We start from the raw sequence: 56,060 nt of genomic DNA, 5'->3' as shown, positions 1-56,060 counted from the left end.
AGCGGCTGCAATCACCTTACGGCCAGCGTGAAGCAAGCTTCGATCTCGCTAAGTATACTTTCAGTTTCTCGAGCCGATCTTGGAAAAGCGTTTGCCTCGTGGGCGAACCGGTTTCGCGCGACGCGGACGTTTTGTCCAAAACGGCGAGCATTGGCTGCATTCAAATACCCAGGTTGTCCATACGGGATGCTCTCGAGTTGCCGGAAGATTGGGCCCAGCGAATGACCAGGCGAAATTCCGTGACTTCGGACAACTTCCTTAAGGGCAGTTTCAAGTGATCTGATCGCGTGCAGTAATTGCAAGAGGTTCTTGCGTTTTTCCGGATTGATGCGCGCGACTGCGGCAAGCTCCTGCAGTTCTTGGTCGACATGATTGAAGATGTTTGAACCAATTCGGGTGCGAGCACTCTTTGCGATTGCGCGCAAGGTATTTACTCTGCGAAGTGAACTCATGACCTTCGTCCTTGGCGCATTCGTTTCGCAAACCGAGGAAGTTCGCTGCGAAGCTCGGCAAGCACAAAAGCCCATCCGCCAAACGCGGCAGAAAGAATCAGCTTTTCTGAATCTCGAGGTCTGGCCGGCCAATCTTCAATCACCGCTATTCCTAATGGTTCTCTCGCGGCGAATGGAATCCCGCCGTCCAATGAAAAATAGTAATTGGCTTGTTCATACACGAGATCGTTCACCGTCGATGAGTCAACGTCGGCATCCGATAATTCTGACAAGTCGACCTGCTGCTCCGTCGAGGCGGAATTTCTATCTATCTGCGGTCGTCGCTTGCTGTGTCTTATCGCAGATCTGATCGGGCGCCTAAGTTCTGAGACTTTTTCGTCAAATGCCGCGCTGAATGGTCGGTTTGTCAGTCGACTACTCAGTCGCATCACAGCCATTGCATTTGCGAAACGTATCTGGGCGTCGCCAGAAATGTCTGGCGGGACATCCTTATGATGGCCAAAAGCAGTCACGTCCGTAATCATTTCGGAAATTCCTGCCCGATTGTTCCATTCCAGAATATTTGCAAAATCGTTCGCGAAAGAGTTGGCAATCGAGTAGTCCTTTTCTTCAGCTACTAGTATGCAGCGAACATAAGGAGGTAAAGCCAGACGACTAAGTATAAAGCGCGCTTTGAGTAGACCTTGGTTTGTTCGCTCCGCGGCTAGAGGCATAAAGACGGCAGTCGTCGCTCTCTCTCCCGCAACAAGGAGATCCGGGCCACGAAGTAACAGAGGATGGTCGGGATTGGGTACAACTAGGAATTCATTTGGTAGCTCCCGACGCAACAACTGGGTGAGCGTCTTTCTCCGATAATAAATGTTGGCCATGCCGGTCCGCGCGGAGTTCTTGTGTTCAACCAAAAATAGAATCTAAGCAATGCTCCACTGGTCTGACAACCGATTTCTGCTATCAACTGCCGACGCCTTCTGAGATTCTCGTGGAAAGATGTGGCTTTGACGATCCTATTTCCTGCAGGATTAAGGCTCGCGCGAAAATTTGAAAGGACACTTAGGGCATGTGGCGGTTTGGGCTAATCTGTCTGTTTGGGTCTGTCCTCTGTCTGGCCGGCGGATCGGCGCAGGCCGCGCGCTGCGGCGGCGACTTCAACAGCTTCGTCGCCAGCATGAGCTCGGAAGCGCAAGGAGCCGGCGTCTCGGCGAGCGTGACCAGCGCGGCCTTCAGCGGCATCGCCCAGGACGGCGCCGTGCTCGCCTTCGACCGGCGCCAGCGCTACACCTTCAACAAGAGCTTCGAGCAGTATGTCTCGACCCGCGTCGGCCCCGGCCGCATCAATGGCGGCAAGGCACTGTTGCAGCGTCACGCGGCGCTGCTCTCGCGCATCGAGCGGCAGTTCGGCGTGCCCCGCTATATCCTGGTCGCGATCTGGGGGCTGGAGAGCGATTTCGGCAAAGGCGACATCGGCAAGCTGCCGGTGATCCGCACGCTCGCCACGCTCGCGCATGATTGCCGCCGCACCGAGCTGTTCCAGGGCGAGCTGCTCGCCGCGCTCAAGATCGTGCAGCGCGGCGACCTGCCGCTGCGCGACCTCATTGGCGCCTATGCCGGCGAGATCGGCCAGACCCAGTTCCTGCCGTCGTCCTACATCAAATACGGCGTCGATTTCGACGGCGACGGCCACGTCGACCTGCGCCACAGCGTGCCCGACGTACTCGCCTCGACCGCGAACCTGCTTCACACCAGCGGCTTCAAGATGGGCCAGCCCTACGGCGAAGGCACCGCCAATTTCGAGGCGATGCGGGAGTGGAACAGGGCGGTGATCTACCGCAAGACGATCGGCTATTTTGCGGACCGGCTGGCGGGGCAGTGACCACATACTCGGTGTCATCGCCCGCCTTGTGCGCACTTGCGCACTGGGGCGGGCGATCCAGTATTCCAGAGGAGGCGCGGCTAGAACCGAGAAGCCGCGGCGTACTGGATGCCCCGGTCAAGCCGGGGCATGACAGCGGTGGTGTGGCGACAGCGGAGCACGCAGCGGCGATGCCGTCGCGTCACGCCTACTTCGCCGTCCCCTTCGCCATCTTCTCCAGCTTGCGCTGCAACGGCGCCCAATAGGTGCCCGGGCGGAAGCGCTGCAAAATGTCCATGAAGCGGGCGTCGTTGCCGATCAGGATGCGGGGCTGGTTGTTCTCGATGCCCTTGATGATGCGCAGCGCGGCGTCTTTCGGCGTGGTCTTTGCCGCGTTCTCGAACCGCTCGATCGATTGCGCGCGGCGCGCATTGTCGGTGACGCCGACCCCGGTGCGCGAATTGCGCGCGATGGCAGTGGCGACGCCACCGGGATGCACCACCGACAGTTTTACGGGGCTGCCCGCGACCGCAAGCTCGTGCCGCACGCTCTCGGAAAAGCCGCGCACCGCGAACTTGGCGGCGGCATAGGCCGACTGTCCCGGCGGCGCGATGATGCCGAAGATCGAGGAGACGTTGACGATGTGCGCCTCTGCCAGCGTCTTCAGATGCGGCAGGAAAGCGCGCGTGCCGTGCACCACGCCCCAGAAATTGATGTCGAACAGCCACTCCATCTGCGCCTGGTCGATCTCCTCGAACGTCCCCATCAGCGCCACGCCGGCATTGTTGATGACGATGCCGAGCGCGGGATGTGCCGCGATCGCATCACGCGCGAACTCTGCGATGTCGCCGGGCTCGCTGACGTCGACGCGATGCACGCTGACCTTGCGTGCGGCACCGATCTCGGCGGCGAGCGTCTTCAATCCGGCCTCGTCGCGATCGGCGAGCGCGAGATCGCAGCCGCGATTGCCGAGCTCGATTGCCAGCGCGCGCCCGATGCCGCTCGCCGCTCCCGTGATTGCGGCGGCACCGCGAATGGCAGTCATGATGTCCCCCCGTCAAGCCGGTCGTGTGGAACTATGATCTACATTTTTCATGATGGAACTGAACCACCGGCGAACTGGCTCCTTAACATAGGTTACGCAAGCAAGCACTGGAGCGGCCCCATGGGACAGGCAGAACCATTTCGCGCGACGGCGCTGATCGTCGAAGACGACGTCATGCAACGGGAGATGCTCAGTCTTCTGCTGGAGGAGAGCGGCTACCAGGTCATCCAGTGCGATAGCGCCGAGGCTGCCCAACGGGTGCTCGACAGAAGCGCCGGCGCGCTCTGTCTGATGCTGACGGACGTTCAGCTTGCGGGGCACATGACCGGGGTCGAGCTCGCGCACGTCGCCAAGGACCGCAATCCAAAGCTCGACATCGTCGTCACCTCCGGCCGCCCCTTGGCGCAGCCCTTGCCCGATGGCGCGAAATTCTGGGCCAAGCCATGGGCGCCGCTCGACGTGCTCCGCGAAGCCGAGCTCGCGCAGCCGTCCTGATGGTCGATGCGGGGGCTCGCTTTCTTGCCGTGAGGCACGGTGATAGGGTCTGCCCATGACCTTTTCCTTCCTGCTCACCTCGCTCATCGTCGTCGCCTCGCCCGGCACCGGCGTGCTTTACACCCTGGCTGCGGCGCTGACACGCGGCTCGCGCGCGAGCGTCGCTGCCGCCTTCGGCTGCACGCTCGGGATCGTGCCGCACATGATAGCTGCGATGCTCGGGCTTGCCGCGGTGCTGCATACCAGCGCGCTTGCCTTTGCCGCGCTGAAATGGGGCGGCGTCGCCTATCTGCTCTACATGTCCTGGCAGGCGCTGCGTGAGACCGGGGCGCTGGCGGTCGATGGCGAGATCAGGGAGCGGTCGAGCCGCCGCGTCATCGTCACTGGCTTCCTGATCAACATCCTCAATCCGAAACTGTCGATCTTCTTCCTGGCCTTCCTGCCGCAGTTCATCGCGGTGGACGAAGCCCATGTGCTGGCGCGGATGCTGGAATTGAGCGGCGCCTTCATGGCGATGACCTTTGCGGTGTTCGTCCTCTACGGCCTCTGTGCGGCGTCGGTACGCGAGCGCGTCATCTCCCGCCCACGTGTCATGGCCTGGCTGCGCCGCAGCTTCGCCACCGGCTTCGCCGCGCTCGGCGCCAAGCTTGCGTTTGCGGAGCGGTAGGCTTCGCCTTCACCTCTCCCCGCTTGCGGGGAGACGCCGCAGCTGAGTGCGGCCAATAAAAAAAGCGGGCCTTGCGCCCGCCATCTCCAAACTCTCTCGACCTTTTACCCGACGCCCGGGCGGAGCGAGGCTCCACCCGGGCAAAGAACATGCTGGCTACTTCTTCTTCGCGGCCTTCTTGGCCTTTTTCTTCGTCGCCTTCTTCGCCTTCTTCGCTTTCTTAGCCATAGTATCCTCTCAAGGGTTCATGGTTAAACGCGACACGAGGGATGCTCGGCGGAGGGCCAGCCTCGCAACATCCTCGACCACAAACTCAGCAGATTCGCGGGCGGCTGCCCCGTGCTGTCACATCTGTGTCATTACGTTATCCACAGCTCAGATGCATTTTCGGGTGATTTTTGCCCGCGAATCCGCATCGCAATGCGCATCGGCGTGGCCGCGCAGGGAGGCCGCGACATGCCTAACGATCCGATAATCGCGGCGCACTGTTCATGAATCCAAAACCAAGGGCGAGCTTTCGCAGATCGCAGTGAGGTTCCGTTAAGTGCAATCCGCGCATTCTTCCCCGCAAGAACGCGGGGAAGGGTCATGGACGAACGGCTGCCAGAGACGGGGGGGGCGACGCTGCGCGTGCCGCACGCGCCATGCTGAACGTACCGACACTCTGGACGGTCTTCGTCGTCAACTTCCTGGCGCTTGGCCTGATCTGGGCCTACGTGACGCGCTCCTATCCGAAATTTGCAGCGGCGCGATTCTGGATGGCATCGTCGTTCGTCGGCGCCGCCGGCGCGATGACAGCCCTGGTCCGCCTGTTCGTCGCCTCTCCCCTGCCGCTTCTTGTCGGCGCTGCCGGTATCATCGCGGCGAGCTGCCTCGCCGCCATGGGCATTCAGCGCTTCTATGACCGGCCGGTCTCATGGCGCGTCATGGCCGCAACGGGGGTGCTAAGCCTCGCCGGCGTCGTGTTCTTCATGGTCGGCTTCGAGCACATGCAGCTGCGCATGCTCAGCTACACGCTCGGCCAGGCCTTGCCGCTGGTGCTGGCGCTGCGTCTGCTCCTGGCGCCGCCGGAAGGCCGCGTCAGCCCGGGTGCGCGGCTGTCCGGCATCGTCATCCTCACCATCATCGGGATCTTTGCGGTTCGCACGCTGGGCAATCTGCTCGGCCACGATTTCTCGGCGCGCGCCGGCGGTCAGGCTCATGGCGTCATGGTGCTGGGCCTCCTGTTCCTGTCGATGACGCTCAATTTCGGCTTCCTGCTGATGGCGATGGATCGCCTGCGCAACGAGGTCGCCGACCTCGCGCTGCTTGACGATCTCACGGGCGTCGCCAACCGGCGCCATTTGTTGCAGCGCCTGTCCGAGGAATGCGCCCGGTCTGAGCGCAGCGGCGAGCCGTTCTCGCTGCTGGTGATCGATCTCGACGGCTTCAAGGCCATCAATGACTCCCATGGTCACGCCGCGGGCGATGCCTGCTTGCGGCACTTCACCCTGATGGCGCAAACGCGGCTGCGGCCGGGCGACATGCTGGCCCGCACCGGTGGCGACGAGTTCTGCGTCGTGCTGCCGTCCTCGTCCCTGCGCGAGGCTGCCGCGATCGCCCGCCGCGTGCTCGAAGTCTGCCGCCAGGACGCCGCGGCCTGTACAACCAGGGACATCCCGATCGCGATCTCGATCGGCGTTGCCGAATGGGACCGCGGCATCGGCCAGTTTCCGGACCGCCTCATCGCCCATGCCGACCACGCCCTCTATGCCGCCAAGAAAAACGGCAAGAACGACTTTGCCGTCTACGATCCGGCTCCGCCGCTCTCGCCTGAGCGGCCCGGGCTCGGCGAGGCCACGCGCAAATTCGCATAAAGCCTGCTAGGATTTGGGTCCGCCTTGGACCCGTATGATGATATTCCGCCTGCTCGCGACTTTTCTCGCCGCCCTTCTTCTGCTCACCCCAGCCGCCGCAACGGACGCCGAACTCGCGAAGATCGCGCGCGTCTCCGGCACGCCTGACATTCCCGGCCTGAAAATGGTCTGGCTCGCGCCATGGGGCGATGTCCGCGACGCCCATCCCTGGCGCAACATCATCGTGCACCAGACCGAGGGGCCGACAGGCTCGGCGCGCGGCGGCGCGGCGGAGCAGTCGAAGAACCCGACGCGCCGCGGCGTCACCGTGTGGGTCGAGACCGACGGCACGGTCTATTGGGCGGTCGCCGAGAACCTGGTGCCGACCCATGGCGACGGCGCCAACCGTAACGACAACAAGTACATCGACAACAGATCGACCTATCGCCAGGTCGTGCGCGACAACTCGATCGGCGTCGAGTTCGCCGGCAACTATCCGGATGTCACCACAGGCCCGACCGAGGCGCAGGTCGCGGCATGGAAGATCCTCGTGAAGGTGCTGCGCGCGCGCTACGGCATCCCGCTCGACCACGTCTATGCGCACAACTGGATCGACTACAAGGACGCCCGCTATTGCGAAGGCTGTTGGCTCGCGACGCTGGCGCGGACTTGGGGGGAGTGACGAGCAGGCGCGTCCGGCAACCGAAGGCCGAAACCTCCGGTGCCGGACGGCCATCGAGAGCGATCGCTATCGGCTCTCATCGCCATCCTAAGTCCACCGGTCTTCCCGGGCTCAGGGGAATGCCTTGGGAAGATCGGCGGAAGGCTTCGTGACGATCTGGTGCGCGTCGCGCCAGATCACTTCGCGCTGGCGTGAGGTTGTAATCGTGCGCACCGGCAGGCCGCCCTCCTCGAGCAGCCAAGCGCAGTAGCGCGCGCAGCTGACAGCCTCGCGGGCTTGAGGATCGAACCAGCAAATGCCCCAGATCGAATCGCGCCGCTTGAAGTGACGCGCGATGCGTCCAGGAAGCGGCAGATGCTGCGCGAACCAATTGAACTGGTCCGAGAGCTCATGCCGGATCCAGTCCGGACAGTTGTTTCGCTGGACATACCAGGACGCACGAAAGAAGCCGCTCTCCACGCGACTGTGCGGGTGGATGAGCGGTGTAACGAACCGCAAATGCATGACGACACGGCGCGACGCCTTGTTGCGTCGCGCCCCTCGCAGCCAGATGCAATGAATGGAGAACAGCGCGCGAAGCGGCGTTCAGCTTATGACCGATTGCCGATCAAAGAGTTCGGCGGTCAGAACGTATCGATCTACTTTTCATGCCGCCTCCCTTGGTTGCGCTGAACAACAAAGGCGCGATAGCGCGCCGGGCGGCAGCACATACATCAGCAATCGTCCTGCGGCAAGCGTGATCGACAAGGACGATTGAGCGGGAAGCATTCATGACGCGCTCCGGAATGACGAGCTAAACCGGCTGCGCCATCCAGCCGAACAGCCGTCGCATCAATCCCGGCCGCCGTGGCAATTCCGGCGGGCCGTCCGACGCCAGCACGCGTTTGAAGAAGTAGTCCAGGAACACCATGTCGTTCGGCTCGGTGACGGTGAATTGTTCGTCGCCGAAGAACACGCTGTAATTATAGAAGAACGGGCCCATGAGCGGGATCGTCGCGGTCGAGGCATAGTCCTTGGAGATGACGAACTCTGCGGGATCGAGCCCGTGCTCGCGCATCGCCTGCTCGACCAGCGGCAGCTTGCGCATGAACTGGGCGGAGAAGCCGCCGACGGTGGATTGCAGGATGATCGACACGGTTGGTGTCCGTTCAGTTGAGGCCGCCGGCCCGATCATTCTGGGTCGGTCGACCGGACGCGCGGGTTCAAGGCAAGCCCGGTTCTACGTCGGCCAGGGGAAGGAGACTGTGACGGCGGTCTCACTTGGCAGGACCTTCCGCCACAACCACCGCTGTCATCGCCCGGTTCAACCGGGCGATCCAGTATTCCAGGGGCCTGCGTTCGAGATCTCGCTGCCGGTACCGGTTCAAGCCGGGGCATGACAGCGAGTGCGGCGCGCTTCGCATCGCGCAGAGAAAGCACGGCGGATCACTCAAACAGAGCATCGCCACAAACAAAAAAGCCGGCGTTGCCGCCGGCTTTCTGTCTCTTGTCGATCCGCCAATATCTACCGCGAGAAGAGCCCGCTTAATGCGCGGCTTCCAGCGCGGCCTGTTCCGCCCGTGCGATCGTGCCCTTGACCGCGGCCTGCACCTTTTCGAAGGCGCGGACTTCGATCTGGCGGACGCGCTCGCGCGACACGCCGAACTCGGCGGCAAGGTCTTCCAGCGTCATCGGCTCATCGGCGAGGCGGCGCGCCTCGAAGATGCGGCGTTCGCGCGGGTTGAGCACGCCCATGGCGCCGTTCAGCGCGTCACGGCGTTCGTCATACTCCTCGTGCTCGGCCAGCATGGCTTCCTGGTTGGGCGTGTTGTCGACCAGCCAGTCCTGCCATTCGCCGGCTTCGCCGTCATCGCGGATCGGAGCGTTGAGCGACGCGTCACCACCGAGGCGACGGTTCATGTCGATCACGTCCTGATCGGTGACGCCGAGGCGCTTGGCAATGATCTTCACCTGGTCGGGGCGGAGATCGCCCTCGTCCAGCGCGTTGATCTTGCTCTTCGCCTTGCGCAGGTTGAAGAACAGCTTCTTCTGGTTCGCGGTGGTGCCCATCTTCACGAGCGACCAGGAACGCAGGATGTACTCTTGAATCGACGCCTTGATCCACCACATCGCGTAGGTGGCGAGACGGAACCCCTTTTCGGGTTCGAAACGCTTCACCGCTTGCATGAGGCCGACATTGCCTTCCGAGACGACCTCGGAGATCGGCAGGCCGTAGCCGCGATAGCCCATGGCGATCTTGGCCACGAGGCGGAGATGGCTGGTGACGAGTTGGTGCGCCGCGTCGCGATCGTCATGCTCACGCCAACGCTTGGCGAGCATGTATTCCTGCTGGGGTTCCAGCATCGGGAACTTGCGGATCTCGGCGAGGTAGCGAGAAAGGCCGGATTCTCCATTGAGGACCGGCAAAGCAGCGGTACGGGCCATGATGAAGCCCTCCAAGGTTCAGGCCCCCGATAGCGGCGGGCCAGGCAGACGACCGCTGTGTTAAAGCCGGCCGTAGCTGCGATGTTCCGTTGGTCATTTCCAACGCAAGCGCAATATACCCCAAGGGGGGTCAAAAAGGGAAGGATTGCTGACGTCACGTCCCCGTGTGGCAGCTATAACTTTTTGTAATGTAACGCTTTTCCAAGGTGGCCTGCGTCATAGCGCCGCTTTCAGAGCGCCCTGAAGGAGAAGCAAATCCTTCGGCAGAGGCGCTTCCCAGTGGAGTAATTCTCCGGTTCTCGGGTGCTCCAATACCAGCAAATAGGCATGCAGGGCCTGCCGTCCAAGCGTGGCCAGAGTCGCCTGCGACTCCGGGCCGAGGTGGTTCGCCTTGGTCTTGAAGTGCGGGCCATAGACGGCGTCGCCCATCAGGGGATGGCCAATATGGGCGAGGTGGACGCGGATCTGGTGGGTGCGTCCGGTCTCGAGCTCGCAGGCGAGCAGGGAGGCGATCGGCTTGCCGTCACGCCCCGCAAAACTCTCCAGAAGCTCCCAATGCGTCACCGCCTCGCGGCCGCCCTGGCGCACCGCCATCTTCTCGCGCGCATACGGGTGGCGGTCGATCGGCGCATCGACGGTGCCGCGGTGGCGTCCCGGCAGCCCCCAGGCGAAGGCCATGTAGCCGCGGCGCATCGCGCCCGTCCGGCCGTGGTCGGCGAATTGCGCGGTGAGCGAGGCATGGGCGAGGTCGTTCTTGGCGACTACCATCAGCCCGGTCGTGTCCTTGTCGAGCCGGTGCACGATGCCGGGCCGGCGTACCCCGCCGATGCCGGAGAGCGAGCCGCCGCAATGGGCGATCAGCGCGTTGACCAGCGTGCCGGTCTCGTGCCCGGCCGCGGGGTGCACGACGAGGCCCTTCGGCTTGTTGAGGACGACGATGTCGTCGTCCTCGAACACGATATCGAGGGCGATATCCTCACCCTTGGGCTCCGGCGGGGCCGCCTCCGGCACGTCGATTGTGATCGTATCGCCGGATGTGACGTGATAAGCGGGGTCGCGGATCGCGGCGTCCTTGAGGCTCACCGCGCCCGCCAAAATCAGGGCTTTCAGCCTCGATCGCGACAGGTCGGTGAGGTGCGCCGCCAGCACGCGGTCAAGCCGAGCCGAGCCCTCGTCGCCGGCGACGACAACTTCCAACCTTTGCGCAGAGCCTGAGCTATCCATGACGACGTCTGATACCGCTGTTCCCGAACCGAGCCCCGAGCAGGCCGCGCTGTTCGCGCGGGTGCGGCGGATGATGCTGATCGCGGGGTTGACCACGGCGCTGGCAATCTGCGCCGTCCTGATCGCGGTGGGCTACCGCCTTTTCAAGTCGGAGGGAAGGGCGTCCGAAATGGCCGGCGACGTCACCGCCGCCCTGCCCAAGGGCGCCAGGATCGTCTCGACCGGGGTCGCCGGCGACCGCCTCGTGGTCACGCTGGACGTTGGCGGGGTCATCGAGATCCGCACTTTCGACGCCCACACCCTGAAGCCGGCCGGAAAGCTGAAATTTGCCAATGAGCCGTAGGGCTGGCCGCGGCTGTTGATCGTTCTCCGGTCCAGTTTGTCTTGCCGCGCAACTTCTGATTTAGCTCTCGGGCTTGGGAAGTTGGGCTGGGACTGGGAATGGGACGTATCAAGTCGCGCGTCGTCGCAATTGCACTCGTTGTCGGGTCGTACGGATGCGCTGGATTTGCGGCGCTCGCAGAGCCGGCCAAGCAGCCCACAGCGCCAGCCAGGCAGGCTGGACTTGCCGCGCCGGCCAAACAACCCGCGGCGCAGGCCAAGCCAACGGGCTCGCGGAACGCACGGCTCTATTTCTTGCGCGAGAAGGGCATTTTCGGCGCGATGGGCGGAATGGCGGCCTCGTCGGAAATCCTGATCGACGGCAAGTCCGTCGGTAAGGTCGACATGGGGACGTTCTTCTTCGTCGACCGGCCGCCGGGCGTCCACAAGATCGCTTCCCACATGAAGATGTCGATGACGGACTATGAGGTCGAGGTCCCCGTCGAGGCCGGCAAGACGTATTATTTCGGCGTCGGGACGCAGCGGACAGGCGCCATCGGCCAGGACCTGCTCAACCAGGCCGTCGCCGGCAGCAGCGGCCAGCAGATCCGCTCCTCATCGCCGTTCAAATCCGCCTTTGCGGGCGCGGGCCTGTTCCGCCTTGAGCCGGCCGCGGGCGCTGCGGCGATCGAGAAACTGAAGCAGCCGTGAGTGTTCCCGGCGGTTTCGTAGGGCGCGCGGCGGCCCGCCGCGCAATTAAGCCTAAGCCGCATTGACCGTGCATATCCGGGGTTCTCGCCCCCGATCGAGGCTTGCCGCCGACAAAATTCGCGGCTATGTCCTGTCCCTCACGCTCCCTTCGTCTAGCGGTTAGGACGCGGCCCTCTCAAGGCTGAAACAGGGGTTCGATTCCCCTAGGGAGCGCCATTGCCTTGAAGCTACCTTCCCTTGATCTCGATTTGATTGTTCCCCCCGCTGGGTGAGCGCTTGTGGCATTGGCGATCAACGTTCGAGCCGATAACAATTCAGCAAGTGAGATCGAGCGGCTGTGGGATCAGGTCGTAGCGTTCGAAGTCGAGCCCTCGATGCGCGCCCTTGGCTATCGGCCACATTTTACATTTGCGATCTACGACTCGCCTGCGATCGACGAAAAGATAGCATGGGCCGCCATGCTGGCGGCCGTTGCTGGCGAAGCGCAATTTCGCATCGAGTTCAAACGGATTCGTTGGTTCGCAGGCTCGCCTCTCGTTCTCTGGGCGGAGCCGAGCTCCAATGAGGCGCTAACCCGCATCCACAGCTCGGTCAGCGCCGCAATCGACCCGGCGCATTGCCGCCCTCATTACCGGCCCGGGGCATGGACGCCGCATTGTACGCTCGGCTTGCGCATCGCCGATGAGCGGCGTGATGACGCGATTGCTTTTGCGCGATCGTTTGATCGAAGCATGGAAGTGCTGTTCGACGTGGCAGATTGCGTTACCTTTCCGCCGGTTCAGGTAATCGCTGAGCAGCGATTGCCCCCGTAGTCGATGGCACGGCCACGGCGGGCAAGGTCGGTAGCTTCGACGCCAAGTCGCTAGCAAACATGTTGCAGGCGAAGGCGCGATCACTGCGCCTGCAATCGCTTCAGGTCGGCAATGGCGGCACGATACTCTCGAAACGAGGTCGGGCATCCGTCTCGCGCGGCTGCAAACTCGTTCCGGGCCGCCACTGTATCTTTGCTCTTGAGCTGAGCGATCCCAGCGTAATAGTGTGCCTCGCAAGTTTGATCTGAATTCCTGGCCGAAGCCAGGGCTGCGGCGGGCGTGATCCGGCCGACAAGCAATTCGCCGACGGTTCTCGGCCAATCCCTGAGCTGGCCCTTGTCGAGTGCAGCGGACAGCGCGATGCCGGCATCGGCAGATCGTCCCTGCATCCGCGCCACCGATCCCCAAATCACGCCGTAGCCATCGGGATCGGAAAACCGCGCCTCCCGGTCGTAGTCCGAAGCGGCATCCCTGAAATCGCCTCTCCGATAGTACGCATCTCCCCGGGCCGCGTAGTAGTCAGTCGCGACGCGATCGGCCTCCGGACGACTCACCTCCTGGTCTTTGGCAAAGGTGGTGTTCTTGTCGGGTCCAAGCCTGATGGCATCGGTGAAATCCCGGATCGCCTCGTCCAGCCTGTCCTCGGACATATAAATCTGCCCGCGAATGAACCGGCTTGCGGCACCTGAGGGATCAAGATTGATGGCCTCGGTGAGCGAAGCGATTGCGCGTGTGGTGTCGCCCTTTTTGGCCAAGGTCAGTCCCAGCTCGTGATGAGCGTAGTTGTTCTTCGGGTTGAGCCTGACCGCCTCGGTGAAGTCGGCTTCAGCCGCATCCATGTTGCCGAGTGCAAAATTTCCGAAGCCATGCTTGAGCAATGCCATGGATCTTGCACCGGGAGGTAGTCTGGCGTCCTGGGAGAGGCTGCTGCACGCTGCCATCATGCGCGGGACATCGGTGCTGTCCTGACAATCGTTCAGGTCTTGTGGGGTGGCCGCAAACGCGCTTGCCGCCGAGACGACGATGGAGATGATCAAAGCTGCCCTGCAGCTGATGCGCAGGCCCTGATTTGACATTGCAGACATTTCGCTCCCTTGCACGACACACTTGGCCGATGATCCCGACGCAGGCAACGCGACCTGCCGCGACGACAACCTTATAGAGATCTTTTCCATCATTCTACCGGAGGTTTGTTGGGCCGTTGCCCTTCGGGCAAGGCACGCCGCGAGGTCGCGAGCGCATGCAGCATCGGCATCAGTGCCGGTAGTCGTTCTCCCCAAAATCTGCACTATGCGCTCCGCGCCTCCGGAGCTTCTGCAGGGCTTTCGGAGGTTCTGGCAATAGCATGCGGAGTGACGACATGAGCGGTTTGGTGATCTCTGGCGGCCGGGTGGTGGATCCCGCGAGCGGAATGGACGCCATCGGTGATGTAGCGGTGATGGACCGCAAGATCGCCGGCGTCGGCACGGGCCTCGGCGGCGCCGAGCGGGTTATCGACGCGACGGGGCTCGTGGTCGCGCCGGGCTTCATCGACCTGCACGCGCATGGCCAGTCGATCCCGGCCGACCGCATGCAGGCGTTCGACGGCGTGACGACGACGCTTGATCTCGAGGCCGGCGTGCTGCCGGTCGCCTCCTGGTATGAGCGCCAGGCGCGGAAGGGACGCGTGCTGAACTACGGCGCCGCCACCAACTGGGCCTTTGCGCGCATCGGCGCGATGACCGGCTCGAATGCGGAGAGCTCGCTGGAAGCGTTCGGCAACGCCATGCGCGATCGCCGCTGGATGGACAACGTCGCCAGCGATGCGGAGGTCGCCGGCATCCTCGAGCGTCTTTCGCGCGGCCTGAACGAGGGCGGCATCGGCATCGGCATCCTGAACGCCTATGCGCCGGGCGCCGGCGTGCAGGAGCTGACCGCGGTCTGCCAGCTCGCGGCCAGGCAGGACGTGCCGACCTTCACCCACGTCGCCTACATGTCGCGCGTCGACCCCGAAAGCGCCGCGGAAGCCTATATCCGCCTGATCGGCTATGCCGGCGCCACCGGCGCGCACATGCACATCTGCCATTTCAACTCGTCGAGCAAGACGGATATCGAACGCTGCCGCGTGCTGGTCGAAAAGGCGCAGGCGCAGGGCTTGCCCATCACGGTCGAAGCCTATCCCTACGGTACCGGCTCGACCGTGCTGGCCGCGGCCTTCTTCAGTGATCCCCAGTTCGTCGAGCGCAACGGCACCGGTTACGATTCAGTGCAGCGCGTGACCGACGGTCACCGCTTCCGCGATCGCGAGGAGCTGCTGAAGGCGCAAGCCGAAGAGCCGTCCTCGCTGGTGCTCTGGCACATCCTCGATACCGACAACAATGCGCATCATCGCGATCTGCTCGATATGTCGGTGCTGTATCCCGGCGGCGCGATCGCGTCCGATGCGATGCCGTGGACGACGTCGGACGGCAAGACCTACACCGGCGATGCCTGGCCGCTGCCGGATGACGCCACCTCGCATCCGCGCTCGGCCGGCTGCTTCACGAAGTTCATCCGCGAATGGGTGCGCGAGCGCAAGGCCGTGTCGCTGCTCGAAGGCGTGCGCAAATGCGCGCTGATCCCCGCAGAGATCCTTTCGCAAAGCACGCCCGCGATGCGGGCCAAGGGCCGCCTTGCCAAGGACGCCGATGCCGACATCGTCGTGTTCGACTACGAGAAGCTCTCGGACCGCGCGACCTTCACGGCGATGAACCGCCCCTCGGACGGCGTGCGGCATCTGATCGTCAGCGGCCAGCCGCTGATCAGCGATGGCGTGCTGGACGTGGCGGCGCGGCCCGGCCGCCCCGTGCGTCGCCCCGTCGTCGAGGGCTGATCCCATGCCGGTCCCCATTCTCCTGGTGACGGGCTTTCTGGGGGCGGGCAAGACCACGGTCGTCAACCATCTGCTGGCGAACGCGGAGGGACGGCGTATCGCGGCAATCGTCAACGATTTCGGCGCGATCAACATCGACGCGGAGTTGATCGCGGGCGCGAGCGACGGCGTGGTCAGCCTCGCCAATGGCTGCATCTGCTGCTCGCTCGAAGGCGATCTCCTGCGCACGCTCTCGACGCTGCTTCGGCGCGATCCGAAGCCCGAATATATCGTCATCGAGACCAGCGGCGTCGCCGATCCCGCCGACATCGTCCGCAACCTGATGGACCCCGTGATCCTGCGCGAGGCGCCGCTGGAAACGGTGCTCTGCGTGATGGATGCGGCGACGCTACCTGCGGCCCTGGATGATGCGCTGATGCGGTCGCAGCTGCGCGCCGCCGATATCGTGGCGCTGAGCAAGCTCGATCTGGCGGACGAGAGCGCAGGCGCCCGCATGCGCGAAGCCATCCGCGCGCAGCGTGTCCCCGCCGTGGTGGTCGATGCCAGGCACGGCGAGATTCCGTCCGCGCTGTTGTTCCCCGCGGCTGTTGATCGCGCGCCCGCGCCGCGCGACCCTGGACCACGACGGCCGTCCGAGGAGCGCTTCGAGACGCTGAGCTGGACCTCGGATCAGCCGCTGTCGCTGCAGCGCCTGCAGCCGGCGATCGGCCGCCTGGCGCCAAAGCTTGCGCGCGCAAAAGGCCTGTTCGAGACCGTCGAGCAACCCGGGCGCCAGATGGTGTTTCAGTTCGCCGCCGGCCGCGCGACGCTCGCGACGGGCGGTGCACCGGCGGAAGGCGTGCCGCGATCGCGGATCGTCTTCATCACCGAGCTCGGTGTGCTCTCGAAGGCCGAGCTCGACGGGATCATGGCGGCGTGCGTTGCGGGTGGGTGAAGCAAGCGATCACGCCAGAAGCACGCCCCTCACTTCACGCGAATTGCGCGATGCCGTTTCCGACGGACCAGTTCTCCGCGGGGGCATCGAGCACGTTGACGAACACGTCCTCCGGCCGGATGCCCGGGTTTTCGCCGAGTAGGTCTGCGATCCGCCGGTACAGCACCATCTTCTGCTCCGCCGTGCGCGAAGCGAACACGGTGATCTGGATCAGCACGGCGTCGTCGCTGCGTTTGACGCCATAGGCATTGCCGCAGCGGAAATTCGAGGCGTCATGCTCGCTGATGGTCATGAACTCGTCGCCCTCGGGCACGTTCAGTGCCTCGCGCATGGCGCGGTACAAACCATCGAGGATCGCCTGCCGATAGGCTTCCGGTTTGCCGGCGCGCATCGAGATGTGAAGGAGAGGCATGGGCGGGTCCCTTTTGGCATGCGAGCCCGATCGGCCAGGGCGCACGCAAGCGCCGGCCGTTGGGCCCATTGACGGAACGGGCTATCAATCCCAATTAGTTTTTGACACGATGTCGAGAAAACACGTTATTGACATCGTGTCAAATATTTTTGCCGTACCGAGGAGCAGGATTTGAGGCCGCGCGAATTCGACCACGACGACGTCCTGCGTATCGCGTTCGACCAGTTCTGGCGCAAGGGCGTGCGCGGCACGTCGCTGTCGGACATCGCGCGCGATGCCGGTGTTCAGCGCGGCAGCCTCTACAATGCCTTCGGCAGCAAGGAGGCGCTGTTCCTCCAGGCCTATGAGCGTTATGCGGGCGATTATCTCCTCGCCCTGCAAAAGGCGCTCGGCGCGGGCTCACTGCGAAAACGCCTTACCGCGTTCTTCGACCTGACCATCACCAACTTCCGCTCGGGCTCGCCGCCGCGGGGATGTCCGACCACGCGCGGATTGATGGAGCTCGGCGCGGCCGAAGGGGAGGGCTTGGATGAAGACGCGCGTCAGGCCTTTGCGGGCCTCATCTCGCGCATCACCATGCTGGTTCAAGAGACGTTGGCGGCAGGCGCAGAGCGCGGCGAGTTCAATGGCAATCCCGCGGCCGCAGCGCTGCATATCATCACGGTGACGCGCGGCCTTGGCGTGCTCGAACGTGCCTTCGGCGACGAGCCGCAGCTGCGCAAGATCGCGGCTCACACCATCGATCTCGTGCTTGGCAAGAAGGGCGGTTAGGCCAGGCCGCAAAACGACGACCCCAGCGGTGGTGATCCCTGGGGCCGTCTGGAGGTTTTATGGAGGGCATCGAACACTGCGTCTCCATGGCGATGTTGATAGCGCAAGGTCGCTTGAGATGCGACTAGAACCCATCAAAGCGTCAGCACAAGGCAAGCGCGTTGACGGCCCGCGTCGTCGCGATCTCGTTCTCGTTCCCGACGTACTGGCAAACGATGGATTCGAGTTCGCCCGGCTGGTTGCGGCGTGCGACCGCCAGCAGTCGCATCAATTCCGCCTCGTCCTGCGACAGGCGCCGGCACGAGGGCGGCATGAAGCACAGTTCGCACGGCCGGCCGCTGCGCAGGATCCTGACGAGCGCAGCAGCGCGCGCCACCAGCAGCGGACTGTCGGCGATGCCCGGCGCCTCGTCGGCGAAGCGATAGGCCGCTTCCCAGCAATCGGAGGCGCCGGTCGTATAGGCCGCTCCGATGAATCGGAACAGCGACAGCGCAACGCGGGAAAATTCATCGTAGCTCTCGACGCAGGGACGCGCCGCAAGCGCGGCCTGGAGCGGACAGAGCCGCGGCTGGCCGGCTGTTTCGACTGGCGCAGAACCGCACGTATCGTGGAGCATGAACGATCCCGTCAGTGCAGCGTGGGACTTCCGACCAGCCAGCTCTTCATTGCCATCGTCCGGTCATGGTCGAAAGACGGAACGTGTCGGTCGGGCAGGATGAGGCCGGCCATGCGGAAGATCGTTGCAAGCCCCCGCACGGGCGCGAGAGCCCAATCGGCACCGACCGGCGGCAACCAGCTCTCGAACTGCTCGCGCGCGACGTCGATGCGTTCCTGTTGTGCCGCGGCGATCGCCCGCAAGATTCCGTGCTCGCTGTCCGACATCTTCGGACAGGTCGGACAATGAACTTCGATGGCCGTATGCGCCGTGCACGCGAAGATCTCGATGATGGATTCTAGCGACGGCACGGCGTCGCCCACGCGAAAGTGGTCGTACACTTGCTGGATATCGGCCGCAGTCGGAACGGCGCTTCCGCTGCGTGCCTTGGCCCGAAATCCCCAGATGAAAAGCCGCTCCGCCGCGCACAGCGCAGGAAGGTCGAGGGACTTGCCATATGTCGATTGATGCATTGAGCCTCTGGCCTTCTGTGCAGCTCACGCCACAGCTGGCGCTGATGATCTGCGCCGATCGTTCCGCCAGAGCCGACCGCAAGTCAACGCTCGCAGCGGCGATATCGAGGTCTTCTAGATCTAAAGAGCCGGGATCCCGGATGCAGCCAAGCCTCGCCAGCCTGCCAAGTCGCACGCCGCGCGCCGGCTGCCTCCAACGCAATTTCGTGGGGATTTGGGGAACCCGAATGCTTAAAGCTTCGCTAAGGGGTGCGGGATAAACTGGCATATCAGCCCTTCCAATTCTTGCGAGCTCCGATGTTTTTCTCCCGCATCAGTTTCAAGCTAGTCCTGATTGTCGGCATCAGCCTCCTCGGCATGATCGCTCTGGCGCCGATCGCGCTCTCGACCCTGCGTGCGCAGATGATTGCCGACCGCCAGGCCAAGACGCAGCACATGGTCGATGTCGGCTACGGCATCCTGGCGCACTATCAGAAGCTCGAGAGCGAGGGGAAGTTGCCGCGCGAGCAGGCGCAGGCCGCCGCGATCACAACGATCAAGAGCCTGCGTTATGACAAGGTCGAGTATTTCTGGATCAACGACATGGCCCCCAAGATGGTCATGCACCCGATCAAGCCCGAGCTCGACGGCAAGGATCTCTCCGGCATGAAGGACCCCGCCGGCAACGCGCTGTTCATGGGCTTCGTTGACGTCGTCAACAAGCAGGGCGCCGGCTTCTACAGCTATCTCTGGCCGAAGCCGGGCTTCGAGCAGCCGGTCGGAAAAATCTCCTATGTGAAGGGCTTTGCGCCCTGGGGATGGATCATCGGCACCGGCATTTATCTCGACGACGTCGACGCCGTTTTCCGCCAGAACGCGACGACATTCGCCTACATTTGTCTGGCCGTCCTGGTCCTGGTGCTGGCCTGCTCCTTCGTGATCGGCCGCAGCGTGACCCGGCCGCTCGCGAAAATCACCGCGCTGACCGAGCGACTCGCCGCCGGCGACAGCGCGTTCGAGGTGCCCTACACCGGCCGCAGCGACGAGGTCGGCGGGCTCGCCAAGGCGCTTGCCGTGTTCAAGGACAATGCGTCGGCGGTGAGCCGCATGCATACCGAGCAGCAGGAGACGAAGCAGAGGGCCGACGACGAGAAACGCAAGACGATGGGCGATCTCGCCGGCAAGTTCGAGGCGAGCGTTCAGGCCGTCGTCCGCGACGTCTTCACCGAGGCGCGCGCGATGCAGCAGGCCGCGCAAGGCATGTCGGAGACCGCGAACAAGGCGACCGACCGCGCAAGCTTCGTCGCGACCGCCTGCCAGCAGGCGTCGAGCAATGTGCAGACGGTGGCGTCCGCCGCCGGGCAGCTGTCGTCCTCGATCACCGAGATCAGCCAGCGTGTCGCGCAGGCTGCAAGCGTGGCCGACAAGGCGGCCGCGGACGGTCAGCGCACCAACGACACCGTGCAGGGGCTGGCCGCCGCCGCGCACAAGATCGGCGAGGTCATCGACCTCATCAACCAGATCGCCTCGCAGACCAACCTGCTCGCGCTCAACGCCACCATCGAAGCGGCGCGCGCCGGCGAGGCCGGCAGGGGATTTGCCGTGGTCGCGAGCGAGGTGAAATCGCTGGCGAGCCAGACCGCGAAGGCGACCGACGAGATCGGCGCGCAGATCACCGCGATCCAGGCCGAGACCAACCAGGTCGTCGGCAACATCGAGAGCATCCGCAAGACCATCATGGAGGTCAACGAGATCTCCTCGTCGATCGCCGCCGCGGTCGAGGAGCAGGGCGCCGCGACGCAGGCGATCGCCCACAGTGTGCAGGAGGCGGCGTCCGGCACCGACCAGGTCTCGCAGAACATCTCCGGTGTCACCGACGCCACGGCGGAAACGGGCCAGGCCGCGGGCCTCGTGCTGCAATCGAGCGGCCGGCTGTCGCAGAAGCTGCAATCACTGGAGAACGAGGTCAGCACCTTCGTTGCGGGCGTGCGGGCCGCCTGACATCGCGCTCATACTATCTGCCGTGGCGCGGATTATGCGCCTCGTCGCCGCGCGCGCCGGCAACTGATATTCCGGCCCGCGGGACCGGCTATTGCGACGGGCGTTCTCGCCCTTGACGAGCGCGGTTAAAGTGAAGAAGCAGGATCATCGAACCTGCCGACCCGCGCCTCGGCCCGCGGGCATGGAGACGCCGCATGTCGTTCAAGAAACTCCTGATCGCCAACCGTGGCGAGATCGCCATCCGCATCGCGCGCGCGGCGGCCGATGCCGGCATCGCGACGGTCGCGATCCATCCGGCCGATGACGCGCTGTCGCTGCACGCGCGTGTTGCCGACGGGGCGGTCGAAATCCCCGGCCGCGGCGCACGGGCCTATCTCGATATCGAAGCGGCGGTGAAGGCGGCGAAGAGCGCCGGCTGCGACGCGGTGCATCCCGGTTATGGCTTCCTCAGCGAGAATGCCGCGTTCGCCAAGGCCTGCGCGGATGCGGGCATCGCCTTCGTCGGGCCGAAGCCGGCCGCGCTTGAACTGTTCGGCGACAAGGTCGCGGCGCGGCAACTGGCGAAGCGTTGCGGCGTGCCGATCATCGCCGGCACCAGCGGGCCCTCGTCGCTGGAGGAGATCACGGCATTCTTCGAATCCCTCGGCAAGGGCGCGGCGATCGTGATCAAGGCGATGGCCGGTGGCGGCGGCCGCGGCATGCGCGTCGTGGAGAATGCCGCCGATCTCGCGGAAGCCTATGCGCGCTGCCAATCCGAGGCCAAGGCGGCGTTCGGGTTCGACGGCGTCTATGCCGAGCGCCTGATCCGCCAGGCCCGCCACATCGAGGTGCAGATCATCGGCGATCGCCACGGCGCGATCTCCCATCTCTGGGAGCGCGAATGCACCATCCAGCGCAGGCACCAGAAGCTGATCGAGGTGGCGCCGAGCCCGTCGCTCAGTGACGCCTTGCGCGGCCGCATCATCGAAGCTGCGAAGCAGCTCGCGACCGCTGCGTCTTACGACAATCTCGGCACCTTCGAGTTCCTGGTCGACGGCACGGCCGAGGACAGCTTTGCCTTCATCGAGGCCAATCCGCGGCTTCAGGTCGAGCATACCGTGACGGAGGAAGTGCTCGGCCTCGACCTCGTCCGCGCCCAGCTCGCGGTCGCCGCCGGCGCAACATTGGCATCCCTTGATCTGGCACAGGGCGCCATCCCAAAGCCGCGTGGCTATGCCATGCAGCTCCGCGTCAACATGGAGACGCTGGACGAGCTGGGGGCGACGCATCCGACCGGCGGCGTGCTCGCCGTGTTCGAGCCGCCGTCGGGGCCCGGCGTCCGCGTCGATAGTTTTGGTTATGCCGGCTATAAAACCAGCGCGGCGTTCGACTCCCTGCTGGCCAAGGTCATCGTGCACACGCCGGGCGAAGCCTGGCACGACGTCGTGGCAAAAGCCTCGCGCGCCTTGCGCGAGTTCAGGATCGACGGCATCGTGACCAACATCGCCTTCCTCCAAGCCGTGCTCGCACATCCCGATTTCAGGACTAACCGCATCGCGACCGATTTCATCGATCGCAACATCGCAAAGCTGGTCGAGGCGGCCGATGGCGCGGCAAAGCCGCTCTATTTTGCCGCGACCGAGCGAAGCGGCCATGGCGCGGAGACGCACGTCGCGCAGATCGTGCCCGAAGGCGCGGTGATGGTCGCTGCGCCCTTGCAGGGAACCATCGTCATCATCCAGGTGAAGGAAGGCGAGATCGTGCGCCCGGGCCAGCAGCTCGCCGTGATCGAATCCATGAAGATGGAGCATCTGGTCATGGCCGAGCAGGGCGGCCGCGTCATGAAGCTCGTCGCCGGCGATGGCGTGACCCTGATGCATGGCGAACCAATCATGTATCTGGAGCCGCTCGACGTCGCGGCCGATGCGTCGGCAGCGGAGGCCGATGTCGATCTCGACCACATCCGCCCTGATCTCGCCGAGATGATCGCGCGCCAGGCCAATACGCTCGATGCGAACCGGCCGGCCTCGGTCGAGCGCCGCCGCAACACCAACCAGCGCACAGCGCGCGAGAACGTCGCGCAGCTCGTCGACGACGGCTCGTTCATGGAATATGGCAGCCTTGCGATCGCAGCGCAGCGACGCCGCCGCAAGCTCGACGATCTCATCAAGAGCACACCGGCCGACGGCCTCGTGATGGGTGTTGCGACGGTGAATGCCGAGAAGTTCGGCGCCGAGGGCGGCCGCTGCATCGTCGTGGCCTACGACTACACCGTGCTCGCGGGCACGCAGGGCCACATGAACCACAAGAAGATCGACCGCATGCTGACGCTGGCGGAAGACTGGCGTGTGCCCTTGGTGTTTTACGCCGAAGGCGGCGGCGGCCGGCCCGGCGACACCGACCGACTCGGCATGACCGGCCTCGACGGCCCGTCCTTCGTGCAGTTCGCACGGCTCTCCGGCCTCGTGCCGGTTATCGGCGTGGTCTCCGGCTACTGCTTTGCCGGCAACGCCGCGATGCTCGGCTGCTGCGATGTCATCATCGCTACCAGGAACGCCTCGATCGGCATGGGCGGTCCGGCGATGATCGAAGGCGGCGGTCTCGGCGTCTATCATCCGGCCGAGGTCGGCCCTGTTACGTTCCAGTCGCCGAATGGCGTCATCGACATCCTGGTCGAGGACGAGGAGGAGGCGACGCGGGTGGCTCAAAAATACCTGTCCTACTTCCAGGGTGCGGTGACGGAGTGGCAAGCGGCCGACCAGCGCCTGCTTCGCCGCGCCATCCCGGAGAACCGCCTGCGGGTCTACGATATCCGCAGCGTCATCGATCTCGTCGCGGACAAGGATTCCGTGCTGGAGTTGCGCCGCGACTACGGCGTTGGCATGATCACCGCGCTGATCCGCATCGAGGGCAAGCCGTTCGGACTGATCGCCAACAATCCGCGCCATCTCGGCGGCGCGATCGATGCCGACGCCGGCGACAAGGCCGCGCGCTTCCTCCAGCTCTGCGACGCCTTCGATCTGCCGATCGTCTCGCTCTGCGATACGCCCGGCTTCATGGTCGGTCCGGAGGCCGAGAAGACCGCGATCGTGCGCCACGTCTCGCGCATGTTCGTCACCGGCGCGAGCCTTACCGTACCGCTGTTCGGCATCGTGCTGCGCAAGGGCTATGGTCTCGGCGCGCAGTCGATGATCGGCGGCGGCTTCCACGCCTCCTTCTTCACCGCGGCCTGGCCGACCGGCGAATTCGGCGGCATGGGCCTGGAGGGGTATGTCCGCCTCGGCTTCCGCAAGGAGATGGAGGCGATCGCCGACCCCGAGGAGCGCGAGACCTATTATCGGAACAAGGTCGCCGAGCTCTATGCCAACGGCAAGGCGGTCTCGATCGCCTCGGTGTTCGAGATCGACAACGTCATCGACCCCGCCGAGACGCGGCGCTGGATCATGGCGGGCGTGCGCTCGGTGCCGAGGCCGCCCGCGAGGACGAAGAAGAAGCGACCCTGCATCGATACGTGGTGAGCGCAGTGCAGCAATAGCTGCGTCCCGGTTCCCGATTGACATCCCCGCCTGTGCTGCCAGACTTTGCACAATAATGCAGGGTGGAGACGTCCGCGATGGCCAGCCTTTCGGCCTCGAACCATGTCGCCCGTGTCTTGTCCGTCGCCAATCACGTGGCCGACGTCGATGCCTCTTCGCGCATCGCCAATTCCTGGCGGCGCTGCCTGGTGAGCCACAAGCTCGACCCCGCCCGCCAGGGCCCGCCGCAGACGCTCACCGAAGCCGAGATTCGCCACGTCGCCGGGCCCATGGAGGAGACGATCAGGCTCGTGACCCCCGAGCTCGACGATCTCGCCCGCGTGCTGCGCGACGCCGGCTACTGCGTCAATCTCGCTGACGTGAACGCGACCATGCTGTTCAGCCGCCTGCCGGCCGAAGCCGACGCAAAGATGTTTCTGGACTGGAAGATCTACACCGGCTCGAATTTCGCCGAGACCTTCGAGGGCACCAACGGGCTCGGCACTGCGCTTGCCGAAGAGAAGCCCATCCTGGTGCATCGCGACGAGCATTTTCGCGCGCAGTGGCACATGTTCTCCTGCGCCGTGGCGCCACTGTTCGATCAGGCCGGCCGGCTCGCCGGTGCCGTGAACATCACCTCGTGCCGCGAGGATCTCGAACGCGCCGGGCATCAGCTCGCGCTCGCGGTGACGATGGAGGCGACGCGGCGGATGGAGGGCGCGATCTTCCGCGGCCATTTCCACAACGCCTGGATCGCCACCGTGCCGGGCGACGGCGGCAGCGGCCTGCTTGCCTATGACGACGATCGCCGCATCGTCGGCGCCTGCCGTTCGGCGCGCGCGCTGCTGGGCCTCACAGACGGCTTGATCGCATCGGGCATCGATCTGTCGCGCTATATCAAGTTCGATCATCACGCGGCGCGTGGTGCGGACGAGGTCGTCGAACTGCGCCGCGCCGACGGCAGCGCGCTCGGGCAGGGACATGTCGCGCCGCCGCTGCGGGCGAGGCCGTCCACTCAGCGTCGTGACGTTCCCGTCGATCGTTTCAATTCGCTGCATCGGCTCGCAGGTCGCGATCCCGGCCTGATCAAAAGCGTCAAACGGCTGAGAAGCATCGGCGACCACAATCTGCCGGTGCTGCTGCATGGCGAGACCGGCGTCGGCAAGGATGTGTTCGCGCGCGCCATTCACGCGGCGAGCAACCGCGCCCGCAACCATTATGTCGCGCTGAACTGTGCGGCGATGCCGGAGAGCCTGATCGACGCCGAGCTGTTCGGCTATGAGGCCGGCGCCTTCACCGGCGCGCGCCGCGACGGCTCGAAGGGTCTGATCGTGCAGGCCGACGGCGGCACGCTGTTTCTCGACGAGATCGGCGACATGCCGATCGCGCTGCAGACGCGCCTCTTGCGCGTGCTCGAAAACCGCGAGGTCTGGCCGCTCGGCGCGCTCAAGCCGGTGCCGGTCGACATCCGCCTGATCAGCGCGACCCATCGCGACCTCGGCCGCATGGCGGAGGAGGGCGCCTTCCGCGCCGATCTCTACTTCCGGCTGCGCGGCATGGACGTGCGACTGCCGGCGTTGCGCGAGCGCGCCGACAGAGACGATATCATCCGCCAGATCGCGCGCGAGGAGGCGCCGGATTGCCGCCTGTCGGACGAGGCCTGGGCGTTGCTCTCGGCCTATCCCTATCCCGGCAACATGCGCCAGCTGCGCCACGTGCTGCGGCTTGCCGGCTGCACCGCGGAGGACGGCGTCATCATGGATGCCGATCTCGATCTGCCTCCGTTCGGTGGGTGGACGGCAGAGCCCGATCTCGCAACGGCCGAGCGCGCGACGATCGTCGAGGCGCTACGCAAGCATGGCGGCCGCGTGACGGAAGCTGCCCGCGCGCTGAAGCTGAGCCGCGCCACCCTGTACCGCAAGATCAAGCAGTTGAAGATCGAGACGGCGCAGTAGCGTTCAGTCGCATGCGGCGTTCTTTCTTCCTCTCTCCCCTTGTGGGAGAGGGTGGATCGCCGCGTAGCGGCGAGACGGGTGAGGGGTCTGCCTCCGCGATTACTCCCTTTCGAGTTTGCGGAGACATACCCCTCATCCGGCGCTTCGCGCCACCTTCTCCCACAAGGGGAGAAGGGAAAACAGCAAGCGAGAAGCTTACGAAAAATCGCTCCAGCTCAGATGCCGCGAATCGAGGTCGCCGACTGAAACGGTGCCGCGGATTTCGTGAGGGACGTGGAAGCTGCTGCGCAGATACACCAGCGGCGCGGCCTCGTCGGAATGCGTGACGCCACGCACCTCGCCGACGAAGATCGAATGCGTCTTGGTCTCGAATTCCTGCGCCAGCACGCAGTCGAATGCGGCGACCGCATCCGTCAGCACCGGTGCGCCGGTCACCCCGCGCGTCCATTGCCCGAACGCAAATCGGTCGTCGCCGTTGACGCCCTTCTGGCCGCTGAAGGTGAGCGCGAGCACGGCGTGGTCCTCGTGCAAGAAGTTGATCGCGAAGGCGCCTTCCTCGCGGATTCGCGCATGTGCGCTGGCGTTACGGTTGACGCAGACGATCAGGGACGGCGGATTGTCCGATAGCGAGCAGGCTGATGTCACAGTCAGCCCGGTGCGCTTGCCGTGCTCGGCGCCAACCGTGACCAGCGCAACCGCGCCGGCGCATTGGCGCATTGCCAGTTTGAAATCCTTTGCGTCGACGCTCACGCCGAAATCTCCGAAACGGGGCGGGTGCGACACGATTGCGCCGCACCCGCCGCGCGTCAAGCGGCCTTCTTCGCGGAGCCGAGATGCTTCAGGCGCGGCATCACCTCTTTGCTGAGCAGCGAGAGCGAATGGCGCCAGGCCTCCGGCTTGTGCTTGTAGTCGAAGCCGAACACCAATAGCACGCCGAAGCCGCCGACCTCGTCGTAGATCTTCTCGATCTTCTCGGCGACGGTTGCGGGTGAGCCGACGATCCAGTTCCGCTTGGCGCAATATTCGACGGTGACGTCGCTGTCGGGCACGTCGGGCGCGTGCTTCAGATAGTCCTTGAAGCCGAAATGGCCGAGCAGGGGCAGGAAGTACTCGCCCATCATCCGGCCCATCATGTCACCGGTCGAGAGCTTCCACGCCTCTTCGTCGGTGTCGGCGACGAACACCTCGCGTACGAGGCGCCAGTCCGCCCGGTTCGGCTTGCGTCCGGTCTTGGCGGCGCCGATCTCGACCGAGTCCCAATGGCTGCCGACATAGGCAGGGTTGAGGTTGAGGCTCATTGGAATGAAGCCGCGCTCGCCGGCGAGCTTCAGCGTGTCCGAGTTCTTAGAGAGCCCGGCAACGCCGATCGGCGGATGCGGGGCCTGGAGCGGCTTGATGTGGGGCTTGAGGAAGTCGAACATCGTGTCCGGCTTGGTCACCGTCCAGAACTTGCCCTTGTAGGTGAAGGGCGCGGGATCGGACCACAGCTTCAGGATGATCTCCAGCGCCTCGCGGGTCATGTCGCGGTTCTGTCCGCTCATGCCGTCGACGTTGAACATCGCCCAGTCGCTCGGCAGGCCGCTAGCGGCGACGCCGAAATTGAGTCGACCCTCGGAGAGATGGTCGAGCATTGCGACGCGGTTGGCGAGCTCGGCCGGATGGTGATAGGGCAGCAGGAAGCCGCCCGGCCCGATGCGGATATTCTTGGTCTGCATCAGCGCCTGCGCGATCAGGAGGTCCGGCGTGGGATTGGGTTCCCAGGGCGCGGTGTGGTGCTCGCCGACCCAGGCCTCCTGATAGCCGAGCTCATCGAGCCAGCGCATGACTTGCAGGTCCCAGTCGTTTCCTTCCTTCAAGCCGCACTCCGGCGGGTGCGAAGGCATCGTGAAATAGCCGATCTCCATGGGTTTCCTCATCTGATGTTGACGCGTCTTGTTGCGCGTTCCCGGACTTGAACAGGACAGCTTTAGCAAGCGGTGTGCCACCGCATCGCAAGCGGTGTGCCAGCGCGGCGAGCGCCTCAGACCCGCGAAAAATCGCTGGTTTGAGGCGGCAATAGCCGATATCCCGGGGCGGATTTGCGCGCCGTCGTCTCATTGTCGCGAGACGGCGTCTTGGCCGTGAGACTAAGGATACGTGTTGAGATGACCGAACCCGCCTATGTCGCGGTGGACTGGGGCACCAGTAGCTTCCGCCTCTGGCTGATCGACCGTGCCGGCAAGGTGCTGGCTGAACGTCGCAGCGATGAGGGCATGCTGGCCGCGGCCAAGGCCGGCTTTGCCGGCGTGCTGCAGTCGCATCTCACAGCTGTCGAGGCCCCGGCCCAGCTGCCGGTGCTTGTCTGCGGTATGGCCGGCGCCAAGACCGGCTGGGTCGAGGCCGGCTATGTTGACACACCTGCGCCGCTCTCTGCCGTGCTGAAGCAGGCCGCGCTTGTGCCCGGCGAGACGCGCGATATTCGCATCCTGCCCGGGATCGCGCAGCGCGATACCAGGGCGCCGGACGTGATGCGCGGCGAGGAGACGCAGCTGCTCGGTGCACTCGGTCTCGGGGCCCCTGGCGAAGCGCTGGTCTGCATGCCCGGCACGCATTCGAAATGGGTGCGCGTGAAGGACGGCACGGTCGTGCATTTCTCCACCTTCATGACCGGCGAGCTCTTCAGCGTGGTCTCGCGCGAGACGATCTTGTCACTCGCGGTCGCCGGTGCCGATGACGCCGAGGATGTCGCGAGCTTCAAGGCGGCCGTGAAAGCCGCGTATGAAGCGCCGGCCTTCGCGGCCAACCTTTTGTTCACAGCGCGGTCGCGGCAGCTCCTGTTCGGCGGCACGCCGGCCGCCGCGCGCGAGACGCTGTCGGGCACGTTGATCGGCGTCGAGCTGGCGGCAGGGCTCTCCGGCACGGTGCCGAAAGCGGGCATCACGCTGATTGCCTCCGGGCGGCTCGCGATGCTGTACCGGCTGGCCTTCGATGCGCTGTCGGTCACCGTGCAGCCGATCGATGCCGATGAAGCCGTTCGCCGCGGCCTGTCGATGGCCGCTGCCGCGATCTGGACGAAATGAGAGGAATCTTGAGATGAGCGTTCCCTTTCCGCCGATGAAGCGTCCGCTGGTCGCGATCCTGCGTGGTGTGAAGCCCGAGGAGACCGAGGCGATCGTCGGCGTGCTGATCGAGGCCGGCATGACCGCGATCGAGATCCCCCTGAATTCACCGGAGCCGTTCCGCTCGATCGCGATTGCCGCGAAGCTCGCGCCGGCCAGCGTCCTGATCGGCGCCGGCACGGTCTTGACCGCCGCAGATGTCGATCGTCTCAATGACGTCGGCGGCAAGTTGATGGTCTCGCCGAATGTGGATACGCAGGTGCTCACGCGTGCACATCAGTACGCCATGGTGACGTTGCCGGGCGTGTTCTCGCCGACCGAGGCGCTGCTCGCGGCGCGCTCCGGAGCATCGGGCCTGAAATTCTTTCCGGCCAGCGTGCTCGGTGCGTCCGGTATTGCCGCGATCCGCGCCGTGCTGCCGGCGGGCGTGATGATCGCCGCCGTCGGCGGCGTCTCCGACCAGAATTTTGCCGAGTACATGAAGGGCGGCGTGACCGCGTTCGGGCTCGGCTCCAGCCTCTACAAGCCCGGCATGACGGCCGCCGATGTCGCCGCTCGCGCAAAGGTGACAATCGCGGCCTATGATCGGGCGATTGTGAAAGACTGACCCAGCAATAAACAAGCCGTGATCCCGTCATAGCCGCGCTTTATCCTATCTTGCTGCACCAGCGAGATCAGGAGACCGACATGGCGATCAACAACGTAGCCGATCTGTTCGTGGCAACGCTCGAGCAGGCCGGCGTCAAGCGCATCTACGGCATCGTCGGCGACAGTCTGAACGGTCTCACCGAGGCGCTGCGCCGCCGCGGCACCATCGAATGGATTCATGTCCGCCACGAGGAGGTGGCGGCCTTCGCGGCTGCCGGCGAAGCCGAGATGACCGGAAGCCTTGCGGTGTGCGCAGGCTCCTGCGGCCCGGGCAATCTGCATCTGATCAACGGGCTGTTCGACGCGCATCGCAGCCGTGTTCCCGTGCTCGCGATCGCCGCGCAGATCCCCTCGGCGGAGATCGGCGGCGGCTATTTCCAGGAAACCCATCCGCAAAACCTGTTCAGGGAGTGCAGCCATTATTGCGAGCTGGTGTCGGATGCGAGCCAGCTGCCTTACGTGATCGAGAACGCCATTCGTGCGGCGGTCGGCCTGCGCGGCGTCGCGGTTATCGCGATGCCCGGCGACATCGCGTTCCGCAGCCCGCCCAAGCGCGCGCTGTCGACGACGCGCGGGCTCGCGCTGTCGGCGCCGAAGGTTGTGCCGCAGGCCGACGAGCTGAAGGCGCTCGCGGACCTCCTGAACGGCGCCGAGCGCATCACCCTGTTCTGTGGCCGCGGCTGCGCCGGCGCGCATGCGCCGCTGATGCAGCTGGCCGAAGCACTGAAGAGCCCGATCGTGCATGCGCTCGGCGGCAAGGAGCATGTCGAGTACGATAACCCCTACGACGTCGGCATGACCGGCTTCATCGGTTTCTCCTCAGGCTATGCCGCCATGCACGCCTGCGACGCGCTGGTGATGCTCGGCACCGATTTCCCTTACAAGCAGTTCTTCCCCACCGATGCGCAGGTCGCGCAGATCGACATCCGCCCGGAAAATCTGGGACGGCGCTGCAAGATCGATCTCGGCCTCGTCGGCGACGTCAAGCTGACCATCGAGGCGCTGCTGCCGCTGCTCAAGACCAAGACCCAGCGGAGGCATCTCGACGACGCCATCGCGCATTACAAGAAGGCGCGCGAAGGGCTCGACTCGCTTGCGAAGGGGACACCGGGCAGCAAACCGATCCATCCGCAATATCTGGCAAAAGTCATCAGCGACCATGCCTCCGACGACGCCGTCTTCACCGCCGATGTCGGCACGCCCACGGTGTGGGCCGCGCGCTATCTCGACATGAACGGCCGCCGCCGGCTGATCGGCTCGTTCGTGCACGGCTCGATGGCCAACGCGATGCCGCAGGCGATCGGCGCGCAGGCCTCGCAGCCCGGCCGCCAGATCATCTCGCTTTCCGGTGACGGCGGCTTCACCATGCTGATGGGTGACCTGATCACGCTGACCCAGATGAAGCTGCCGGTGAAAATCGTGGTCTTCAACAACGGCGTGCTCGGCTTCGTTGCGCTGGAGATGAAGGCGGCCGGGTTCGTCGACACCAATGTCGATCTTGAGAATCCTGATTTCGCGGCGATGGCGCGCGCGATGGGCATTTTCGCCAAACGCGTCGAGGACCCCGGCGAGCTTCCGGGCGCCGTGAAGGAGATGCTGGCGCATGACGGACCCGCGCTGCTCGACGTCGTCACGGCGAAGCAGGAGCTGTCGATGCCGCCGACCATCACGCCCGAGCAGATCAAGGGTTTCAGCCTCTGGGTGTTGCGCGCCGTGATGAACGGGCGCGGCGACGAGGTGCTGGATCTCGCTAAAACAAATCTGCTACCGCGCTAGCCCCGCTTCACCGAAGGCGCGGGCAGCCGCTCGTGGCGGTGCTGGAAGCGCTGCCAGTGCAGCACGATGCCGATCAGCAGGGCCGGCACGAAGCCGAGTGCGATCAGGAAATACGGCAGCTGCGTCGGCGAGATGAATGCAATGGCGATATCGGAGATCAGCCAGAGCGCTGCGAACATCACCGCGAAATCGGTGCGCGGGCAGCGCAAATAATAGAACACGGCGGTGATGACGATGGCGGGCCCGATCGCGATGCCGATCATCACCGCGGTCAGCTCCTTCGGCGTCAGCGCGTCGAGCACCATCGACGCCAGCAGCCAGAGCGCGGCGAACATGGCGATGATGTCGAGCGGATGCCGCAATCCAATACCTCTCGCAGGAACCGCGCTATCGTTGTGGCCGGAACTCCGGTCGTCAAGGGAAAATACGCCTATTCCTCGTCACTTCCGGGCGTTGGCCGCAGCATGAAATGGCCGAAAGCGGTGGCGATCGGCTTGTTCGCATCGTCCTGCCAGGCCCGCGCCTCGAAGGCGACGATACGCCGGCCCTGTTTCACGATCGAGACATTGGCGACGGTATCGAGGGCGCGTCCGGAACGCAGATAGTTGACGGTGAGTCCGATCGGCTTGGGCAGCGCGGCGATGCCGAGCTCGCGCCTCACGCCGAGGATCGCGGAGGTCTCGAGGAAAGCACCGGTCATGCCGCCATGGATCGCGGGCAGGATCGGATTGCCGATGATCTGCGGCGAGAACGGCATCGTCAGCGTGCCGTCGTTATTGACGCGAATGCCGAGGCAGCGCGCGAACGGGCTGTTGGCGAACGGGCCGTCCGGATCGTCGGGCGCCTCCAGCGTCGGGATGCTGCGCGAGTCCATCCTGCGGTCCGCGAGCATGTTGGTGCGATTGGCGCCGATCATGAAGCAGGCGGTCGCGGTTGCAACCGGATCGTCCTCGGAGTCCTGATAGGCGGTGGAGCGCACGAAGGCGATCGAGCGCGTGGTGCGGTAGCAGACCGAATGCGCCTTGATGTCGAGGCCCGGTGTCGCCGGCTTCTGATAATCGATGCGCAGATCCAGGGTTGCGATCGCGCGCGTGCCGTCGAGCGCAAGTTGCACCGCCATGCCGCAGCTCTCGTCCAGCATCGCGGTGACGACGCCGCCATGCAGCACGCCGGTCTCGGTGTCGCCGACGAAGACCGGACGATAGGGCAGGCTGGACCAGGCCTCGGCGGGGGCGAAGCGGTCGAGCTGGAGCCCGCTGATATGGCCGTAGTCGGAGCGGCGGCCCTTGATCGCCTCGGCGAGATCCTCGAACGGCAGCGTGGTGGGTGAAGTGGACATGACGACGTTCTAGACCAGGTCGGGCGCCGCGCAAAACCCCGAAAGGGGCTCATCAGGCAGGTTCGCAGGCTGGTCTGCCTGGGCCGGTTTGGCCTCGACATGGTGTGCCGAAGCAACGATGGTGGGCGCTTCGTCCGTCGACTAGCCCTAAGGAGTGCCCATGGCCGACCCCGAAACACCCGCCACCAATCAGGGGCCCGTGACCATTTCGAGCTCCAGCTCGGAACGGGCACCGATCATCTATTTCGACGGCGCATCCTGCTTCGGACACCACAACGGCGCGATCCAGATCGAGCTCGCCGCGAACCTGCTGATGCCGGTCGGTGCCGCCGTCAGGGTCGACGTGGTCCAGACCGCGCACTTGCGTTGCAGCGTGGCCGCAGCGCTGGCGCTGCGCGAGGCCCTCGACAAGGCGCTGGCGATGTACAGGCAGGGTCAGCAGCAGCCGGCGGAGGTGATCCCGACGGTGAAGAATTGAGATCGCGGGCGATCGCTTTTGAATGCGATCGCAATCTCTCAGCCCACATGCACCTTCGGCTTCTTGCCGCCGTTCCACTTGCCGTCGAGCGCGCGCTCGATCTGGGCGGCGAGCTGCAGGAGCAGGCCGTCATTGGCCTGCTTGGCGATGGCCTGGATGCCGAGCGGCAGGCCGTGGTCTTGCTCTGCCATCGGCATCGAGATCGCCGGCATGCCGCAGAGATTGGCGAGCGGCGTGAAGGCGAAGAAGCGCCAGAGATTGCCGAACCAGTCGAGGACGTCAGGATTTTCGGAGATGGTGAGATATTCCCTGGTGCCGACCTTCGGCGTCGGCAACGCGGTGATCGGCGTCAGGATCACGTCCCACTGCTCGAAGAACGCGCCGAAGCCGCGTGACGTGGTGTTGAACACGCCTTGCATCTTCGCCCGCTCGGCGAAGCTCGTGTGCCGACCGGCTTCCCAGATCCTGATGTTCATGGGCTCGATCAGATCTTCCGGTGGCTTTTCCATCCCGCGTGCGGCGAGCATGTTGGAGATCACCACGGCAAAATTGCTGATGTAGCAGGTGGTCTGCGCCGCGAACGCGGCGCGGAAGTCGAGTTCGGGCAGCGCGTATTCGACGTGATGGCCGAGGCCTTCAAGGAAGCGGCCGGTTTTCTCCAGCTCGGCGGCGATCTCCGGCGTCGCAGTGTAGTCGCCCCAGGTGTGCGACAGCGCGATGCGAAGCTTTGACGGGTCGCGCTTGATCATCTCGGAATAGGGCTGCGCCGTGGTCCAGAACGGCATGAACTCGCCGGGCGCAGGCCCGCGCGCGTGATCGACGAAGGCAGCGGTGTCGCGCACCGAGCGCGACTGGCAGCCCTGGATCGAGACGAGACCGGTGAGGTCGGACATGTGCGGGGCCAGCGAGAACACGCCGCGCGACACCTTCAGCCCGATATTGCCGTTGACGCCGGCGGGAATGCGGATCGAGCCGCCGCCGTCGGTCGCATGCGCGATCGGGACGACGCCGGCCGCGACCATCGCCGCGCTGCCCGCGGACGAGCCGCAGGTGGTGTAGTCGGTATTCCAGGGATTGCGCGTCACGTAGACGGCGGGATTGTCGGCCGAGCTGCACACGCCGAATTCCGGCGTCGTGGTGCGTCCGATCAGGTTGAGGCCTGCCTGACGGAATTTACCGGTGAGGAACGTATCGGCCGCGGCGCGATTGCCGCGCATCAGCAGCGAGCCCATCTCCTGCAGCCGGCCCTTCATGGTCGGTCCGAGGTCCTTCATCAGGAAGGGCAGGCCGGCGAACGGGCCGGCAAGATTGGCTCCGTCCTTGGCCGGATCGGCGATCACGTCCTCGAACAGCTCGACCACGCCCGACAGTGCCGGATTGACCTTGGCCACGCCCGCGGCGGCCTGGCGCGCCAGTTCCTTCGCCGTCAGCTCGCCCTTGCGGACGCGCGCTGCCAGTCCGACGCCATCGTGCTGCGCCCATTCGTTCCAGCTCATCGGCAAAGTCATGAAGTCAAAATCCCCGTGGGTAGCGGCGTCACCTTTTTCGCAAGGGCCCGCGTGAATCAACTGAGCCGGCGCGAAGGGCAGGGTTGCGCCGGGCGGAGAGGTCGCCGCGTCATTAAGACAGCCTTGCGATCACCGCAACCGGGCCGCCGCCCGCCGGCCCCTGATGCTCGGCACCACCGGAGACATAGACCGCGCCGGTGCCGGCGAGGCCGGCGATCAGGCCGCCGACGGCCGCGCGGGCGTGGCGCGTCGAGCTGATGTCGGTATCTTCGAGCATGGTGTGGCGGAAGCCGCGCACGCTGCCATCAGGCGAGGCCTCGGCCTTGGCGAAGATGTTGACGAGCTCGCGGCCCTCGGTGGCTAGCGGCGCGACGCCAAGCCCAACACCAAGGCCAACACCAAGCCCGACGCTGTTCAACGCCGACACCACCGCCGGGGCATCGATCGCATCGTTCATCACGGCGTGGCCGATCTCGAACTCGCCTGCTGAAGACGCCGAGTTGCCGAGCACGATGATGACGTTGTGCATCAGCTCGATCCCGGACGAGGTGGACGCAACCGACGAGAACAGATCGTAGCGCCGCAGCACGTCGTCGTCGCCAACATCGGAAGCGATCTCGTCGAGCGCGACCGCGACCCCAAGCGCGGAGGCGCCGCGCGAATAGGCCATTGAGCTGTAGGCGCTGGTCGTGGCCGTCTTGTTGCCGCGCGCGTTTGCTGTTTCGACGCGGTCGCTGGTGAGCAGCGGGCATTTGATCTGCACGAAATGGACGTCGGCGGGATCGGTGATGCCGGCATCCGCCATCGCGGCAGTCACCGCCTTGGCCGTTTCCATGATCTGTGCGGAGCGGCCGATCTCTTCGGGGAGGAAGTCCCGCGTGTGCGCCATGCCGATGCTCAAGCGCTTGCCGGACATGCCTGCCGGGCGCTCAGCCTGGCGCCGCGTGAACACCGTGATATGCGGGCTGAGCACGCCTTCGGTGCCGCCCGATATCACGAAGGCGATGCGCTGCTCGACCGCCTCTGGCGAAAGGCCGAGTTCTGGCGCCAGCGCGGTGCACAACGCAGCAACGGCATATTCCCGCGTAAAATCGTTGACGCCGCCATTGCCTTCGGTCTTGCCGAGGATGGCCAAAATCGTTGTCGGGTCGATCGCGCCGGAGCCGATCATGGCCATGAGGCCGGAGACGTCGCCGGGGCCCTTGGTGGCGACCCTGAAGACGCCGACCGATGCTGTCCGCATTGCAGTCCTCGTGTGGAGTTCGGTGGTCCGGCGGATGAACCAGCCGTGGAACGGAGGCGCATGTCAAGGCACAAGCGGGGGTGCAGGCACCCACGAATGTGGCGAGATCGCATCCGGTTCAACAAAAAAATCCTCTGTCGACGGTTGCGCGCCGCACCTTGATGAATCAACCTCGGTTGGTCCATAAGCGGCGTCCCGCTGCCGGTGGTTCGCCCCCGCGTCGCGTGCTTGGATAGAGGGATTCTCGCGTGGCAAATATCAACCAGAAAATTGCGCAGGAGCTTGGGGTACGGGCGGAGCAGGTCGAGGCGACGGTGACGTTGCTCGACGGCGGCGCCACGGTTCCCTTCATCGCCCGCTACCGCAAGGAAGCGACCGGTGCGCTCGACGACGCGCAATTGCGCACCCTGGAGGAGCGCCTGGGCTATCTGCGCGAGCTCGAAGACCGCCGCAAAGCCATCCTCGAATCGGTCCGCGAGCAGGGCAAGCTCGATGCGGCGCTGGAAGCCTCCATTCTCGCCGCCGACAGCAAGGCGCGCCTGGAAGACATCTATCTGCCGTTCAAGCCGAAGCGCCGCACCAAGGCCGAGATCGCCAAGGAAGCCGGTCTCGAGCCGCTGGCCAATCAGCTGATGGCAGAGCCGGGCAACGATCCGAAGGTCGTGGCCGAAACTTTCATCAACGCCGAGAAGGGCGTTGCCGATGCCGCTGCCGCGCTCGATGGCGCCCGCGCCATCCTGGTCGAGCGCTTCGACGAAGACGCCGACCTGATCGGTGCTTTGCGCGAAGAGATGTGGACCAACGCGCGCATGGCCTCCAAGGTGCGCGAGGGCAAGAAGACCGAGGGCGAAAAGTTCGCCGACTATTTCGAGTTCTCCGAGCCGCTGACGAAGCTCCCGTCGCACCGCATCCTCGCGATGTTCCGCGGCGAGAAGGAGGAAATCCTCGACCTTCAGATGCAGGCCGAAGCCGAAGCGTCGCCGCCGGGCGTGCCGAGCGCTTATGAATTGAAGATCATGAAGCGGTTCGGCATCGCCGACCTCAAGCGCGCCGGCGACCGCTGGCTGATCGACACCGTGCGCTGGGCCTGGCGCACCAAGATCCAGGTGCATCTCAACATCGACCTGCGCATGCGGCTGTGGAATGCCGCCGAGACCGAGGCCGTGCGCGTGTTCGCTTCCAATTTGCGCGACCTGCTGCTCGCGGCACCCGCCGGCACCCGTGTCACCATGGGCCTCGATCCGGGCTACCGCACCGGCGTCAAGGTCGCCGTCACCGACGCGACCGGCAAGGTGGTCGATACTGCCGTGATCTATCCGCACGAGCCGCAGCGGCAGTGGAACGAGGCGCTTGCGATCCTCGGCAAGCTTGCGCTGAAGCATCGTGTCGAGCTGATCGCGATCGGCAACGGCACCGCCTCGCGCGAAACCGACAAGCTCGCAGGCGATCTCGTCAAGGGCCTGGCCGAGCTGAAGATGACCAAGATCGTGGTGTCGGAAGCCGGCGCGTCGGTCTATTCGGCCTCGGCCTTCGCCTCGGAGGAGTTGCCGGGTCTCGACGTCACCCTGCGAGGCGCAGTCTCGATCGCCCGCCGTCTCCAGGACCCGCTCGCCGAGCTCGTCAAGATCGAGCCCAAGGCGATCGGCGTCGGCCAGTACCAGCACGACCTCGGCCAGGCCAAGCTCGCCAAGTCGCTCGATGCCGTGGTCGAGGACTGCGTGAACGCGGTCGGCGTCGACGTCAACACCGCCTCGGCGCCACTTCTGGCCCGCGTGTCGGGTGTCGGCTCCGGCCTGGCCTCGAGCATCGTGGCCCACCGCGACGCCAACGGCCCGTTCAAGTCGCGCAAGGCGCTGAAGGACGTGCCGCGGCTCGGCCCGAAGGCGTTCGAGCAATGCGCCGGCTTCCTGCGCATCCTCGGCGGCGAGGACCCGCTCGATGCGTCCGGCGTGCATCCGGAAGCCTATCCCGTGGTGCGCCGGATTCTCAGCGCCACCAAGAGTGACATCAAGGCGCTGATCGGCAGCAGCGAGATCGTGCGTACGCTGAAGCCGAAAGATTTCGTCGACGAGACCTTTGGTCTGCCGACCGTCACCGACATCCTGCGCGAGCTCGAGAAGCCCGGCCGCGATCCGCGTCCGGCGTTCAAGGCCGCGGTGTTCAAGGAGGGTGTCGAGGAGATCAAGCATCTCCAGAAGGGCATGATCCTCGAGGGGACCGTGACCAACGTTGCCGCCTTCGGCGCCTTCGTCGATATCGGCGTGCACCAGGACGGCCTGGTTCACATCTCGGCGATGTCCAGGAACTACATCAAGGATCCGCGCGAGGTGGTGAAGCCCGGAGACATCGTCAAGGTGAAGGTGCTGGACTTCGAAGTCGCCCGCAAGCGCATCTCGCTGACATTGCGCCTCGACGACGAGGTCGGCGCCAAGAAGGACGCGCCCGGCATGCAGCGGGACAACAGCTCGCGAAACCCCGCGCGCATGACGTCGTCGGCCCCGCGCAACCAGGAATCCTCCGGCGGCGGCGCCCTCGCGGAGGCCATGCGCCGGGCGGCCGAGAGGAACGGCGGCAAGCGGGCGTGATACTTTAACCTCTCCCCGCTCTTGCGGGGAGAGGTCGGATCGCGCTAGCGATCCAGGTGAGGCAAGGCATGCGGCTGACCGGATCAAAGGCCCCTCCGGCTCGTAACTTGACGGTGCACGGGACAAGCGTTGCGATCACTTTTTAGATCACCTTGGCGGGACGCAGCCTCTCACCCCACCCTCTCCCCGTCAGAACGGGGTGAGGGAGCGAAAGAGCGTTCGTCCCTAACACCTGCGTCAGAATCTGGCGCGTTTGTAAGTTGAAGGTGCCTGTCCCTTCCTCTCATCTGATCCTCCTCGCGCGGCAGAAAGATCGCCGCGCAGCACGGAGGATGCTTCGATGGACAACAGGCTTCTCAAAGGCGTCACTGCGGTGACGCTCGCCGCAATGATGGCGCTCGCTTCACCTGCGCTTGCCCGTGGCGGCGGTGGCGGAGGCCATGGCGGTGGCGGCTTCGGCGGTGGCGGCCATGGCGGCTTTGGCGGTGGCGGGCATTTCGGTGGCGGCGGAATGCATGCGGGTGGCTTCGGCGGCATGCGCGCGGGTGGTTTCGGCGGCATGGGTGGCGCGCGCTTTGCTGGCGGCCCGGGCTTCGGTGGAGCCCGCTTCGTCGGCTCGCCAATGGCTGCCCGCGCCGCCATCGGGCCGCGCTTTGCCGGTGCACCATTAGCGACCCGCGCCGCTTTCGGCCCGCGGTTTGCTGGCCCGGGCTGGCACGGCAGGCCGTTCATTGGCCGCCATGCCTTCTTCCACCGTCACCGCTTCAACCGGTTCGCTTTCGTCGGCGCGCCGTTCTTCTATGCCAACTATGCCAACTATTACGACGATGGTTGCTGGCGCAGGAGCTTGACGCCCTATGGATGGCAATGGGTCAATGTGTGCGGAGACTATTGGTAGTCGCATCGCGGTACCGCACCATTGTCGCGATCGCCACCGGGCGGTTCCGCTCAGCCCCGGAACGGGATAGTCTGGTGGCGATCGTCGCGCGGAGTTTTGCATGACCGGAGGTCACCGCCGCATTCTGGTCGTCGAGGACGATCCGGAAACCGCAGGCCAGCTCGTCGAGGAACTCACCACCTCGGGCTACGACGTCGATCTTGCCGCGACGGGTCGTGAAGCCCTGAGCCACGGCGTCGCCCGCGACTATGCCGTGATCACCATCGACCGCATGCTGCCCGACATCGACGGCATCGCCGTGATGCGCCAGTTGCGCGACGACGGCATCGCCGCACCCTTCCTGATCATCTCCGCGCTCGGCGAGGTTGACGACCGCGTGCGCGGTTTGCGCGCCGGGGGCGATGACTATCTCGTCAAGCCGTTCTCCTTCGTCGAGCTGCTGGCGCGCCTCGAGGCGCTCGGCCGCCGCAGCGAGACCGTCGCCAAGGAAACCATCCTGCGGGTCGGCGATCTCGCCATCGACCTGATCGCGCGCAACGCCAGCCGGCGCGGCCGGAAAATTCCGCTGCTGCCGCGCGAGTTTCAGCTGCTCGAATATCTCGTCCGCAACGAAGGCCGCGTCGTCTCCCGGGCGATGCTGCTCCAGCATGTCTGGGATCTGCATTTCGATCCCTCCACCAACATCATCGACGTCTATGTCGGGCGGGTCCGCCGCAAGGTCGACGATGCCCAGGCCTATCCGCTGATCCATACGATCCGCGGCATCGGATATTGCATCCGTGCTCCTGGCTAAGACGCTCCGCTCCTCCACCTTCCGTCTGGCACTGATCGCGATCGCGGCGTTCGGCCTGATCGTCGCGGCGATCATGGCCTATGTCTATTTCGGCACGATCGCCTATGTGCAGGGCCGGGTCGGCGACGCCGGCGATCACAGCGGCTTCACCGCGATGATCGAGCTCGCGATGGTCGCCGTCGCCGTGCTGCTGGCCGTGCTGGCCGGGGTCGCGGCCGTGCTGGTGACGCGGCGCACGGTCGGACGGATCGAGGAGATCAATGCGACCAGCCGCGCCATCATGCTGTCGGGGCTCGACCGGCGCATTCCCTTGCGCGGCAGTCACGACGAGTGGGACCGCGTCGCCGAAAACCTCAACCAGATGCTCGACCGCATCGAGACGCTGATGGGTGAGGTCAAGCAGGTCAGCGACAACGTCGCCCACGATCTGCGCACGCCGCTGACGCGCATGCGCGGCCGGCTGGAAAAGGCCTATCACACCCCGCGCAATGGTGAGGCCGATGCGGTGCTGATCGGCGACACCATCGCCGATCTCGATTCGGTGCTCGGCATGTTCGCTTCCATCACGCGGATCTCGGAGATCGAGACCCGCGCCCGCCGGAGTGCGTTTCGTGCGCTCGACCTCGCTGAAATCGCCGGCGAGGTCGTCGAACTCTATGACGCCGCGGCCGAGCAGGTGGCGACCCGCCTCAGCCTTGACGGCGACCGCCAGGTGGCGATTACGGGGGACCGCGACCTGCTGTTCGACGCCATCGCCAATCTGGTCGACAACGCGATAAAGCACGGCCGCGCGGGCGGGCAGGTCACCGTGACCTGTCGCAGCGCCGGTGGCGGGGCGGTGATCGCGATCGCCGACGATGGCCCGGGCATTCCCACCGGAGAGCGCGATCACGTGTTCAAGCGCTTCTACCGGCTCGAACAGAGCCGTTACACGCCGGGCAACGGTCTGGGCTTGAGCCTGGTCGCGGCCGTTGCCGGTCTCCATGGCGCCGAGATTGCACTGCACGACAATGCGCCGGGCCTCACGGTCCGGCTCAGCTTCCCGGCGACATCAGCGCGATAGGAGCTGACGGCGTCATAGCTCGATCACGCCGCGGCGTGCCGCATGCGCGACCGCGTCGGTGCGGCCGGTGGCATCCAGCTTGTCGAGCAGCGAACCGACGTGGAATTTGACCGTGTGCACGGAGATGCCGAGCTGGCGCGCGATCAGCTTGTTGGACGCGCCTTCCGCCATCAGCGCCAGGACATCGAGCTCGCGCTGCGTCAGCGCGATGTCTTCCGGCATGCTGCGCGGATCGCGCGCCATGACCGTCGCCGTGGCGGCCTCGCCGGGCGCGGCGAGCCGAAGCCCGGCGATGTTGCCGAGCAAGACCGCCAGGCGATCGGCGAGGGCGGGATCGTCGATCTCCAGGGCGAGCACGATCTCGGGCGCGTTGTCCTCGCTCACGCCTCGGGCCTCTCGCCGATCGTGACCTTGAAGCTGACTGGCTCGCCGCCGCGGCGCACCGCGACATCGACGACCGTGCCGACGCTCGCAGGTCCCAGCGTCCGCGACAGCGCACGCACGCCGGAGAGCTTCTGGTCGTTAACCGCCACGATGACGTCGCCCTGGCGGATGCCGGCCGCAGCCGAAGGGCCGGCCTTGTCGACATTCATCACCATCGCGCCGATGCCATCGTCGAGCCGCACCGGCTGGAGCCCGAGGCCGAGATATCCGCGGGCGATGCGGCCGCGCGCCTCGAGCTGTGCCGCGACCCGCTCGATTGTCGCCGTCGGGATCACCAGGACCCGCCGCGGCCCGAGCACGGCCATGCCGAAGGCGTCGCCTGATGCATCGAGCGCGAGCCCGCCTTGTTGCGCGAAGCGCAGGCGTACGTCGAGCTCGATCCGCGCATCGATGTCGCCGCCGCGCAAGGAGCGCCAGCTCTTGCCGGACAGTGATACCATGCCGAGCGCCGCGCTCGGCGCATCGCGATCGGTGGCGACGACGACCGACAGCGTGCCGAGGGGCGGAACGGTCGCGGCCAGCTTGACCGGCGCAAGACTGGCATCGGTGCGCAACAGCGCGATGTCGGTCGTATGGTCGCGGCCGACGATTGTGGCGGCCGCGGTGCTGCCGTCGGGGAGGCTGATCTGGATATCGCCCTCGTCGGCCAGCGCTTCGTCGGCGGTGACGATCAAGCCGGGTTTCCAGACGAAGCCGGTGGCGCGGGAGCGATGCGAATGCACGGCGACGACGGATGGCGCGGTGCGCGTCACGACATCCGCGAGCGCGGACGAAAGGGACGACAGAGGAGTGGGGTCGGTCATGGAAGGCTCCTGTAAATTGTCCTCAATCTGGGATGTCGCGGGCGATAGCGAAACTGGCCGGGTGGCCAGGACAGATGGGGCGGACCGGCTTCCGCAGGACTACGGCCGACGAACATGTGATTGGGAGGCCTTCACGGGAACGTGTAGCAATCCAGAAATTGCACCGCACGTCCCTAAGCGTTTCCAGCGAGCCCCGACCGATGACCGTCGACCTCACCCGCCGTACCCTGCTTCAACTCGCCGGTGCGACCTCGCTCGCGATGGCGGCGGCCGCCGCCGCTCGGGCCGAGGGCCTGCCGCAAGGCGGCGGTCCGACCTATGCCAGCCGCACGCCGATGCGGGTGGGCATGGTGACGCTCCGGGTCAAGAACCTCGACAAGGTCGCGGACTACTATCGCGACGTGATCGGGCTCACCGTGATGGAGCGCTCCGCGACCGGCGCGACGCTCGGCACGGCCGGTATCACGCTGCTCGTGCTGGAAGCCCGTCCCGAGGCCGCGATCGAGCCGCGCAACGCCGCGGGCCTCTACCACACCGCCTTCCTGATGCCGTCGCGAAAAGATCTCGCGCGCTGGCTGGTGCACGCCGCCTCGCACCGCGTGCCGCTGTCGGGCTTCGCCGATCATCTCGTCAGCGAATCCGTCTATCTCGACGACCCCGAAGGCAACGGCATCGAGGTCTATGCCGACCGCGATCCCTCGCAATGGCAGTGGAGCGAGGGCAGCGTGAAGATGGCGAGCGACGAGCTCAACATCCCTGACCTCTTGTCGCTGACCAACACGCGCGTGGCAGACTACGCCAAGGCGCCGGATGGTCTGCGCGTCGGCCACATGCATCTGCGTGTCGGCGATCTCGCCGAGGCCGAACGGTTCTATCACGGCACGGTCGGCCTCGATCCGACCCGCCGCCGTGGCGGCGCCGCGTTCCTGTCGTCGGGCCGCTATCACCATCACCTCGGCATGAACGTCTGGCAGAGCCAGGGGGCCGGCCAACGCGACGATCAGACCACGGGGCTCGCCTGGTTCTCGCTGGTGATGGCGAAGCAGGACATTCTCGCTGCGCAGGAGGAGCGCCTGCGCAAGGGCGGCGCGCATGTCACGGCGCTCGCCAATGGTCTGGAGGCCGTCGATCCCTGGGGCACGCGGGTGCGCCTGATCAGGGTTTGATCGATAGCGCGGGCATTGCTATGACCGGTCAGGCGCTAGCCAATTTTCCGGGGTTCAGCCTGACATGCCTGATTTTCACGGCGTCTTTCCCTACCTCATTTCGCCCGTCGATGCCGATGGCACGGTGCGCACCGAAGTCCTCGGCAAGCTCTGCGACGATTTGATCGGCGCAGGCGTGCACGGGCTGACGCCGCTGGGTTCGACCGGCGAGTTCGCCTATCTCAATGCCGCGCAACGCACCGCGATCGTGCAGACCACCATCGAGGCCGCGAAGGGCCGCGTGCCGGTCGTGGCCGGCGTCGCATCCACCTCGACGGCGGATGCAGTGGCGCAGGCGAGGGCGTATCAGAAGTGTGGTGCCAACGGCATCCTGGCGATCCTGGAAGCGTACTTTCCGCTCGCCGATGCCCAGGTCGAATCGTACTTCCGCGCCATCGCGGATGCCGTGGACATCCCGGTCGTCATCTACACCAATCCGCAATTCCAGCGTTCCGATCTCACGCTCGACATCATCGCGCGCCTCGCTGAACATCCGCGCATCGGCTACATCAAGGACGCCTCGACCAATACCGGCCGGCTGCTCTCGATCATGAACCGCTGCGGCTATGCCTTGCGCGTGTTCTCGGCCTCCGCCCACATCCCGGCGGCGGTGATGCTGATCGGCGGGCTCGGCTGGATGGCGGGACCTGCCTGCATCATCCCGCGCCAGAGCGTCGCACTCTACGACCTCTGCAAGGCCGGCCGCTGGGACGAGGCCATGGCGCTCCAGCGCAGACTGTGGCGGATCAACGAGGCTTTCGCCCGCTTCAACCTCGCCGCCTGCATCAAGGCGGGGCTGGCGGTTCAGGGCTACGACGTCGGCGATCCCGTCCCGCCGCAGGCCGCGCTGTCGGCCGACGCCCGCAAGGTGGTGGAGGCGGCGTTGAGGGAGCTTGATTAGCCGTCATGGCCGGGCTTGTCCCGGCCATCCACGTCTTGCCCTGTGGCACATAGAACGTGGATGCCCGGGACAAGCCCGGGCATGACGAATCTGTGGGTTCACCGCCCAAAACCGCGGCTGGTATGCCTCCGATCGATCCGCTAAAAGGCGGCCCGCAGTTTCGAAAAGACCCTGAGGACCCCACGGAATGAACATTCTTCCCGGCAATTTGCGTTTCGGAGCGGGCCAGCCCGTCAAGCGTTTGGAAGACCAGCGGCTGCTCACCGGGAAGGGTCAGTTCATCGACGACAAGCCGGAGGAGGGCGCGCTGTGGTTGCATGTGCTGCGCTCGCCGCATGCGCACGCGAAGATCGTCGCGATCGACACCAGCGCCGCGGCATCGATGCCGGGCGTCACCGCGGTCTACACCGGCGCTGATCTCGTCAAGGACGATATCGGCACCATTCCGACCCTGAGCATCTTCAAGCGCCCCGACGGCAAGCCGATGACGGTGCCGCCGCGCCGCCTGCTCGCCCATGAGATCGTCCGCTATGCCGGCGAAGCCGTGGCCGCAGTGGTGGCCGCCTCGCGTGCCGAGGCGCAGAGCGCGGCCGAAGCGATCGTGATCGAATACGACGTGCAGCCCGCGGTGGTCGATCCGGTCGAAGCGGTCAAGCCCGGCGCGCCCGTGGTGTGGCCCGAGGCGCCCGACAACATCGTCGGTGCGATGAGCTATGGCGATGCCGCCAAGGCGGACGAGGCATTCGCCAAGGCCGCGCATACGGTCGAGCTCGACATCGTCAGCCAGCGTCTGGTGCCCTCCGCGATGGAGCCGCGCTCGACCATTGCCGAGATCGACAAGAAGACCGGCCGCCTCCTCCTGCATGTGCAGTCGCAGACGCCGGCCTCGACCCGCGACGTGCTGGCGGAAGCCGTGCTCAAGCGACCCAAGGACAGCGTCCGCGTGCTGGTCGGCGACATCGGCGGCGGCTTTGGTCAGAAGACCAACCTCTATCCGGAAGACGGCATCGTCGCCTATGCCGCGACCAAGCTGAACCGGAAGATCCGCTGGCGCGGCGACCGCACCGACGAATTCGTCGGCGGTACCCATGGCCGCGATCTCACCTCGACGGCATCCTTCGCGCTCGACGAGAAGGGCAAGGTGCTGGCCTATCGCGTCAAGTCGATCGGCTGCACCGGCGCGTACTCGTCGGGTGCGGCGAACATCATCCCGCTGGTGCTCGGGCCGTTCGTGCAGACCGGCGTCTACGATCTGCCGCTGGTGCATTTCGAGGTGCAGTCGGTGATGACTCACACCGCGCCGGTCGGCGCCTATCGCGGCGCGGGCCGGCCCGAAGCGGTGTTCATCGTCGAGCGCCTGTTCGACGCCGCCGCGCGAAAAATCGGCATGGATCCGCGTGCGATCCGGAAAGCGAACTACATCAAGCCGGCGCAGCTGCCCTACACCAACGCCGCGGGTCAGGTTTACGATTCCGGCGCCTTCGCCCACCTGCTCGATCGCGCCGTGAAGTTGGCCGATTGGGACGGCTTTGCCGCGCGCAAGAAGGCGGCGAAGAAGAAGGGCCTGCTCTACGGCCGCGGGCTCACCTCCTACATCGAATGGACCGGCGGCCGCGCGCATACCGAGAAGGTCAGCCTGCACGCGACCTCGCAGGGCCGCGTCGTGCTGCATTCCGGCACCATGGCGATGGGGCAGGGGCTGCAGACCACGTACACCCAGATGATCTCCGACACGCTCGGCATTGCCATGGACAAGATCGACGTCGTCCAGGGCGACACGGATCTTGCGATGGGCTTCGGCAGCGTCGGCTCGCGCTCGCTGTTCGTCGGCGGCACGGCCGTGGCAGTTTCCTCCAACGACCTGATTCAGAAGGCGCGTGAGAAGGCGGCCAACGTGCTGGAGACCTCGGTCGAGGACATCGAATATCAGGGCGGCATGCTCACCGTGGTCGGCACCGACCGCCGCATCAGCCTGTTCGATCTCGCCGAGAAGGAGGGCGGCGCCAAGCTCAGCGTCGATTCCGAAGGAGAGGTCGATGGCCCGAGCTGGCCGAACGGCACGCATATCTGCGAGGTCGAGATCGATCCGGAGACCGGCGTGTCCAAGGTCGTGCGCTACACCACCGTCGACGACGTCGGCGTTGCCGTGAACCCGATGCTGGTCACCGGCCAGATCCATGGCGGCGTCGCGCAGGGCATTGGACAAGCGCTGTACGAGGGCGTGTCCTACGATGAGGACGGCCAGCTCCTCACCGCGAGCTACCAGGACTATTGCATCCCCCGTGCTGACGACGTTCCGCCGATCGAGGTCACGCTCGACGACTCCGCGCCCTGCCGGACCAATCCGCTCGGCGCCAAGGGCTGCGGCGAATCCGGCGCCATCGGCGGCCCGCCCTGCGTCACCAACGGCGTGATGGACGCGCTCGCCGAGCTCGGCATCACCCAGCTGAACACGCCCCTGACGCCCCAGAAGATCTGGAAGGCGATCAAGGACGCGAAGGTGGCGGGTTAAGCGGGGCGCGTTGTTACGCCGGCTGTCGCCATACACCCAGCTGTCGTCCCGGGGCGCGCAACGCGCGAACCCGGGACCCATAACCACAGGAAGTGGTTTGGCGAAGACTCGTGGTGACCAGCTCGCGCCATAACCTCACCCTGTGGTTATGGGTCCCGGATCTGCGCTTCGCTTCGCTGCGCTTGTCCGGGACGACAGCGGAGAATGCCCCGCCAGCTCTGGCTAAATCCCCACGCCCTTAAATCCCCAGCATCATCTTCGCAATGATGTCGCGCTGGATCTCCGAGGTGCCGCCGAAGATCGTGTAGGCGCGGCCGTTGAGATATTCCGGGACCACCGTCAGCATCTCCTCAGGCGTCGCCGGCGCATGGTTGAGCTTGTAGAGCGGGCGCATCGGCTCGACCGCGAGCGCGTCGTGACCGATCACGTCGACCCCCAGCCGCGTCACGGCCTGCCTGATCTCGCTGTTGCGCAGCTTCAGGATCGACGACACCGCGCCGGGATTTTGCCCGGTCTGAAGTGCGGAGAGCACGCGCAGCTCGGTCATCTCCAGCGCGTCGATATCGATTTCGACCTCCGAGATGCGCGTCGCGATATCCGGGCTGTCGATCGCGCGACCCGTCAGGTCCGACTCGGCCAGCTCCGCGATCGCCTTCAGACCCTCGCGCAATTTTGCCGAGGCGATGCCGGAGCCGCGCTCGAACTCGAGCAGATATTTGCCGTAGGTCCAGCCTTTGCCTTCGTCGCCGACGCGGTTGGCCACGGGCACGCGCACATCGTCAAAGAACACCTGGTTGACCTCGTGGTCGCCGCCGATGGTGAGGATGGGGCGCGTGGTGATGCCCGGCGTTGTCATGTCGATCAGGATGAAGCTGATGCCGTCTTGCTGCCGCGGTCCGTCGCTGGTGCGCACCAGCGCGAACATGCGGTTGGCGTGGTGGGCGTGCGTGGTCCAGATTTTTGTGCCGTTGATGATGTAGTCGTCGCCGTCGCGGACCGCGCGCGTCTTCAGCGACGAGAGATCGGAGCCGGAGCCCGGCTCGGAATAGCCCTGGCACCAATAGTCTTCGCCGGAGAGGATGCGTGGCAAATAAAAATTCTTCTGCTCGGGCGAGCCGAAGCCGATGATGACGGGCCCGACCATCTTCACGCCCATCACGTTGACATTGGGCACGCCGGCGCGTGCGGATTCAGTCTCGAAAATCCAACGCTGCGCCGGCGTCCAGTCCGGACCGCCATATTCGACCGGCCAGCCCGGTGCGCCCCAGCCCTGCCGGTGCAGCGCGCGCTGCCACGCCATGCCGATATCAGGGTCGGAGAACACCGACGGCGTCAGCGCGGTTGCGCGCTTCATCTCTTCGGTGAGGTTTTTTGCAATGAAGCCGCGCACCTCGTCCTGGAAGGCGCGCTCCTCGGTGTTGAACGAGAGGTCCATGATGCGCTCCTTGTGTCAGGCCGTGCGGCCGAGCTGGGCGTGGCGGCTGTAATGGTGCGCGCTGCCGCCGAACAGCGTGTCGAAGGCGACCAGCCGCTTGAAATAGGCGCCGACCTCGAGCTCCTCGGTGACGCCCATGCCGCCATGAAGCTGGATCGACTGCTCGCCGACGAAGCGCGCGCATTTGCCGATCTTCGCTTTCGCACCGGAGGCAGCGCGGGCGCGCTCGACCGGCGAGCTATCGACCTTCAACGCGGCGCGCAGCGCCATCGAGCGCGCCTCATCGACCTGCATCGCCATGTCGGCGAGGCGGTGGCGGATCACCTGGTTGGCGGAGAGCGGCCGGCCGAACTGCTTTCTGATCTTGGTGTATTCCAGCGTTGTGTCGAGCAGCGTCTGCATGATGCCGACGGCTTCGGCACCGAGCGCAGCCATGGCGCGGTCAACGGCCCATTCGATCGCGGGCAGGGCGTCGTGTCCGTCGCCGAGCAGGGCATCCTCCGGCAGCTCGACGCCGGACAGCTCGATATTGCAGGCCCGTCCGCCGCCGAGACGTTCATAGTCGGTGATGACGACGCTGGGCGTCTTCGCCGGCACCAGGAACAGGCCGATCCGTCCCGAAGGTCCCTTGTGATCGTGGATATGCGCGGAGACGATGATCTCGTCGGCGGCGAGGCCGTCGAGCACCGCGATCTTGCTGCCGGCAACGCGCCAGCCTTGCGCCGTCTTGTGGGCGACGGTCGCGACTATTGCGAGATCGAACCGCGCCGCGCGCTCGGAATGGGCGAAGGCGAGTTTCAGTGATCCGTCCGCGACCTTCGGCAGCCGCGCCTGCTTCTGCGCGGTGCTGCCGCATTTGTCGATCAGCGAGGCTCCAAGCACCACCGTTGCAACATACGGCTCCGACACCAGCCCGCGACCAAAGGCTTCCATCAGAATGCCGATCTCGACCGCGCCGCCGCCGAGCCCCTCAAACTCTTCGGGAATCGGCAGCGCCAGCCAGCCAAGCTCGGCGAACTGCTTCCAGACCGCTGGGCTGAAGCCGAGCGGGTCGTTCGCCATCTTGCGGCGGTGATCGGCATCGTAGCTCTCGGCCACGAAGCGCTCCGCGCTTTCGCGCAGCAGCCGTTGCTCGTCACTCAGGTTGAGGTCCATGTCGTTACTCCGCGGCCGCCGGCGGCTTGCGCACGGAGGGATGCAGTCCTGATGGATCGACCACCATGCCGAACTGCTGAAGGTTATGGGCGTGACAGAGCTGATGCAGCGCAAAGGCCTGGTCGATCGCGGCGGGCTGGCCCATCACATCGACCGAGCGATTCACGGCTTCCTTGGTCAGCTTCAGCGCGAAGGACGGCTTTGAGGCGATCCGGCGCGCCAGCTCCAGCACCGACGCTGAAAGCTCCGCGCGCGGCACGACCCGGTTGACCATGCCGAGCTGATGCGCCTCCTGCGCACTCCATGCGTCGGCGGTGAACAGGAATTCCTTGGCCTTGCGCGGGCCGAGCTCCCAGGGATGCACGAACCATTCGACCCCGCAGACGCCCATGGTCACCACGGGATCGCAGAACTGAGCATCGTCGCTGGCGACGATGAGGTCGCAGGCCCAGGCCAGCATCAACCCGCCGGCGATGCACTTGCCGTGCACCTCGGCAATGGTCGGCTTGGCCAGGTTGCGCCAGCGCCGCGTGATCTGGAGATATATTTCCTGCTCGCGCGCGAAGCGGCCATGCGCGTTCGCCTCCGCAAAGCCACCCCAATTTCCGATCGGCGGAAAATCGACGCCTGCGGCGTTCTTGCCGCCGGGGCGCAGATCGTGGCCCGATGAGAAATGCGGCCCGTTGCCGGCGAGGATGATGACCTTGAGCGCGTCGTCCTGCACCGCCTCGTCGAAGGCGGCGTTGAGGTCGTAGGTCATCTGCAGGTTCTGCGCGTTGCGCGCCTCGGGCCGGTTCATCACGATCCGGGCAATCGCCGGCTCGGGCCTCTCCACGAGGATGGTCTCGAACGAGCTCATCGCGTTCCCCTTGGCGTTTCCGTTCTTGTTTTGCTCAAGTTGACTATGTCGGCCAGGGATAGGCAAGGGGCTTGCGTCAGGCGGTTGCTTTTCGCGCCGCCGGCACAAGATGTCTGGCACCGCGCGCGTTCAATCTGATAGTTTACGCCAGATTTCACCGGGAGGAATTTGATGCGCAAGATCCTGACCGTGCTGGCGGCTCTGGCCTCGCTGAGCCTGACCAATTGCGGCTACAACGCGATCCAGAGCGAGGACGAGCAGATCAAGGGCAACTGGTCCGAGGTCGTGAACCAGTATCAGCGCCGCGCCGATCTCGTGCCCAATCTCGTCAACTCGGTAAAGGGCTTTGCGCAGCAGGAGAAGGACGTGCTGCTCGGCGTCACTAATGCGCGCGCCAAGGTCGGCAGCATCCAGGCGACGCCTGAGGTGCTGAACGACCCCGCCGCCTTCCAGAAGTTCCAGGCCGCCCAGGGCGAGCTCTCCAGCGCGCTGTCACGTCTCTTGGTCGTCACCGAGAACTATCCGCAGCTCAAGTCCGATGCGCTGTTCAAGGATTTGATGTCGCAGCTCGAAGGCACCGAGAACCGCATCACGGTCGCGCGCAACCGCTACATCAAGGCGGTGCAGGACTATAACGTCACCATTCGCTCCTTCCCGAGCAACCTCACCGCAATGATGTTCGGCTACAAGGAGAAGCCGAATTTCGCGGTCGAGAACGAAAAGGAGATCTCGACCGCGCCGAAGGTCGATTTCAATCCGGCGCCTGCGCCGTCGAAGTAGCTGCGCGCCGTTTTGCGAATGCGCCCAGCCCCACCCACCGCCGTCATTCCCCGCGAAGGCGGGGAATCCAGTACGCCGCGGCTCCTCCGTAGTCCTCTGGCGTCTCTGGAATACTGGATCGCCCGGTCAAGCCGGGCGATGACAGCGAGGTTGTGGCAAGCGATAGCCGTATTCGTACTCCTCCTCGCATTCAATTTCCCCGCCCTTGCCGACGTCGCCATCCCGCAACTCACCGGTCGCGTGGTCGATCAGACCGGCACGCTGTCGAGCGGCGACATCGCCGCGTTGTCGCAAAAGCTGCGTGATTTCGAGACGCGCAAGGGCAGCCAAATCGCCGTCCTGATCGTGCCGACGACCCAGCCGGAGACGATCGAGCAGTTCTCGATCCGCGTCGCCGACGCCTGGAAGGTCGGCCGCAAGAAGGTGGACGACGGCGCGATCCTCATCGTCGCCAAGAACGACCGGCACTTGCGCATCGAGGTCGGCTACGGTCTCGAGGGCGCGCTCACCGACGTCACCTCGCGGCGGATCATCGACGAGATCATCACGCCGAAATTCAGGACGGGCGATTTCGCCGGCGGCATTACTGATGGCGTCGATCGCATGATCCGCGTGATCGACGGCGAGCCGCTGCCGGTGCCTTCGCCGACTGTGAATTTCGGCAATCTGGACGATATTGCGCCGCTGTTCATCGTGACGCTGTTCGCCTCGATCGGGGTTGGCGGCTTCTTCCGGGCCATGCTGGGCCGGCTGCTTGGCTCATTGGCGACCGGCGGCATCATCGCGGCGCTGACCTGGCTCATTCTCGGATCCTTCGCAATCGCGCTCGCGCTCGGAGCGCTGGGCTTCGTCATCGGCTTCATCGCCGATCTGTTTGCGGCGATGGCGCCAGCCACGAGATCGTCGCGCGGCGGCTCGTGGTCGAGCGGCTCCTCGGGAGGTGGCTGGAGCAGCGGCTCGTCGTCCAGCGACAGCGGCGGTTTCAGCGGCGGCGGTGGCAGTTTTGGCGGCGGCGGCGCCTCGGGGAGCTGGTAGCGGTCATGGGCATCAAGCGCATTGCCAGACATCTCGTGCAGCATCATTGGCGGGCGAAGCAAATCTTTCCGCCAAAGGTGCTCGCCCGCATCGAGCAGGCGATCAAGCAGGGTGAGAGCACGCATTCCGGCCAGGTCCGCTTCGTCGTCGAAGGCGCGCTCGACGGGCGACCGCTGATCCGCAACCAGCCGGCCCGCGAGCGCGCGCTCGACGTGTTTTCGCATCTGCGTATCTGGGACACCGCGCACAACAACGGCGTCCTGATCTATCTCCTGCTCGCCGATCGCGACGTCGAGATCGTGGCCGACCGCGGTATTCACGCGAAGGTCGGTGACGAGGGCTGGGAGAGCATCTGCCGCGCGATGGAGGCCGAGTTCGCCTCCGGCCAGTTCGAGCGCGGTGTGATCGGCGGCATCGCTGCGGTGTCGCGCGAGCTGGCGCGACATTTCCCACCGCAAGGCCCGCATGCGAACGAGCTGCCGGATGCGCCGGTGGTGATGTGACGGATAGTGATGTGGGCGGAGCGGTGACGTGAACGGAGTGGGCGCCGCCCACTCCGTCATTGCGAGGAGCTCTTGCGACGAAGCAATCCAGACTGCGGCCTTGGAAAGATGCTGGATTGCTTCGCTGCGCTCGCAATGACGGTGTGGAGGCAGCCATTCCGCGGCCGTTCATCTTCCCCCGCTTACAATTTGTTTCACGCCCGCCACACCGGTTCCACGTTCCCGGCCCAATTCGGCCCCGGATGACTTCCTAAAATTTCGGTAAGCGGGTCCCGAAGTAAGGATTTCGCAAGCAATGAAAGTTACCAAAAGGTCAATCCAGAGTGGAGTATTCGAACTGTGAGCGAACCAATGGCTGAGCAGGCTGCCCAGGATACGAGCGTCGTGGAAGCTTCGACCGCGCCGCAGGCCGTCGAGGCTGCCGGCATCGAGGCCCCCTCGATCGCCCCCGACCATGAGTCGCCGCCCAAGCCCGATCCAGTCAAGGCAGAGGCCCCGAAGGTCGAGCCGCCCCGGATCGAAGTGCCGAAGTTCGAGACCAAGCCGGAGCCGAAGCCCGGCAAGCTCATCGTCATGGCACCGTCGGAGCGCTCGTGGGAGCGCGAGGAGTTTGCCCCGCATGTGAAGGCGGACGAGTCGCGCGAGACCGGCGACAAGCGCCGCCTGTCGGCGATGGCCGCGGTGGTGGCGATTGCGGCCAGCGTCGGCGCCATCAGCGGCGCGCTCGCGACCGCCGGCATGATGCATTTCGCAGCCCCGGCCCCCGCGCCGGCGCAGGTCGCCGACACCAGCGCGCTGGAATCCTCGGTTGCCAGGATCGATGCCGATGTCGTCGCACTGAAGGCGAATGTCGAGCACACCTCCAAGACTGGCCTCAGCCAGTTCAATCGCGCCAATGACCGCCTCGACAAGCTCGAGAAGGCCCAGGCCGAGCCGATGGCCAAAATCGCAAAGCTGTCCGAGACCGTCGACAAGCTCCGCGCCACGCCGCCCGCGGCCCCCGCGCAGGCCGCGGCAGCCGCCGCGAAGGAGACCACCGGCTCGATCGCGCCGACCCAGGTTGCGACCGCCGCCGCCGCACCGGTTCCGGCCCCAGCCGCGCCCAAGACCGAGGTCGGCCGGTTGCCGACGATCGACGGCTGGGTGCTGCGCGACGTCGCCAATGGCGGCGCACTGATCGAGGGCCGCGGAGGCCTCTACGAGGTCTATGCCGGTGACCCGATCCCCGGAATTGGCCGCGTCGATGCGATCCGCCGTCAGGACGGCCGCTGGGTCGTCGTCACCAGCAAGGGCCTGATCGTCGCACGCTGAGCGTTCGATATCCGCTCTTCAAAGAGGCGCTTCACCACCATGTGAGGCGCCTTTTGACTTGAATAGGCCGGCTTACGCGGTGTTACTGAAGGCATGAGCCGCGCGTTGCGAATTCTCTTTGCTGCCGCCGTCTTGCTTGGCGGAACTGTTTCGCTTTTCGCAGCGGAGAACGCGCCGTTGACGCGCGGCACGGCGATCATCGATCCCGATCTGCTCCGCAAGCTCGACCAGAACGATTCGCTTACGATCTTGCGCCTGCTATGGCCGGAGCGGAACGCAAACGTTCCGCTGACGACCGATTTGCTGTTCTCGTCGCTGTCGCAGCTCAAGGGAATTCCACCCGCGATCGACGCGGAGTTCGACCACTACATCATCCGGCAGAAGGCGGCGTACCCGACCGAAACCATCGGCGTCGGCGAAGGCTTTGACGTGCAGCTGTTCGATCGGGCCAATCTCAAATCCCGCGACACCCGCTTCGTGCTGGCGGGCATCGTCAATCGCATGGACCGCGCCTATGTCTCGGAGGAGGCGTGCGGCGAGATCAGGCTGATTTATCGGCTGGTGCGTTTCGAGAGTAAGCCGGAAGGTGGCAAGACCGCGACGCGCCTGCCGATGACGTTCAATCTGGTGATGAAGGCACGCGATGCGCGCCAGACCGATGCGAACGGAAAGCCTGTTACCTGTGCCGAGGTCGCGCGGCGCTGGCTCGACAATGGCGACTGGCAGGGGCTGATCGGCGGCGGCATCTCTCCTTCCGACGCCATGCTCGATCGCATCGAGACCAATATCCAGATCTCGATCGCGCCGAAATCGGCATTGCACGATTTCCGTTCCGACTATCTGCTCAAGGTGTTCAAATATAACCCCGCGACGAAGACGTTCGAGGAATCGACGCTGGAGAACCAGATCGACCGCGACCGCATCCTCGCCGACAACGATCTTCGACGTGATTTCAAAGCCTGGCTGCTCGCGCCGGAAAATCTCCGCGAGTTCGATCGCGGCACAGTGCTGATCCCCGAGACATTCCTGGCCAAGGCCGCGGTGGTGCCGACGCCGGCGGGCCTTGACGCTTCGCCGTTGCAGCCGGAGTTCGGCATGGTGCAAGGGGAGGACAGGGACAGCAACAAGGGCGAGCCGGTCTTCACCGACAACGACGTGGTCGGCGCGCTGAAGCAGGCGGCGGCGCGTGGCATCGACATGCAGAACATCCGCTCGGTCGCGGGCTTCCAGCGCCGCCTCAACGACGTCACCTGCGCCGGCTGCCACCAGACCCGCGGCATCGGCGGCTTCCATTTTCCGGGCGTCGATTGGCTGGCGGACAAACCGTCGAACTCCACCATCGTGCCGGCCTCGCCGCATTTCTTCGGCGACCAGGTTCGCCGCCGCGACATCCTGACCGCATTCGCCGCGGGAAAACGCCCTGATTTCTCACGCGGATTTGCCAGCCGGCCGCAGACCCGCGGCAGCGGCGAGCTGGCCGGCACCGAATATCAGGATGGTTGGGGTGCCCATTGTGCCCTGCAAAATGCGGGATCGGGAACGCCGGATAAGAGTTTTACGTCATGGAGCTGTGCTAAAGGTCTCACCTGTCAGGCTGCCGCGGCATCGAGCCGCATCGGCATGTGCTTCATCAAGACGCGTTAGCG

General features: G+C 65.2%; 52 protein-coding genes and 1 tRNA gene. 31 read left to right on the top strand and 22 right to left on the bottom strand.

Going from position 1 to position 56,060, the window contains the following annotated elements; translation table 11 throughout:
* Positions 1 to 11: 11 nt before the first annotated feature.
* Both AB7245_RS39260 and AB7245_RS39255 read right to left on the bottom strand, forming a co-directional pair.
* Entirely contained in the window at positions 12 to 452 is a 441-nt protein-coding gene (locus AB7245_RS39260) for a hypothetical protein (protein WP_135215188.1), read from the bottom strand.
* A complete protein-coding gene (locus AB7245_RS39255; protein ID WP_144030688.1) occupies positions 449 to 1,321 on the bottom strand; it encodes a hypothetical protein in 873 nt (290 codons plus the stop codon). The genes AB7245_RS39260 and AB7245_RS39255 overlap by 4 nt, the downstream gene beginning before the upstream one ends.
* 188 nt (positions 1,322 to 1,509) lie before the next feature.
* Here AB7245_RS39255 and AB7245_RS39250 point away from each other — a divergent pair, with 188 nt between their 5' ends.
* Positions 1,510 to 2,322 (top strand): lytic murein transglycosylase, encoded by an 813-nt coding sequence (locus tag AB7245_RS39250; protein ID WP_085400458.1) that lies wholly within the window; start codon positions 1,510 to 1,512, stop codon positions 2,320 to 2,322.
* 187 nt (positions 2,323 to 2,509) lie between these two features.
* On the opposite strand, the gene AB7245_RS39245 is transcribed toward AB7245_RS39250, so the two are convergent.
* Positions 2,510 to 3,346, bottom strand: a complete 837-nt coding sequence (locus AB7245_RS39245; protein WP_085400459.1) for an SDR family NAD(P)-dependent oxidoreductase — start codon at positions 3,344 to 3,346, stop codon at positions 2,510 to 2,512.
* Positions 3,347 to 3,466: 120 nt separating this feature from the next.
* On the opposite strand from AB7245_RS39245, the gene AB7245_RS39240 reads away from it, so the two are divergent.
* The 4 genes from AB7245_RS39240 (at position 3,467) to AB7245_RS39225 (ending at position 7,025) form a co-directional block, all read left to right on the top strand.
* Positions 3,467 to 3,841: a response regulator gene (locus tag AB7245_RS39240; RefSeq protein ID WP_085400461.1), complete on the top strand. Its 375-nt coding sequence runs from the start codon at positions 3,467 to 3,469 to the stop codon at positions 3,839 to 3,841.
* Positions 3,842 to 3,896: 55 nt separating this feature from the next.
* Positions 3,897 to 4,508 (top strand): LysE family translocator, encoded by a 612-nt coding sequence (locus tag AB7245_RS39235; protein WP_085400463.1) that lies wholly within the window; start codon positions 3,897 to 3,899, stop codon positions 4,506 to 4,508.
* 644 nt (positions 4,509 to 5,152) lie between these two features.
* On the top strand, positions 5,153 to 6,364 hold the full coding sequence (locus AB7245_RS39230; protein WP_085400465.1) for a GGDEF domain-containing protein: 1,212 nt from the start codon (positions 5,153 to 5,155) through the stop codon (positions 6,362 to 6,364).
* Positions 6,365 to 6,398: 34 nt separating this feature from the next.
* The gene (locus AB7245_RS39225; protein WP_085400466.1) at positions 6,399 to 7,025 is read left to right on the top strand and encodes a peptidoglycan recognition protein family protein; all 627 of its coding nucleotides are present in this window, start codon (positions 6,399 to 6,401) and stop codon (positions 7,023 to 7,025) included.
* 111 nt (positions 7,026 to 7,136) lie between these two features.
* Here AB7245_RS39225 and AB7245_RS39220 read toward each other — a convergent pair whose 3' ends face one another.
* From AB7245_RS39220 to AB7245_RS39205, 4 genes are all read right to left on the bottom strand, one after another.
* Complete coding sequence (locus AB7245_RS39220) at positions 7,137 to 7,484, bottom strand: hypothetical protein (RefSeq protein ID WP_245344046.1); 348 nt, start codon at positions 7,482 to 7,484, stop codon at positions 7,137 to 7,139.
* 334 nt (positions 7,485 to 7,818) lie between these two features.
* On the bottom strand, positions 7,819 to 8,160 hold the full coding sequence (locus AB7245_RS39215; protein ID WP_063985480.1) for a hypothetical protein: 342 nt from the start codon (positions 8,158 to 8,160) through the stop codon (positions 7,819 to 7,821).
* Positions 8,161 to 8,549: 389 nt separating this feature from the next.
* The gene (gene rpoH, locus AB7245_RS39210) at positions 8,550 to 9,449 is read right to left on the bottom strand and encodes an RNA polymerase sigma factor RpoH (protein ID WP_014492123.1); all 900 of its coding nucleotides are present in this window, start codon (positions 9,447 to 9,449) and stop codon (positions 8,550 to 8,552) included.
* A 216-nt stretch (positions 9,450 to 9,665) separates the two neighbouring features.
* Complete coding sequence (locus AB7245_RS39205; RefSeq protein WP_063985479.1) at positions 9,666 to 10,673, bottom strand: RluA family pseudouridine synthase; 1,008 nt, start codon at positions 10,671 to 10,673, stop codon at positions 9,666 to 9,668.
* Here AB7245_RS39205 and AB7245_RS39200 point away from each other — a divergent pair.
* From AB7245_RS39200 to AB7245_RS39185, 4 genes are all read left to right on the top strand, one after another.
* Positions 10,672 to 11,016, top strand: coding sequence for a hypothetical protein (locus tag AB7245_RS39200; protein ID WP_063985478.1), 345 nt, complete (start codon positions 10,672 to 10,674; stop codon positions 11,014 to 11,016). The genes AB7245_RS39205 and AB7245_RS39200 overlap by 2 nt on opposite strands.
* A 98-nt stretch (positions 11,017 to 11,114) precedes the next feature.
* A complete protein-coding gene (locus AB7245_RS39195) occupies positions 11,115 to 11,705 on the top strand; it encodes a DUF2846 domain-containing protein (protein WP_085400470.1) in 591 nt (196 codons plus the stop codon).
* Positions 11,706 to 11,846: 141 nt separating this feature from the next.
* A tRNA-Glu gene (locus AB7245_RS39190) sits at positions 11,847 to 11,921 on the top strand.
* 62 nt (positions 11,922 to 11,983) lie between these two features.
* Positions 11,984 to 12,517, top strand: coding sequence for a 2'-5' RNA ligase family protein (locus tag AB7245_RS39185; protein WP_085400472.1), 534 nt, complete (start codon positions 11,984 to 11,986; stop codon positions 12,515 to 12,517).
* An 80-nt stretch (positions 12,518 to 12,597) separates the two neighbouring features.
* Here AB7245_RS39185 and AB7245_RS39180 read toward each other — a convergent pair whose 3' ends face one another.
* Positions 12,598 to 13,593 carry a tetratricopeptide repeat protein gene (locus AB7245_RS39180; protein WP_161495799.1) on the bottom strand — a complete coding sequence of 332 codons (996 nt, stop codon included), beginning with the start codon at positions 13,591 to 13,593 and terminating at the stop codon, positions 12,598 to 12,600.
* A 284-nt stretch (positions 13,594 to 13,877) separates the two neighbouring features.
* On the opposite strand from AB7245_RS39180, the gene AB7245_RS39175 reads away from it, so the two are divergent.
* Positions 13,878 to 15,368 (top strand): amidohydrolase family protein, encoded by a 1,491-nt coding sequence (locus AB7245_RS39175; RefSeq protein WP_439035573.1) that lies wholly within the window; start codon positions 13,878 to 13,880, stop codon positions 15,366 to 15,368.
* A 4-nt stretch (positions 15,369 to 15,372) separates the two neighbouring features.
* Complete coding sequence (locus AB7245_RS39170) at positions 15,373 to 16,302, top strand: CobW family GTP-binding protein (RefSeq protein ID WP_085400477.1); 930 nt, start codon at positions 15,373 to 15,375, stop codon at positions 16,300 to 16,302.
* 34 nt (positions 16,303 to 16,336) lie between these two features.
* Here AB7245_RS39170 and AB7245_RS39165 read toward each other — a convergent pair whose 3' ends face one another.
* Complete coding sequence (locus AB7245_RS39165) at positions 16,337 to 16,714, bottom strand: tautomerase family protein (protein WP_085400479.1); 378 nt, start codon at positions 16,712 to 16,714, stop codon at positions 16,337 to 16,339.
* Positions 16,715 to 16,885: 171 nt separating this feature from the next.
* Here AB7245_RS39165 and AB7245_RS39160 point away from each other — a divergent pair, with 171 nt between their 5' ends.
* The gene (locus tag AB7245_RS39160) at positions 16,886 to 17,485 is read left to right on the top strand and encodes a TetR/AcrR family transcriptional regulator (protein WP_063985470.1); all 600 of its coding nucleotides are present in this window, start codon (positions 16,886 to 16,888) and stop codon (positions 17,483 to 17,485) included.
* A 142-nt stretch (positions 17,486 to 17,627) separates the two neighbouring features.
* Here AB7245_RS39160 and AB7245_RS39155 read toward each other — a convergent pair whose 3' ends face one another.
* Both AB7245_RS39155 and AB7245_RS39150 read right to left on the bottom strand, forming a co-directional pair.
* Entirely contained in the window at positions 17,628 to 18,101 is a 474-nt protein-coding gene (locus tag AB7245_RS39155; protein WP_135215193.1) for a hypothetical protein, read from the bottom strand.
* Between the two features lie 11 nt (positions 18,102 to 18,112).
* Positions 18,113 to 18,463: a hypothetical protein gene (locus AB7245_RS39150; protein ID WP_439035572.1), complete on the bottom strand. Its 351-nt coding sequence runs from the start codon at positions 18,461 to 18,463 to the stop codon at positions 18,113 to 18,115.
* Between the two features lie 447 nt (positions 18,464 to 18,910).
* Between AB7245_RS39150 and AB7245_RS39145 the strand changes: the two genes are divergently transcribed.
* From AB7245_RS39145 to AB7245_RS39135, 3 genes are all read left to right on the top strand, one after another.
* Positions 18,911 to 20,593 (top strand): methyl-accepting chemotaxis protein, encoded by a 1,683-nt coding sequence (locus AB7245_RS39145; protein WP_085400483.1) that lies wholly within the window; start codon positions 18,911 to 18,913, stop codon positions 20,591 to 20,593.
* A gap of 194 nt (positions 20,594 to 20,787) precedes the next feature.
* On the top strand, positions 20,788 to 24,090 hold the full coding sequence (locus tag AB7245_RS39140) for a carboxyl transferase domain-containing protein (protein ID WP_439035571.1): 3,303 nt from the start codon (positions 20,788 to 20,790) through the stop codon (positions 24,088 to 24,090).
* A gap of 95 nt (positions 24,091 to 24,185) precedes the next feature.
* Positions 24,186 to 26,042: a sigma-54-dependent Fis family transcriptional regulator gene (locus AB7245_RS39135; RefSeq protein ID WP_085400487.1), complete on the top strand. Its 1,857-nt coding sequence runs from the start codon at positions 24,186 to 24,188 to the stop codon at positions 26,040 to 26,042.
* A 195-nt stretch (positions 26,043 to 26,237) separates the two neighbouring features.
* Here AB7245_RS39135 and AB7245_RS39130 read toward each other — a convergent pair whose 3' ends face one another.
* A complete protein-coding gene (locus AB7245_RS39130) occupies positions 26,238 to 26,792 on the bottom strand; it encodes a flavin reductase family protein (RefSeq protein WP_094183977.1) in 555 nt (184 codons plus the stop codon).
* Between the two features lie 56 nt (positions 26,793 to 26,848).
* A complete protein-coding gene (locus AB7245_RS39125) occupies positions 26,849 to 27,946 on the bottom strand; it encodes an LLM class flavin-dependent oxidoreductase (RefSeq protein WP_063985464.1) in 1,098 nt (365 codons plus the stop codon).
* A gap of 240 nt (positions 27,947 to 28,186) precedes the next feature.
* Here AB7245_RS39125 and AB7245_RS39120 point away from each other — a divergent pair, with 240 nt between their 5' ends.
* The 3 genes from AB7245_RS39120 (at position 28,187) to poxB (ending at position 31,564) form a co-directional block, all read left to right on the top strand.
* Positions 28,187 to 29,101 carry a 2-dehydro-3-deoxygalactonokinase gene (locus AB7245_RS39120; protein ID WP_085399798.1) on the top strand — a complete coding sequence of 305 codons (915 nt, stop codon included), beginning with the start codon at positions 28,187 to 28,189 and terminating at the stop codon, positions 29,099 to 29,101.
* A gap of 13 nt (positions 29,102 to 29,114) precedes the next feature.
* On the top strand, positions 29,115 to 29,747 hold the full coding sequence (locus AB7245_RS39115) for a 2-dehydro-3-deoxy-6-phosphogalactonate aldolase (protein WP_085399799.1): 633 nt from the start codon (positions 29,115 to 29,117) through the stop codon (positions 29,745 to 29,747).
* Positions 29,748 to 29,827: 80 nt separating this feature from the next.
* Positions 29,828 to 31,564: a ubiquinone-dependent pyruvate dehydrogenase gene (poxB, locus tag AB7245_RS39110; RefSeq protein ID WP_085399837.1), complete on the top strand. Its 1,737-nt coding sequence runs from the start codon at positions 29,828 to 29,830 to the stop codon at positions 31,562 to 31,564.
* On the opposite strand, the gene AB7245_RS39105 is transcribed toward poxB, so the two are convergent.
* Positions 31,561 to 31,926 carry a hypothetical protein gene (locus tag AB7245_RS39105; protein ID WP_038942774.1) on the bottom strand — a complete coding sequence of 122 codons (366 nt, stop codon included), beginning with the start codon at positions 31,924 to 31,926 and terminating at the stop codon, positions 31,561 to 31,563. The two genes, poxB and AB7245_RS39105, sit on opposite strands and share 4 nt — an antisense overlap.
* A 68-nt stretch (positions 31,927 to 31,994) precedes the next feature.
* Entirely contained in the window at positions 31,995 to 32,903 is a 909-nt protein-coding gene (locus tag AB7245_RS39100; RefSeq protein ID WP_135215195.1) for a PaaI family thioesterase, read from the bottom strand.
* Positions 32,904 to 33,063: 160 nt separating this feature from the next.
* Between AB7245_RS39100 and AB7245_RS39095 the strand changes: the two genes are divergently transcribed.
* The gene (locus AB7245_RS39095; protein ID WP_028151536.1) at positions 33,064 to 33,381 is read left to right on the top strand and encodes a hypothetical protein; all 318 of its coding nucleotides are present in this window, start codon (positions 33,064 to 33,066) and stop codon (positions 33,379 to 33,381) included.
* A gap of 38 nt (positions 33,382 to 33,419) precedes the next feature.
* Here the strand turns inward: AB7245_RS39095 and AB7245_RS39090 are convergent, their stop codons facing one another.
* Both AB7245_RS39090 and AB7245_RS39085 read right to left on the bottom strand, forming a co-directional pair.
* Positions 33,420 to 34,889 carry an amidase gene (locus AB7245_RS39090; RefSeq protein ID WP_167768098.1) on the bottom strand — a complete coding sequence of 490 codons (1,470 nt, stop codon included), beginning with the start codon at positions 34,887 to 34,889 and terminating at the stop codon, positions 33,420 to 33,422.
* Positions 34,890 to 35,001: 112 nt separating this feature from the next.
* Positions 35,002 to 36,132: a ring-opening amidohydrolase gene (locus tag AB7245_RS39085; protein WP_085399802.1), complete on the bottom strand. Its 1,131-nt coding sequence runs from the start codon at positions 36,130 to 36,132 to the stop codon at positions 35,002 to 35,004.
* A 248-nt stretch (positions 36,133 to 36,380) separates the two neighbouring features.
* On the opposite strand from AB7245_RS39085, the gene AB7245_RS39080 reads away from it, so the two are divergent.
* From AB7245_RS39080 to AB7245_RS39065, 4 genes are all read left to right on the top strand, one after another.
* Positions 36,381 to 38,717: a Tex family protein gene (locus AB7245_RS39080; RefSeq protein ID WP_085399803.1), complete on the top strand. Its 2,337-nt coding sequence runs from the start codon at positions 36,381 to 36,383 to the stop codon at positions 38,715 to 38,717.
* A gap of 340 nt (positions 38,718 to 39,057) precedes the next feature.
* Positions 39,058 to 39,615 (top strand): hypothetical protein, encoded by a 558-nt coding sequence (locus AB7245_RS39075; RefSeq protein ID WP_085399804.1) that lies wholly within the window; start codon positions 39,058 to 39,060, stop codon positions 39,613 to 39,615.
* A 100-nt stretch (positions 39,616 to 39,715) separates the two neighbouring features.
* Positions 39,716 to 40,408, top strand: coding sequence for a response regulator transcription factor (locus AB7245_RS39070; RefSeq protein WP_063985457.1), 693 nt, complete (start codon positions 39,716 to 39,718; stop codon positions 40,406 to 40,408).
* Positions 40,395 to 41,471 carry a sensor histidine kinase gene (locus AB7245_RS39065; protein WP_085399805.1) on the top strand — a complete coding sequence of 359 codons (1,077 nt, stop codon included), beginning with the start codon at positions 40,395 to 40,397 and terminating at the stop codon, positions 41,469 to 41,471. The genes AB7245_RS39070 and AB7245_RS39065 overlap by 14 nt, the downstream gene beginning before the upstream one ends.
* Positions 41,472 to 41,483: 12 nt before the next feature.
* On the opposite strand, the gene AB7245_RS39060 is transcribed toward AB7245_RS39065, so the two are convergent.
* Together AB7245_RS39060 and AB7245_RS39055 are read right to left on the bottom strand one after the other, a co-directional pair.
* Entirely contained in the window at positions 41,484 to 41,855 is a 372-nt protein-coding gene (locus AB7245_RS39060) for a response regulator transcription factor (RefSeq protein WP_028151530.1), read from the bottom strand.
* Entirely contained in the window at positions 41,852 to 42,718 is an 867-nt protein-coding gene (locus AB7245_RS39055) for a S1C family serine protease (RefSeq protein ID WP_354080841.1), read from the bottom strand. The genes AB7245_RS39060 and AB7245_RS39055 overlap by 4 nt, the downstream gene beginning before the upstream one ends.
* A gap of 200 nt (positions 42,719 to 42,918) precedes the next feature.
* On the opposite strand from AB7245_RS39055, the gene AB7245_RS39050 reads away from it, so the two are divergent.
* The 3 genes from AB7245_RS39050 (at position 42,919) to AB7245_RS39040 (ending at position 47,336) form a co-directional block, all read left to right on the top strand.
* Positions 42,919 to 43,884, top strand: a complete 966-nt coding sequence (locus tag AB7245_RS39050; protein WP_085399807.1) for a VOC family protein — start codon at positions 42,919 to 42,921, stop codon at positions 43,882 to 43,884.
* Positions 43,885 to 43,948: 64 nt separating this feature from the next.
* Positions 43,949 to 44,824: a dihydrodipicolinate synthase family protein gene (locus AB7245_RS39045; RefSeq protein WP_085399808.1), complete on the top strand. Its 876-nt coding sequence runs from the start codon at positions 43,949 to 43,951 to the stop codon at positions 44,822 to 44,824.
* Positions 44,825 to 45,011: 187 nt separating this feature from the next.
* Positions 45,012 to 47,336 (top strand): xanthine dehydrogenase family protein molybdopterin-binding subunit, encoded by a 2,325-nt coding sequence (locus AB7245_RS39040; protein ID WP_085399809.1) that lies wholly within the window; start codon positions 45,012 to 45,014, stop codon positions 47,334 to 47,336.
* Between the two features lie 238 nt (positions 47,337 to 47,574).
* Here the strand turns inward: AB7245_RS39040 and AB7245_RS39035 are convergent, their stop codons facing one another.
* From AB7245_RS39035 to AB7245_RS39025, 3 genes are read right to left on the bottom strand one after another with little or no spacing between them, the layout of a single operon-like run.
* On the bottom strand, positions 47,575 to 48,771 hold the full coding sequence (locus tag AB7245_RS39035; protein ID WP_085399810.1) for an acyl-CoA dehydrogenase family protein: 1,197 nt from the start codon (positions 48,769 to 48,771) through the stop codon (positions 47,575 to 47,577).
* 15 nt (positions 48,772 to 48,786) lie between these two features.
* Positions 48,787 to 49,926 (bottom strand): acyl-CoA dehydrogenase family protein, encoded by a 1,140-nt coding sequence (locus AB7245_RS39030; RefSeq protein WP_085399811.1) that lies wholly within the window; start codon positions 49,924 to 49,926, stop codon positions 48,787 to 48,789.
* A 4-nt stretch (positions 49,927 to 49,930) separates the two neighbouring features.
* Entirely contained in the window at positions 49,931 to 50,785 is an 855-nt protein-coding gene (locus AB7245_RS39025) for an enoyl-CoA hydratase (RefSeq protein WP_085399812.1), read from the bottom strand.
* Positions 50,786 to 50,956: 171 nt separating this feature from the next.
* Between AB7245_RS39025 and AB7245_RS39020 the strand changes: the two genes are divergently transcribed.
* The 5 genes from AB7245_RS39020 (at position 50,957) to AB7245_RS39000 (ending at position 56,058) form a co-directional block, all read left to right on the top strand.
* Positions 50,957 to 51,565 (top strand): LemA family protein, encoded by a 609-nt coding sequence (locus AB7245_RS39020; RefSeq protein WP_063985447.1) that lies wholly within the window; start codon positions 50,957 to 50,959, stop codon positions 51,563 to 51,565.
* A 138-nt stretch (positions 51,566 to 51,703) separates the two neighbouring features.
* Positions 51,704 to 52,600 (top strand): TPM domain-containing protein, encoded by an 897-nt coding sequence (locus tag AB7245_RS39015; protein ID WP_085399813.1) that lies wholly within the window; start codon positions 51,704 to 51,706, stop codon positions 52,598 to 52,600.
* A gap of 5 nt (positions 52,601 to 52,605) precedes the next feature.
* Positions 52,606 to 53,103 (top strand): TPM domain-containing protein, encoded by a 498-nt coding sequence (locus AB7245_RS39010; RefSeq protein ID WP_085399814.1) that lies wholly within the window; start codon positions 52,606 to 52,608, stop codon positions 53,101 to 53,103.
* Between the two features lie 351 nt (positions 53,104 to 53,454).
* Entirely contained in the window at positions 53,455 to 54,414 is a 960-nt protein-coding gene (locus AB7245_RS39005; RefSeq protein ID WP_085399816.1) for a hypothetical protein, read from the top strand.
* A gap of 93 nt (positions 54,415 to 54,507) precedes the next feature.
* Positions 54,508 to 56,058: a hypothetical protein gene (locus AB7245_RS39000; RefSeq protein ID WP_135215200.1), complete on the top strand. Its 1,551-nt coding sequence runs from the start codon at positions 54,508 to 54,510 to the stop codon at positions 56,056 to 56,058.
* The last annotated feature ends 2 nt before the right edge of the window (positions 56,059 to 56,060 follow it).

It is taken from the genome of Bradyrhizobium sp. 604_D8_N2_3 (genome assembly GCF_051810765.1).
Lineage (GTDB): Bacteria > Pseudomonadota > Alphaproteobacteria > Rhizobiales > Xanthobacteraceae > Bradyrhizobium > Bradyrhizobium barranii.
Note: the sequence above shows the minus strand (reverse complement) of the source record. Positions and strands in the feature narration are given on the sequence as shown.

Bases quoted from the DNA above. Each gene is read 5' to 3' on its own strand.
- AB7245_RS39255 (WP_144030688.1), bottom strand. From the start codon at position 1,321: ATGGCCAACATTTATTATCGGAGAAAGACGCTCACCCAGTTGTTGCGT.
- AB7245_RS39120 (WP_085399798.1), top strand. From the start codon at position 28,187: ATGACCGAACCCGCCTATGTCGCGGTGGACTGGGGCACCAGTAGCTTC.
- AB7245_RS39225 (WP_085400466.1), top strand. From the start codon at position 6,399: ATGATGATATTCCGCCTGCTCGCGACTTTTCTCGCCGCCCTTCTTCTG.
- AB7245_RS39075 (WP_085399804.1), top strand. From the start codon at position 39,058: ATGGACAACAGGCTTCTCAAAGGCGTCACTGCGGTGACGCTCGCCGCA.
- AB7245_RS39095 (WP_028151536.1), top strand. From the start codon at position 33,064: ATGGCCGACCCCGAAACACCCGCCACCAATCAGGGGCCCGTGACCATT.
- AB7245_RS39135 (WP_085400487.1), top strand. From the start codon at position 24,186: ATGGCCAGCCTTTCGGCCTCGAACCATGTCGCCCGTGTCTTGTCCGTC.
- AB7245_RS39170 (WP_085400477.1), top strand. From the start codon at position 15,373: ATGCCGGTCCCCATTCTCCTGGTGACGGGCTTTCTGGGGGCGGGCAAG.
- AB7245_RS39045 (WP_085399808.1), top strand. From the start codon at position 43,949: ATGCCTGATTTTCACGGCGTCTTTCCCTACCTCATTTCGCCCGTCGAT.
- AB7245_RS39175 (WP_439035573.1), top strand. From the start codon at position 13,878: ATGAGCGGTTTGGTGATCTCTGGCGGCCGGGTGGTGGATCCCGCGAGC.
- AB7245_RS39090 (WP_167768098.1), bottom strand. From the start codon at position 34,889: ATGACTTTGCCGATGAGCTGGAACGAATGGGCGCAGCACGATGGCGTC.
- AB7245_RS39030 (WP_085399811.1), bottom strand. From the start codon at position 49,926: ATGGACCTCAACCTGAGTGACGAGCAACGGCTGCTGCGCGAAAGCGCG.
- AB7245_RS39195 (WP_085400470.1), top strand. From the start codon at position 11,115: ATGGGACGTATCAAGTCGCGCGTCGTCGCAATTGCACTCGTTGTCGGG.
- AB7245_RS39165 (WP_085400479.1), bottom strand. From the start codon at position 16,714: ATGCCTCTCCTTCACATCTCGATGCGCGCCGGCAAACCGGAAGCCTAT.
- AB7245_RS39055 (WP_354080841.1), bottom strand. From the start codon at position 42,718: ATGACCGACCCCACTCCTCTGTCGTCCCTTTCGTCCGCGCTCGCGGAT.
- AB7245_RS39180 (WP_161495799.1), bottom strand. From the start codon at position 13,593: ATGTCAAATCAGGGCCTGCGCATCAGCTGCAGGGCAGCTTTGATCATC.
- AB7245_RS39100 (WP_135215195.1), bottom strand. From the start codon at position 32,903: ATGTCCACTTCACCCACCACGCTGCCGTTCGAGGATCTCGCCGAGGCG.
- AB7245_RS39235 (WP_085400463.1), top strand. From the start codon at position 3,897: ATGACCTTTTCCTTCCTGCTCACCTCGCTCATCGTCGTCGCCTCGCCC.
- AB7245_RS39070 (WP_063985457.1), top strand. From the start codon at position 39,716: ATGACCGGAGGTCACCGCCGCATTCTGGTCGTCGAGGACGATCCGGAA.
- AB7245_RS39145 (WP_085400483.1), top strand. From the start codon at position 18,911: ATGTTTTTCTCCCGCATCAGTTTCAAGCTAGTCCTGATTGTCGGCATC.
- AB7245_RS39025 (WP_085399812.1), bottom strand. From the start codon at position 50,785: ATGAGCTCGTTCGAGACCATCCTCGTGGAGAGGCCCGAGCCGGCGATT.
- AB7245_RS39205 (WP_063985479.1), bottom strand. From the start codon at position 10,673: ATGGATAGCTCAGGCTCTGCGCAAAGGTTGGAAGTTGTCGTCGCCGGC.
- AB7245_RS39020 (WP_063985447.1), top strand. From the start codon at position 50,957: ATGCGCAAGATCCTGACCGTGCTGGCGGCTCTGGCCTCGCTGAGCCTG.
- AB7245_RS39015 (WP_085399813.1), top strand. From the start codon at position 51,704: ATGACAGCGAGGTTGTGGCAAGCGATAGCCGTATTCGTACTCCTCCTC.
- AB7245_RS39050 (WP_085399807.1), top strand. From the start codon at position 42,919: ATGACCGTCGACCTCACCCGCCGTACCCTGCTTCAACTCGCCGGTGCG.
- AB7245_RS39115 (WP_085399799.1), top strand. From the start codon at position 29,115: ATGAGCGTTCCCTTTCCGCCGATGAAGCGTCCGCTGGTCGCGATCCTG.
- AB7245_RS39260 (WP_135215188.1), bottom strand. From the start codon at position 452: ATGAGTTCACTTCGCAGAGTAAATACCTTGCGCGCAATCGCAAAGAGT.
- AB7245_RS39245 (WP_085400459.1), bottom strand. From the start codon at position 3,346: ATGACTGCCATTCGCGGTGCCGCCGCAATCACGGGAGCGGCGAGCGGC.
- poxB (WP_085399837.1), top strand. From the start codon at position 29,828: ATGGCGATCAACAACGTAGCCGATCTGTTCGTGGCAACGCTCGAGCAG.
- AB7245_RS39040 (WP_085399809.1), top strand. From the start codon at position 45,012: ATGAACATTCTTCCCGGCAATTTGCGTTTCGGAGCGGGCCAGCCCGTC.
- AB7245_RS39005 (WP_085399816.1), top strand. From the start codon at position 53,455: ATGGCTGAGCAGGCTGCCCAGGATACGAGCGTCGTGGAAGCTTCGACC.
- AB7245_RS39155 (WP_135215193.1), bottom strand. From the start codon at position 18,101: ATGCTCCACGATACGTGCGGTTCTGCGCCAGTCGAAACAGCCGGCCAG.
- AB7245_RS39230 (WP_085400465.1), top strand. From the start codon at position 5,153: ATGCTGAACGTACCGACACTCTGGACGGTCTTCGTCGTCAACTTCCTG.
- AB7245_RS39250 (WP_085400458.1), top strand. From the start codon at position 1,510: ATGTGGCGGTTTGGGCTAATCTGTCTGTTTGGGTCTGTCCTCTGTCTG.
- AB7245_RS39035 (WP_085399810.1), bottom strand. From the start codon at position 48,771: ATGGACCTCTCGTTCAACACCGAGGAGCGCGCCTTCCAGGACGAGGTG.
- AB7245_RS39240 (WP_085400461.1), top strand. From the start codon at position 3,467: ATGGGACAGGCAGAACCATTTCGCGCGACGGCGCTGATCGTCGAAGAC.
- AB7245_RS39085 (WP_085399802.1), bottom strand. From the start codon at position 36,132: ATGCGGACAGCATCGGTCGGCGTCTTCAGGGTCGCCACCAAGGGCCCC.
- AB7245_RS39140 (WP_439035571.1), top strand. From the start codon at position 20,788: ATGTCGTTCAAGAAACTCCTGATCGCCAACCGTGGCGAGATCGCCATC.
- AB7245_RS39200 (WP_063985478.1), top strand. From the start codon at position 10,672: ATGACGACGTCTGATACCGCTGTTCCCGAACCGAGCCCCGAGCAGGCC.
- AB7245_RS39125 (WP_063985464.1), bottom strand. From the start codon at position 27,946: ATGGAGATCGGCTATTTCACGATGCCTTCGCACCCGCCGGAGTGCGGC.
- AB7245_RS39010 (WP_085399814.1), top strand. From the start codon at position 52,606: ATGGGCATCAAGCGCATTGCCAGACATCTCGTGCAGCATCATTGGCGG.
- rpoH (WP_014492123.1), bottom strand. From the start codon at position 9,449: ATGGCCCGTACCGCTGCTTTGCCGGTCCTCAATGGAGAATCCGGCCTT.
- AB7245_RS39000 (WP_135215200.1), top strand. From the start codon at position 54,508: ATGAGCCGCGCGTTGCGAATTCTCTTTGCTGCCGCCGTCTTGCTTGGC.